We start from the raw sequence: 57671 nt of genomic DNA, 5'->3' as shown, positions 1-57671 counted from the left end.
AGGCTTTTGCAACTGCTGGTCGAAATGGCGGCATGTTCGTGCACTCAAAAACAATGGCACCAAGATCAGGATGGTCTGACTGAAGCCATTGCACCGCAAGTATGATTTCAGCTTCAAGCGCGGCGCGATCATAATTCCCGCTGCCTTCAATCAGATCCCGAAATGCCCCGTCGTTTGGCATACCAATCCTTGGTGTTCTTATATCGGCACGACAGGCGATAAAAATCGCATCATCGAGACTGGCTTTATCATAGGTGATCACACCCACTTTGCGATGAGGCCCTATCAGGGTACTAACCATCGGTAATTGAAGCAGACTGGACGTTGCTATCGGCACTGATAGTTTTGCACTTAGAACACTTTGATGCCTGGCCATGAAACCACAGGAGGTAACCAGCGCGCTGCAACCCTGATCAATCAAAACTTCCCCTGCCGCGATGAAGTTTTCGATCAATCCTGCACCACCGTGACGGATGATTTTATCGGGTGACGCACCACTTACCCTTGTGAAGCGCACCGGCATTTCCCATGACGCTGAATTGCCGACATCTCCAGGCGGACGCGGAAAGCCAGTGTCAAGCATGATGACACCGAGTGATCTTTGCTGCTGCTGCATGATGGTTGACGCGTCAGAACTTCAGGGTTGGCGGCAGGTCAGATGGCTGAATGCCGACAAGCGAAAGACTGCTGACGATCCATTCGTTGACCTTGCCTTCCTCGCGACTCTTTTTCAGCCAAACATCAACATAGTCGCGGAATTCGCCCTTTTCGTCCTTGCGCACGCCAATCGTCGTTGGCTGGCTATCCAGCGGCTCCGGAACAAATACTTTAAACTTCGCGCCAAGCTTATGCGCTGTCACCACGGACATCAGAGCAACCTGCACAATCGCATCAGCCCGGCCGGACTGTAGTGCAATAACCGTTTCATCTGCACCTTTAAGCGCAACAAGCGTGCAATTGGGCAGCGTTTTGCGGGCGAAAAGATCCTGCGTGGAGCCCAGATCAACCGTGACACGGATTTCCGGCTTGTTCAATTCTTCCCAGCTTTTGATCTCGCGGTCCTTACTGGTGATGACGGTAAAGACATTGTCCATCATGGCTTCGGTGAAATCGACGGTTTTTGCGCGTTCAGGATTATTGCTGAGAGCAAACATAATGTCGATCTTGCCGCTCTGAAGGTCCATGACAGAATTACCCCAGGTGGTTTCTACCATTTCCAGTGGAACGCCGATATTTTCAGCCAGATCTTTGCCCATGGAAACGCAAAAGCCATCCCATTCGCCTGTGGCGAGATTTTTCTGATAGTAAGGCGGCGTGCCATTGAACACACCAATGCGCAGAGCGCCTCGATCCTTGATGGCTTTCAGTGTCGCACCTTCTTCGACAGCCCATGAAAATCCGGGCGCTAGCATGACCGCTGCACCGCCCAAAAACGTTGTCTGGATAAACTTACGTCTATTCATTGTGTTTCCCTCTTGTTTGAACCGAGCATTACTGTGCGCTTGAATGCGCCAGGCTGCTTTCTCTGTTAAACTTATTGGAAAGGACCACCGAGTAACTGACATTCTCGATCCCTTCGATCTGCGCCAGTTCTTCAATCAGTGCTTCCAGATCTTCAAGAAACCCGACATGGACCCGACACAATATGTTCGCCGGGCCACTGATAGCATCTGCTGCAAGAATTTCCGGATAAGCACGCAAGGCTCCAAACAAGCGCTGTACGATGCGCTGCGATGCTGTGATGAACAGATAGGCTGAAATGCTGCTGTCATCCTTCGTCCGACGAACGATGGCGCGATAACCCAGTATTACACCGCGTCGCTCCAGACGGCCGATCCGCTCCTGAACACTCGATCGGGCAAGACCCACCCGCCGCGCCAGTTCGCTCGCAGGTAAGCGTGCGTTTTCTTCCAGGATACTCACCAGGTTGCGGTCGATACTATCACCATAGTCCATCGTGTTCCCTTATCGTTATTTTCCAATGAGAATGCGGCGCTTTCTCATCAAATAAAAGCATTGAAAATTGGATAATGCATGACTTAAACTCATGATGAAATTTTGGGGAAATCCGATGCGCCGCTTTCTTCCGTCCCTTTCTGCGCTGCACGCTTTCGATGCTTCGGTGCGCTATCTGAGCTTCACACGTGCATCGGAAAATCTCGGTATGACGCAAAGCGGCGTTAGCCGTCAGATCCAGAATCTTGAATCTTTTCTCGGCCTAAAGCTTTTTGAGCGCGCAGGGCCACGACTGGTATTGACGGAAGAAGGGCAGAGCTATTACGACGAAGTTTCGCGCATTCTCGCGAAACTTGAAGAAGTATCTATGGATGCAGTTCGTGGATACAAGACGCAAGGAATGCTTAAGATTGGTCTGCCGCCCACACTGATGCGGAAATGGGCACCAAGCATCATCAGCGACTTCGCCAGAGCGCATCCACAAATATGGTTTGAAGTATTTCCGTGTTCACATGATCTCGACTGGGGTAAGTCCGACCTTGATCTGGCCGTGCTGCGTGGCATCGGCAACTGGGCGAACGTGCGCAGTCATCTGTTGTTCCCAGAAGAACTCGTCGTGGTGGGGTCGCCAGACGTCGTTCCTGAGAACAGGCTGACTGGCGATGTCGAATTGCTCGACTTTCCGCTGATACAGAACTCAAATAGGCCCAGCCTATGGCTTCACTGGCTACGGGGTGCGGGTATCCACTATAATAAGCGCATCTTTGGCCCGCGCCTGCCAACACATGATGTGATCATCCAATGTGCAGTTGCTGGTATGGGTCTTGCGATCGCCCCCAGGATTTTCGTGCAGGATGAGTTAGCTTCTGGAAAACTCAAACTGGCGCTGGAGCGTGTCCAGACATCAGGAGAGAGTTATTTTCTTTGCTCAGCGCAGGCGCGTCAGGGCTCGAAAAATGTTCGCCTCTTTCGCGACTGGTTCATTGCGGAAGCAAAACGCCACAGACGCCATCAGCCTGTGGCGTTATAAGCTTAGATATAGGAACGCTCAACAGGCTTCAAATCCAGCGGGTTTTCACCGCGCTTCAAAAGCCATGAATATACTGGGGGAACACGGTCAGCGATTGATTCAACATGAATGTCGATGAAGCATGGCCCATCTTTCCATGCGAAGGCTTCCTCCAGGGCTGTATCAACCCCATCAGCAGTTTTTGCCGTCCATGCTTTTAAGCCATAAGCTTCGGCGATTGCTTGACCTTTGGGAGCAAGAAAATCGACGCCAAAGCATTGGTTGTGCCCTTTCAGCCGGTGCAGGCCTTTGATCCAGCCGAAAGTTGCATTGTTGAAAAGGATCAAAATAGCAGGCACCTGCAATCGCACCAGCGTTTCAAGCTCACCTACCGTCATGCCGAATGAACCATCCCCAAACAGTCCGATGGGCCGTTTGGTGGGGTCGGCACGCCATGCACCAACTGTTGCGGGAAGTGCTGATCCAAGACCACCAAAGGCACGCGGAATGGCAAAACGCGTTTCCTGATCATTTATCTTCAGAAAGCGGGTCATATAGGGCGTCGGTGTACCGGCATCGGAGTATATCAGGGCTGGTTGGCCAGATTGACTGAGTGCTTCATTAAAGGAACGTACAACCCGTTCCGGACGCAAAGGCACGCGCTCGTCGTTTAAAGCTTCCTCGGCATGCTCCCAGAAAATGCGCCTGCTGGCATTCAATTCCTCGATCCAGCCATCGTGCTTTTTGGGCTCTATTGTCAGCTCAATCTGCAACAGTTCTTCAAGAACCAGCAATGCATCGCCCTGAATGGAGAGCAGATTCTCGTAATTGTTAGCCATGATTTCAGGCGAAATATCGATCTGTGCCAGTCGGCGATTGAGTGTGATCTTGGGGAATGTCCAGCCGATCGTGACCACCGAACCGATACGCGACCCAACAAACAAAGTAAAATCGGAATGTTCCAATGCCCAGTTGGCATGGGGATGATACCCATTGTCGCCAATCACACCGATGGCCAGACGGTGATCGTCATCGATCGCGCCCTGCCCAGTCATCGTTGTACACATCGGAATGTTATACTTCTCGGCCAACCTTGAAATCTGGCTGCCTGCACGGGCACGATTGACGCCCCCACCCGCGACGATCAGAGGTCGTTCTGCCTTGGCAATCAGTTCGAGCAGTTCATGCAACTTCTGCTTTGGCGGCAGTGTGGGGAAAGCCGGGAAGGTTTTACACTCTTCTTCAACATGCAGCGAAATACGCGCAGGGTCGACCTCGGCGAGAAGCATATCCTCAGGGATCTGGAGATGGACCGCGCCAGGTTTACCGGAACAGGCCACACGAAACGCGCGGCGGATGATTTCTGGCAATTTCTCGGCAGATTTCACTTGAACGGAAAGCTTTGTCACCGGCTCAAACAGTTTGGCGCAATCAAGCTCGGTCAGAACACCACGTCCCTCCCCGGGCAGTGGAATATCGATGGTCAGGAGGATCACTGGTATTGAAGATCCGTTCGATTCAGCGACAGGCGGCAGCGAATACATAGCACCCGCACCCGACGGACATTCGAAAACGCCCGGTTTGTTGGTAAAGCGTCCGTAGGCATCCGCCATATAGCCGGCGGAACGTTCGTCACGCGCCATGATATGGCGTATTTCTCCCTCCCGCTGCTGAAGCGCTTCATAGAGAGGTACATTGGTGTCGCCCGGCACTCCGAAGATTGTCTCCACGCCATAGCCAATCAACATTTGGACCAAAATATCCGCGCCGCGCATTCCACTACTCCTTCAAAACCTGATGCGAGTAGAATACGGATGATCTCGTTCAGCCTGTACCGGCGTTTCGCCGGTTTATGCTGGAGGTGTCCGTCAATACGCGGTTGAACTCTGTCGTTTCGCGGTAATTCCAACCACTCCAATGCCAATGCTTTGCGCGCGAACCTCAATTATCGATGCTATCGCTGAGGGTTTTGGAGGAAACCCAGTCTCAGACCAAATTGGCGACAACACTTCCTGGCCGCCTGACGCATTATTGCGATATCATGGGAACAGGTAACTATTCATAGCCCTTAAAACAGTTCCCAAAGCTAAAGCCTTTTATGCACTGCATCTGAGACGCAATGTGCTTCCAGTGCGAATATCCGACCCAAACGTCCAGCAACTGCGCAAAACATTCACCATAGCTGGGCAGGCTTCTACAATTCGCAAAACGCAAACTTTAATGCGTAAAATGTAAACGGACCTTTTCAGGTTCCCGTATCATATACGTTTCAATAATAAACCAGGGAACGAATGATGAAGAAGCTCAATCTATGCCTCGCCACAACTGCGATCACGAGCATGCTGGTGATTTCCGCCCATGCCGCAGAAGAGAACGCCTGCAAGACGCCGAAATTTTCAGATGTCGGCTGGACCGACATCACCGCAACGACGGCACTAGCGTCGCTTCTGTTAGAATTGGCTGACTACGAACCTCAGACAACTATTCTGTCTGTACCCGTGACCCTGCAATCACTTGAAAACGGACAAATTGATATTTTTCTTGGAAACTGGATGCCACTTCAGGAAGAAGTACGAAAGCCTTATCTGGAAGGCAACAAGATAGAACGAGCGGCGACTAATCTGGAAGGGGCCAAGATCGGCCTTGCGACCACAGGTGGGAATCTTGATATCAAGCAATACGCAGACATAGCCAATTTCAAGGATCAGCTTGGTGGCAAGATCTACGGTATCGAAGCCGGCAGCAGCGCCAATGCCACAATCCAAACCATGGTCGAGAACGACAAATTTGGACTAAAGGATTTCCAGTTGGCAGAGTCCAGTGAGCAGGCAATGCTTTCACAGGTTCAAAATGCAGTGCGGAAGAACGAGCCTATTGTATTCTTCGCATGGACCCCGCATCCGATGAACATTAAATACAAGCTGACCTATCTTGAGAATGGCGATAATGTCTTTGGGCCGGATGACGGCGCGGCAACTGTAGAAACTCTTACGCGCAAAAACTATGCAACAGATTGCCCCAATGTTTCGCATTTCCTCTCGAACCTGAAGTTCGATACCGCGATGGAAAGTACAATGATGAAGCTGATCCTGGAAGATGGTATGGAGGCAAAAGCCGCCGTGACCAAGTGGATTGGTGAGAATCCGCAGCAACTCGACACGTGGCTCGAAGGGGTTCTGTTGCAAACATTTCATCAATGACTTGGATGGTAGTATCATGGCTTTTAAGCAGCTGAGTATTTTTGATGTTCAAAGGCCGCCATTTCGATAAGTCTGTCATTCTTTTATGTGTGAGATGGTATCTTGCTTACAATCTTAGCCTGCGCAATCTAAAGGAAATGATGGCAGAGCGCGGCATTGCGATGGACCATTCCACTGTGCATCGCTGGGTTCTGCATTTCAGCCCAAAACTGCTTGAGTGTTTCAATCGCAGGAGGCGCCAGGTGACACGTAAATGGAACCTTGACGAGACCTATGTGAAGGTCAAAGGCGTGTGGATGTACTTGTATCGTGCCATCGATAGTAACGGGGATACGGTTGAGTTCTGTTTTAGTAAAGATCGTGATTTGGCCGCTGCCAAACGCTTCCTTCGCAAGGCTCTGGCTCGCCACGGCAGGCCAGAGCGCATTACCATTGATGGTAGCCAGACCAATAGAACAGCTATTTTGCAATGCGATGCAGAAAACAGGCTGAAACAGCATGGCCATCCCATCACGATCCGCTCCAGCAAATACATGAACAACACGATTGAGCAGGATCATCGCCGCGTCAAACGCCGGATAAGATCCATGCTCGGCTTCAAGTCTGAAGCCACTGCCAACATCACATTGGCTGGCATCGAACTCGTTCACATGATGCGCAAACAACAAGGCATCTTCGCCTTAACGAAAGCGCTTTCTCTCAAACAACAGTTCACAGCGCTCGCAGCATAATTCCGTCCAGAGTTAAGCAGCGCTCCGTGCTGACCGAATTTTTGCAACAGAACCTTCAGAGACGTATCCGACAGGTAATATTCGATCTCGACGTGCTTATCCTTTGTGACCTCATACGCCTTGTCGGGATCGCGGTTGAGCGCGGCGACGTCTTCAGTCTGGCCGCTCGCTTCCAGTTCTGCCTGTTTGTCCTTATCGCGGATAATGATCTCACCCGGCCCGACAGTGGCACGAACTTCCTGACGCGTATCGTCAAGCTGATACGTGCCTTCTGCAGTATTGTTGGGCTGCGCGGTTTGTTCAGGCTGCTGTTGCTTACCGATTAGGTCGATATTGGCCTGAACATCGAAGCCCTCATATTGCTTCGATCCTGAGAAATTCTCGTGCGTAAGCGTGCCGGTATCGAGCGTCAGATCACCGCTTTCGGATATGATCTTGCCTGCGCCAAGATGGGTATTGCCCTCGACGGTCAGATCAATCCTGCGCAATTAAGTCACAGGCTTACCTTCCTTCAAACGGCGTTCAAATTCTTCCATCGCTTCAGGATCGTGATCAATCATCCTATCCAGTAACGCATCTTCTTCAGTAGCCCAATGAATCAACATGTCGCCACCACTCCCCGATGCCGTTAAAATAAAACCGTCTATTGTGGGATCGATAACATCACATTTACTCTCATTCACAGTTATCAATCCACCATACCCTTGATACGGAATGATTAAATGATATCTAATACTATCCAACCAGTAGATTGCATAGACTTCAACAGCATAATCACGAGTTAGCTCTTTTATTTTCATCGACAACCCTCAGTTCGTAAACTTCATATCATAGGCCCGATTACTTATCGAGTTATACTGATAATGAATCGTAATATTTGACCCATCAGGAAGCTCATGGGATATCTGCATTTTCTGCCAGCCATTTGAGATTGGAAAACGTGGGTCATTATTAAGGTTTTGGAGTGGTTCTCCTGCACTGGGTTTCCATTTAATCTGGTTCCACAGAACTTGTTCTTCCAGATTTCTCGGCTGTGTTGCCTGCCACGGTTTGGCAGTTGATATTTTATCATAATCGATGTTCATACCCGAAACAGGTGGCGGAACAACAGGCGGCTTTCCCCCTGAATTTCCGCCGTTGTTTGAGCCCTTATCGTCCAGCGGTGGACCACCATTGTGACCCATACCCGGAGCTTCTTCACTCAGCACCACATTTTTCACGCCACCGGATTGCATGCTGTAAACAACGTTCTGCAATGATGCGCGCGCCATTGACTTGCCGTTCAGCGTACCACCGGCGAGAACAAGCACCCCCGTTGTGGGATCTAGCATAAAATCCAGCACCGACTTGGTGCCGTCCGGCATGGAAAGCGTTGCCGTCCGCTTTAGGTCAGAACCGTTCCCCTGCAGGCGTACGACAGTACCGTCATCCAGATTGTGCGTCTCATCAATCTTGCCGCCGCCTGCTGGATTCGTGGTGCCAAGTAAAATGGTTGCAGTCGCAAGACCCATCAAACCAGCGTTCTGCGGTCATCACAGCAAATGCCGTTCTGCATGTCTCTGCACCAATTACAGAGATCGGGAAGGTTTGTTGGAGCTTTCACCAGTATCTGGAACCGAGATGATGTTGAGATCACGCCCGACATTGGCAGTGATCGTCTCGCCTTCAACATCCGCACCCTTCAGATTGCTATCGCGACCAGATTCAATATTGATGTTACCTGATCCGGTGACGTGGCTGTTGCAATGGCCATGGGCCAAGCTTGAATAGAGAGCCGTATGCGCTGAAAGTTGCACGTACGGTTCGAGCGCCATTCCAACGATGTCGATATGCCAGTGTTATAGCCATCAGCATTCCCAATCAGATACTGATTGAAATAGTAACCTTTGGGCTTACCGTCGAGTTCGTCCAATGAAGACCAGAGCCATTGCGTCAGAGCGATTGCTTCACCGTTTGCTGGAACAACACCTATTCCCTTTGCGAACCCAACAGACTGAACTACCTTGACTCGATCTTCAAAACCTAAAGTGTTCAAGTACGCCGTAATGGCAGCCGAACGCTGCCCAATCGCGGTTCCGGTCTCAAGCGAGACAGTTTTGCCATTCGGTAGTTTTTGGGATTTCGACCACATTCTCGGGCGCAATCTTGGCGCCTATCTTTGTTGGTTCAGACTTAGCGTATTCTGACGCGACAAAAATCACTGAACGTCGCTAGCCGCCACTGTAGCCAGTACGTATCTTTCACGGCTCTCTAAGAATGCCTCTACCTCGTAAGCGACTGGCGTAGAAGGATCACCAAACACCAGCACAACTGAAACGATCTGACCGACTGGCAGTTCCACTGTGTCTGTTTCACCAATCGTCGTGGCCTCTACTGGCTTCGACAGCGCAAATACGTCGTTCTCTTTCAATACTTTCATTTCTTTGCCGGAATTCCTGTGACGAGGCGAACAGTCCCTGAATTATCTTTCATGAACACGAATGTTGTGTTTATTGTTTTACCATTAGTGCCAGTTATGGCGATTACCTGCTCATAAGTTTGCCCGTATTGCGTGGCTTTAGTCGCAACAGCAGTTTTTGGATCGAAACGTAATTGTGAAGCGAGTTCCTGCCAGTTGCTCTGATTAAATCCAAGAGCTTGACTGAACCAGTTGGCTTTAGTTTGGTTCTGTGGGTGCAGGGGATCGAGCAAATACCCCTTCAGCTTACTCTCAACGTTCGAAGAGTCAAAACCAAATTTACTTGTGCCAGCCGTTCCACCGAGCTTCTGCTTTGCGGCATTAAAGAGAGTCTTCGATGAAGCTATCGCTTTATTGACAACTTTTCCTCGCACTGATTTCGGCGTGATCTTGGCAACGATAATCGTCGCAGCAACAGCTATACTCGCAGCCACTTCCGGCGTTATTTCGCCATTTTCTACAGCCTGTGTTTGCCGGGAAATGAAATCATTTACCATACGATTGATGGCATCAAGATCGCCACCATTTTTCTCGATCTCGGCTTTGATTTCATTTTCCAAAGGAGCCATAGCGAGACTGGACGGCATAAAGTCCAGAAGCCGTGCAATCTGTTCAAAGCCCTCTGGGTCCTGTTCGATACGCTTGCTGAAATACTCAAGACCGGAAGCACCGCTTTCGACGACAGCCAAACGTAACTTGTCAAAGCCTTCAAGACACAGATTGATTGCTGCTGTCGAATAGCGTTCGCAGACCCCACCCGCATAAGCCTTTGAGATGAAAATATCCAGTAGGTTGAAGCCTTGACGGCCTACGCAACTCCGAAGTTCCTGCAAAGCCTCTTTGCTATTGATGCTATTGGCAATTTCCCCTGTGAGCTGCAAAGCTTCCTGCCGGGTTTGAGCGTCAAGGCCACTTTTGGTGCCTACAAATGCAGACAATGCGTCCCTAAGTGTAGAACCAGCCTCCTGAAGCGCATCAGCAGCAGCCTTTACCGATGTATCCGACAGATAATATTCGATCTCGACGTGCTTATCCTTGGTGATCTCGTACGCCTTGTCCGAATCACGGTTGAGGCTTGCAATATCTTCAGTCTGGCCGCTCGCTTCCAGTTCTGCCTGTTTGTCCTTATCGCGGATAATGATCTCACCCGGCCCGACGGTGGCACGAACTTCCTGACGCGTATCGCCAAGCTGATACGTGCCTTCAGCAGTGTTGTTGGGCTGCGAGGTTTGGTCAGGCTGCTGTTGCTTACCGGTTAGGTCGATATTGGCCTGAACATCGAAGCCCTCATATTGCTTCGATCCTGAGAAATCCTCGTGCGTAAGCGTGCCGGTATCGAGCGTCAGATCACCGCTTTCGGATATGATCTTACCAGCACCAAGATGTGTGTTGCCCTCGACGGTCAGATCAATCCTGCGCAATTAAGTCACAGGCTTACCTTCCTTCAAACGGCGTTCAAATTCTTCCATCGCTTCAGGATCGTGATCAATCATCCTATCCAATAACGCATCTTTTTCAGTAGCCCAATGGATAAACATATCACGGCCACTTCCAGATTTTATTAAAACAAATCCATTTATTGAAGGGTCAATTACATCACAATTTTCTTCTGTTACTACCATTAAACCACCAAATTTCTTATATGGAATGACAAGATGGTGCCTTACCTCATCAAACCAATAAATTGCATAGACTTCTACTACCCTTTCGAAGCCATCTCTTTCCATTATTTTCATCATTAAATACCGTCTAATTTGTGAACTTCATATCATACGCTTGTTTGCTGATCGAATTATACTGATAATGAATCGATATTTTGGAGCCATCTGGTTGCGTATGCGTAACTTCCATTTTCTGCCAACCATTTGAAGCTGGAAACCGCGGATCATTATTCATATCGGCAAGCTTTGTTCCTGCACTGGGTTTCCCTTTAATCTGGTTCCACAGAACTTGTTCTTCCAGATTTCTTGGCTGGGTTGACTGCCACGATTTGGCAGTTGATATTTTATCATAATCGATGTTCATACCCGGAACAGGTGGCGGAACAAGGGGCGGCTTTCCACCTGAGTTTCCACCGTTGTTTGAGCCCTTATCGTCCAACGGTGGACCACCATTGTGGCCCATGCCCGGAGCTTCTTCACTCAGCACCACATTTTTCACGCCACCGGATTGCATGCTGTAAACAACGTTCTGCAATGATGCGCGCGCCATTGACTTGCCGTTCAGCGTACCACCGGCGAGAACAAGCACCCCCGTTGTGGGATCTAGCATAAAATCCAGCACCGACTTGGTGCCGTCCGGCATGGAAAGCGTTGCCGTCCGCTTTAGGTCAGAACCGTTCCCCTGCAGGCGTACGACAGTACCGTCATCCAGATTGTGCGTCTCATCAATCTTGCCGCCGCCTGCTGGATTCGTGGTGCCAAGTAAAATGGTTGCAGTCGCAAGACCCATCAAACCAGCAGTTCCGGTCATCACAGCAAATGCCGTTCTGCATGTCTCTGCACCAATTACAGAGATCGGAAATGTTCCTTCGGTCGTACTGATCATGCACGGGGCCTGCGCATGAGCGGGTGTTATCAGCCAATCCAACGGGCTGAACTGATTGAAGCCCTGCCGCTGACCGCATGCATTCAACTGAGCGATAACGTTCGGATCGTCTTTATACTTCGCAAGTCTGCGAGCCGTATCGTAGTCCTGTGGCGTGAGCTTACCATCATTCGCCATCCGCCCCAGAGCATCGATAACGATCTCAACCGTTGATTTCCCAGCCTCCAACGCCGCCTTTACCGACGTATCCGACAGATAATAGTCGATCTCGACATGCTTATCCTTGGTGATTTCGTAAGCCATGTCGGGATCGCGGTTGAGCGCTGCGAGGTCTTCGGTCTGGCCGCTCGCTTCCAGTTCTGCCTGTTTGTCCTTGTCGCGGATAATGATCTCACCCGGCCCGACGGTGGCGCGCACTTCCTGACGCGTGTCGTCAAGCTGGTAAGTGCCTTCAGCTGAGTTCTTTGGCTGAGAGGTCTGATCCGGCTGCTGTTGCTTACCGGTTAGGTCGATATTGGCCTGAACATCGAAGCCCTCATATTGCTTCGATCCTGAGAAATCCTCATGGGTTAGCGTACCGGTATCGAGGGTAAGATCACCACTCTTAGAAACGATCTTGCCTGCACCCAGATGCGTGTTGCCCTCGACAGTGACATCCATCTCACCTTTTGACACGAGACCGGACTGCTCGCTGATCCAGTTGGTTTCGCCGGAACCTGTGCTATAGCCCGGGGAAATGCCAGAGGTGCTGACGCCAAGCGAAACAGACTTGTTCGAGTTTTCCCCGGTGTCGGGAACCGAGATGATGTTGAGATCGCGACCAACGTCCGCCGTGACGGTGTCACCTTCGACGACCGCACCTTTCAGATTGGTGTCCCGGCCGGATTCAATGGTGATATTGCCCGTGGCATTGACGTGAGTGTTGACCTGAGTCGTCCCGTTGCCTTTGGATTTCCCGACGCCGCCATGCGCATTGGCATAGGGACCAAATTCAACGCCCGTAATGGATACACCTGCCGAGACACCAACACTCGCTCCTGCTGATGTGCTGGATGACGACGAAGAGTTGGTAGCCTGCGCGCTTTCCAGATTGATATCATTGCCAGCTTTCAGGCTGATATCGCCAGCTCCACCAGAAAGCACACCATTTTCATCATAGCCAGCAACAATCTGTGCGCCATGGCTGTTGATGTCGCCTGACTTGGCTTCAATGGAAACGCTGTTTCCGCCACGAATGCCTGTAACGACAGGGGTCGAGCTTTCTGCACTTTCCTTCGACTTTGAATATTCAAACCCCACGCCAACTGACGCAGAGGCGACATTGCCCTTGGCATTGCCGTTTTCATCCAGCGTGAACATCGAGCTGATATTGTTCAATGCGTCTGCTGCCTTCAGACCTGCAAAGCCTGCATTGGCTGCGGAATAGCCGTCTGACACCTTGGCGACCTTACCCGCAGCATCAGCAATGCTCTTGGCCGAACTGACGAGACCTGTGGAAACACTCGCGGTGATCCCCGCAAACAGTTCCTCATGCATATGCTCGTAATTGGTCTTGTCCTGTGCAGCGAGAAGATTGACATCCCGCTCTGCTGTAATGGCGACATCGTTTTCGGCTTCAACCCGTGCGGCCTGAAGGTTCGCATCGCGACCCGCATTGATGATGACGTTGTTGCCAGCCTTTAGACTGGAGACAGCATTTGTCTCAGCACCCTGCTTCGTTTCGTCTTTCGACGAGCCAAAACCAATACCGATGGAAGCGCTGCCTTCGCTGGACTTCACCTGAACGCCAAAACCGGATCGCTTCTCCTTGTCCTCAGAAGCGTAACTTTCCGCACCCGGCAGGATGTTAACGTCGCGCGCCGCATCGAGTGCGATATCGTTGCCTGCTTCGACTTTCGAGCCGACAATGTTGACGTCGGTTTCGCGAGCCTTGATGGAGACATCGTTTCCAGCGGACAGTTCAGAACTGACGTTCGCGACAGTGTTTTCCTTGCTGCTTTTTTCTTCCTTGCCCCAGACCGAATAGAAGCCGTCGCCGGAGCCGGCACCAAGTCCGGACTTCTTGGAGGACGATGAAGCATCGTGCTGTTCCTGCGCACCGATGATGGAAACGCTGTCACCTTCGACTGCGATGTTCTCACCGGCCGTGACCTTGGAGCCGGAGATCACGACATTGTCGCCAGCATTGAGGTTCACATTGCCGGATGCACCAAGCTCGGATGCAACCGTCGTTTCATCGTAAGTGTGTCCCTTGTCGCTCTTCTTCGACAAAAGGCCTGATTTTGATTTGGAGGCATCCGTTTCAGAGGTGTTCTTGCCGGACGCGATGATCAGATCACCACCTGCATCGATATTCAGATCAGCCTTGTTATCGGCCGTTCCCGCCTGAATGTTCGAGGCAGAAATCGTCGTATCCTTGCCGGAGCTGATATCGACACCGTCACCACCGCTAATCGACGATCCAACAGCGGTTTCGGTTTCAGTACGACTATGGCTTTCCTTTTTGCTGAAAATACCCTTTGAACTCGTATCAAGCTGCGAATAGCCCGTATCCCGCGCTTCTGCGATGGTGACATTGTCGGTTGCGCTGAGATCAACCTTGCCCTTGGCATCAATTTTCGAGCCAATAATGTTGAGATCATGCGAATTGTCGACATCGGTCTTGTCGCCTGCTGCAACGCTGGCCGAACCGCCAGAACTGATTTCCGAGCCAATATGGGTTTCGGAACCCTGTTTGACTTCCGAACCAATTGTCTCGGTACGCTGTTGAGCGACCGTGATATTGATATCGTCCTTGGCTTCGATGCTGACGTCACCGCCTGCCTTCACCTTTGAACCCGATATCAGAATATCGTCGCCTGCTTTAATGGAGGTGTCACCACCCGACGACAGGTTGGATGTTTGTGCAAAGGTGGAATCCGTCTGCGACATGCGTGTGCCAGCAACACCGTTGACCTTCTTCTCAACGCCTGCCGCGACAACATTGACCGAACCTTGTTCAGCCTCAATGCCGAGATTGCCGCCAGCTGCAACATTGGAACCAATAACATTCACATCCTGTTTGGCGGTGATCGTCGTATCGCCGCCCGATTGGACATTTGTGCCGATGACATTGTCGGAACCATTATTGGTCGCCTTTGCCGTGTCGAGCGTCACAGTTTGTCCCGTGAGATCGACGTCATTACCTGCTTTGACCTCTGCACCGCGCAAGGTGAGTGCATCACCTGCCGAAAGGCTTGCATTGCCACCCGCCTGCACACCGCTGCCCGCTTTGACGAAGGTCTCACCGCCGATCTGCATGTCGGCTGCCGCAATTGTCAGGTTCTGCGATGCTGACAGCGACAGATCGTTGCCAGCGGTAAAGCTGCCGCCCGTTGCGGTGATATTTGTAGCCTGAAGCTTCAGGTCAGTTTTAGCCTGGATAACGCCAGCGTTGCTGACATCACTGACATTCATATTGACTGTGTCACCGGAGATGATTGCGCCTGCAACCGTCAAGTTCGCCTTGTCGGCATTGGCGATATAAACGGTCGGTACAAGCACTTCGATGCCGTTGACGGTCTTCTTCTCATACCAGACCATCGTTTCGGTCAGATTGGCGATGAGTTCTGGTGAAAGCTTTTCGCCGATTGTCAGACCATTGGCGCTCGCAAAGTCCGCGCCGCGGTCGAGCAGAACCTTCATCTGTTCAATGGCGTCGCTTCCCGGTATGAACGAACCCTTGCCAAGCCCCTGATTGATGAGCTGACGCAATTGTTGATCGACCAGCTGGTTCTCGAAATAGGCGTCCCCCATAAACGGAATAGAACGGTCAGGGTTATAACCAATTCGATTGATGAAATAGCCGGAACCGTAGAACTTGCTTACGTCCAGGAACTCGGCACGGGTTTCATAGAGAAAGACTTGTCCGGGAATTGTGCCGCCAAAACCACCGGAGTCTGGCTTAGGCGCTATCGAACCCAGAGCCGCAATAATTTCCGCTGGTGATAATGGCAGTCCGCCCGCTTGCAGGCTATTGCCGGAAACCGAGATACCCTTTTCAGCCAAAAGATTTGCTATTGCAGAATTTGGTGTGAACAACGCACCCGCTGCCGTCAGGCCATTCAGGGCAGCAGTCGGATCATTGGTGACCGGTGCAGTAGAAAGCTGCGCGCCGCCAGCAATCGATCCGGGTGCAGAGGTGTTGTTGACGCTCGCAAAGCCGCTGATATCCATGTTGCCAGCTGCTTTGATGTTGCCGAATGCGCCGCCAACAATCGTTTGGCCTGTTACCCGAGAATTACCCTTGTCCAGATCATTGGTACCATCGCGATTGCCATTGGCATCATACGCCTCGCAACCACCTGTCGCCTCACACTTGGAAGTCACAGTGCGATAGAGCGCAACACCTTCATTGTTAAGAACCGAGCCCGTCAGTTTTGCATTTCCACCCGCTTCAATCGAGCTATGAGCATTGTTGAGGATCGTCGCATCAATGTTCAGATTGCGGCCTGTCTGGATAAGAGCCTCAGGAGATAGATTGCCATCAAATCGCTGTTCTTCAATCGACTGACGCATCTGGGTGCCTTCGTCCCAGGTAAATGTCCAGGCAAACGGATCGTTGCGGTTGACGATGATGACCGATTTGCTCTGCAAATCAGGTGTCAGAAGAATGTTGCCTTTTCCGTCGCCCGGATAACGCGACAGCAGCCAGTTGCGCATTGCCTGGACGCTGCTGAGGCTGTCACCCCATTTCCAGGGAGTATTTTCTTCATAAGACTGCAAGCTGCGCGTGCGGTAGGATGTACCGTCAGCAAAGGTGATCACGCCGTAAAGCTGTGCCATCCATGCGAGCTCAGCATAATCTTCGCCGGGGTAAAGATTAAGCGGTGCGTTGGTGTTTGAGTTGACAAAGATATGTCCAAGCGGCTTACCCCATGTCTCGGGATTAAGCTCAAACTTTGCAATAGCGTCGTTGCTCACAACAACCGTCGACCAGGTCGGAACTGTACTACGCTTATTGGTCAGATTTGCCGTTGTAATGTCGGCATCACGCCCGGCTTTAATTAGACCGGACACATTGGTAATGGACTGATTGCGTTCGCCATTTGCGTTTGCTGCAATCGTCAGGTCGTTACCAACAAGGATCGCACCCTGATCGTTGAGAAGATCGCCTGCAACATAAAGGCGACCGTCCTGTCCGGCATAAACAAGACCGGACGCGGTATTCGTGAAGCTGCCTGCAATATTGAGCGTCAGATTTCTGTTGGCGGCAAGCTGTCCAGGGTTTGTAAGCGAAGCAAGTGTCAGAGTGAGGTCATTGGCAGCAAGGAGCGCCGTCGCAGACGTCGTCGATATTGTCTGGGCATTGATTGTAATATCGCCGCTGCCGCCATCAGCTGTAACCGCGCGGATTTTCGAATTTGCAGCATCAGCAGAACCTGAGAGGTTCAAAGCAATGCCGCCAAAAATGAGCGTCGAGTTCGAAAGATCGGCACTTGCAGCGTTTACGATGAGATTTCCAGCGGTCGCAAGCTTGGAACGATTATTGCTCAGATCAAGGCTTTGCAACGTCAGCGCGATATTACCCTTCGCGACCGTATTCTTGTCCAGACTGATGGCACCTAAGACCACATTGAGATCGGCGGAGGCGAAGCTTTGCAAGCTATTGTAGGAAACGTTCTGTTGTGCTTTGGCCTTCAGATCGCCGCCACTCAGCAACTGATCAGCGAAAATCGAGCCACTGGAAGCATTGAGCAACATCTGGCCTGCATTAGCCAAACCAGTCTTGAGGATCAGAGAGCCGCCTGACTGCTCGGTGGCAGCAAAATCAACGCCAGAAACAAGCGTTCCGATGTTAAGTGATGCTCCGTTGATGGTCGCATTGCCACCTGCCAGAGACTGGCCGGAAAGGGTAACAGCGCCGCCCGCCGTCAGGGTCAGATCGCCGCGCGAAACGACATTCGCTGACAGGTTTCTTGTAGCAGACGCGACTGTTGTTCCAGAGGAAAGAAGACGGTTGGTGATCAGATCACCAGCCGTAGCAATCAGGTTGAGGCCACTTGCAACATTGCTTGTTGCTATTGTTCCTTTGGCCAAAGCGACCAGATCAACGCCAGCGACAGCCGTCGCGATGTTGATTGCAGCCCCCGTAACGGCAAGATCAGAACCCGCCAAAAGCTGGCCACTGATCGTAGTTGCGCCCGTGATATTAGCAGTACTATTGCTGGTGACGTTTGTGGCATTGAATGATCCGGCATTGACCGTCAAAGCCTGTGCTGACAACAAAGTTCCAGCGTCAATCTCGCCAGTGGCCGTTAATGTCATCTGGCCAGACTGGGCATTGCCAGTCGAACTGGTCGCACTGGCCGCGCCAGGTTTTAAGGTAAGCGAACGGCCTGATTGTTCAGTTGCTGCAAAATCAACACCGGAAACAAGTGTTCCGATGTTCATCGAACCTGCTGTGAGAGTTGCATTTCCGCCCGAAAGTGATTGACCGGAAAGCGTAAGATTACCACCTGCTGTAAGACTGAGGTCGCCATGCGTGAGAATATTTGCGGAAAGATTTCTGGAAGCAGAAGCAATTGTGTTTCCAGATGATAGCAACCGATCTGCTTTGAGATCACCAGCGGTCGCGGTGAGATTAAGCGTGCGTGCGCCATTCCCCAAAACGATATTGCCTTGGCGCAATGCAGTCAGATCGACACCAGCAACAGCAGCACCGATAGAAATCGCTGATCCGTTAATGGTGACGTCTGAGCCCGCCAGAAGCTGGCCGCTGATCGTCGTTGTGCCGGCGATATTAGCCGCACCATAGCTGGTGACATTAGCGGCTTTGAATGTGGCGGTATCGCCAAGAAAATTGCCCGCCGAAAGAAGCGTGCCAACATTAATCGTTCCGGCTTGCGCTAAAAGCGTTGTATCGCCTGTGTTTCCGACAATAATGGCCCCGTTTGAGGACCTGCTGGCTACAAAATCAACGCCTGAGATGATCGCACCAGCTGTGATGTTTGCGCCCGCGATGCTGACATCACCACTGCCCAGAATCTGGCCCGAGACATTTGTGTCGCCAGAAATCACAACAGTCCCGTGGCTGGTCACGTTTTGCGCTGCAAGTGCTGCAGCGGCTATATTCAGATTTCCGGCAGAAAGCAGAGAAGCAACATCAATCCCCCCAGACGTAGCAAGGCGCATGTCGCCTGTCGATCCGATTTGGATAGCGCCATTGGCAGCGTTGGTAGCGACGACATCAACGCCCGAGACAACATTCCCAGCTTTCAAAGAACGCGCGGAGGCAACAAGCGCACCGCCAGACAGAATATCACCGGTCGTAATGTCGGTGCCGGCGGTCAGCGCCATATTGTTGAAACTGACAAGCGAGGCAGCGGTGATAGAACCGGACGTAGCCGTCATGGTCAGCACGCCGCCACCTGCTTTAGTAGTGCCGGACAGCGCGATGTTACCAGATGCCGTGGTCAGATTTGCCGCACCGTCGACATTAAGCTGACCAGCAGCGATGCCCTGTCCCGCTTGCAAGCTTGCGTTCTTGCCAGCTGCGATATTGCCAGCCGTAATCGCACCGAACGAGGTCAGCTCTATATTTCTAAGGGATCCAACGTCCCCTGCGACAGAAAGCAAGCCGTCGCCATTGCCCAGAATGACATCTTCGTCGGCAGAAACCGCTTCCAGTGTGATGCCTTTGGCTGACTTGACGACCACCTTCTTTTTCGAGGTGATCTTCTTTGCTTCGACCTGCCTGCTCTTCGATTGTACGGAAACGCCGTCACGACCAGAAGCGTTACCAAGCGATATCTTGCCATCTGCAGAAAGCGTAAGTTCGCCCGCATTGGCCGCCATATCATTGCGCATACGCACGCCAGCACCTTTATCGGTGACAACGATCTTGATACGATCGGCCTGCATGGCACCAAGGGCAGAGCCGTCAATGGCGAACTCGCCCGCATCCTCAGTTCCGCTCAAAGCCGTGGCTTCGCCCGTAGTGTAGTCGAACTTTTGTCGACCTGCCGTCAGCCGGAGGTTTTTGCCATTGACCGGACCATCGATCTGAATGCGGCGGGACACGATATCGAAAAGATCAACGGTTCCATCGCCAGAAGCAAAGTTGCCACCTTTCGATCCAAAGGTGACATCACCGCCCTGAACAGTGAAACCAGACAGCCTTCCTGTACCATCGATGTCGGGTGTGCCTGTGGTTAGCGTGGCGCGTGGCGTGTTGATGAAGCCACAGCCATCACAGGTGATCCCGTTAGGGTTGGCGATAATGACATCTGCTCTGCCGCCGAACACTTCCGTTGCCCCTTGCAGGGCACTGCGATTGCCACTCGTAACTTCATTGAGAATGACGCTTGCAGGCCCGCTGTTCTTCAGATTGGCATTGCCCGGTGTCACGCCACCGAGCTTCGAGTTTCCTAACTCGCCATTGTGGTTATTGAGGATCAGACCAGGCGTTCCGACATTGAAGTCGCCATATTTATTATGCGACAGCCCTTGCTGGTTCGGCGTCACAATATCGACTAGTGGAACACCATTGGGGGCCGCCCCTATACCCGGTTGATTGCCAATCGGAGCACTGACATCCGGTGTCAGCTGTTGCGCCTGCAATAACACGGGCTGGAGAACCAGAAGCCCACTTAGAAGACTGGCAACGCCTTTACGGGCAAATGCGACAGGATCAAACCAGCGATGTGTCCGCTTGGTTCCCTTGGAGAAACCGGATACACGCGAGAAATAATGACGGTATGCAAAATTCTTCATGGCCGATCCTGCCTTAAAATATGAATCGAAAATCATGCGGCGTTTAAGCCGCAAGAGTCTCTAATCTCTCGATTTTGCGGACTGTCCGCTGCCCGGATTGTCGAGTTTTTTGTAAACTTCGGTCAGTTGGGATTTGAGGGCCGAACACTTCTTGGTGCGTGCAATGTCTTCGAGAACCTTGTTGCGATTGCGCAGCGCATCGATCTCCACCTTCTCAGGCGACTTCGGGTCCATGAAAAACAGTGCAGGAAGGAAAAGGACACCTGCGGCTCCCAGAACAATATTCTTGCCCTGAGCCTGACTGCGTTCTTTCAGAGTGACCATTATCTGCCGCTCATTCGCAGCAAATTCCCGTGAAATCCCCGCACAATCAAATGCGCTATCGGTCGGATTGGTTATCGCAATAGGTTTTGCTTCACGACCGCCGCAGCCTGCAAGAGCGATGCTAAGGACCATCGCTGTCGCTACCGCAAAATGCCGTTTCCTGTTGTTCAAAATATTCCCTAAAACCATAACTATCCCCTACTAACGCATCACCACTGCAGTGATGTGCTGACAAAAAACAGATCTTTACCGTTGGTCTCGTCCGTACTTTTGATGATGCGCGAATAGCCAATGTCAGCACCAATATTGCCACCAGCCAGACGCATCCCCACGGTCCAACCAGAAACATCACCACCTTCAATGCCAAATCGCGCCTGTTCAAAAACATGGCCATAATCAATGGCTGCATAGGGCCGCAACTCGCCTAGCCGTTTGGTCAGAAGTTCGCTGTCCTTCCACGGCAACGTGCGCCACGTGATCTCATTGCGGGTGAACAGGCCATTATTGCCGAACAGAATACTGTCGCGGGTTCCGCGCACGTTGGAATAGCCGCCAAGCGATATTTGCTCGGCCCCATAGAGATTGTCCGGTGAATACTGCCCGTTGATCAGCGTAGAGAATTGCAGGTTCTGGCTCGCCAACTGGAAAGGTTTGGTGACGTTTATCGTCCCCGTAAACTTCGCAAATTCAGGCTCGGCATCACCTGCGCCGGGTTCTCCGCGTCTGGTTGCACCAAACACGCCAAGGCCCTGATTGTAGCTCAGGTCAAAAACCCACAGCCCGCCCAGCATACGACGCGAATGAGAGATACCGAGATTGGCAACCGAATATTCGCGACTGCCAACCTCGATCAGATTACCCATCAAAAAGTTGTCTGTAGCCTTATACGCGAGACCTGCATTGAACGTGGTGATAGAATCCTTGTCTCGCAGGATTACCCGATCAACGTTGAAGCCCAATTGTTTGGAATTTCCGGATGTGTCGATGTCAGAATATTGGCCGGGAACGGAACTGCGGTATTTGTAATAGGAGCCATTGAGCGTGAAGCTCCAGTAGCCATAAGGCACACTGATCGAGCCGGAAATGCTGTTGCTCTGTCCTGTACCGTCGTTGGGCCAGGGATAATCAGGCCCGGTGTGTTCATAGTTGAGCGATACGAGGTCATTCAGATTGACCAGATTATCCATCCGAAACGACACTGATGATCGCGAATAACCGGTCGACTTCTGGCCAAGATTGTTGTTGGCCACCGAGAAATGCCAAGGTAGACCGGGTTTATTCTCGACGTTGAGAATAGATGCTCCGGGCTCTTTTCCGGGCAACATTGAAGTCTTGGCATTGTTAGAAGACAGTCGATTGACCTGATCGAGGCCTTGTTCAACATCGCGGATGTTAACGGGCTTACCCTTCAAACCCGGAAAGGCTGTTGCAAGCAATCCCGGATAAGCTGCAGGTTTACCATTCAGGTAAATATCAGAAAGTGAACCTTCGGCAGCCACAAGGCGCAAAACTCTGGTCTTTGCAATGTCCTGTTCCGGCACATAAACGCGCGACGTAATATAGCCTGCATCCATGTAAAGGCTGGTGATGTCTTTCAAGAGAACATTGATGTCAGCAAGGCCGATGCACTTGTTTTGATATGACGCCAGCGTAGGCGCAAGTATTGACTTGGAAAGCAGAGTGACACCCTCCACCTCGACACGGGTAATTGCGAAGCATGGACCTTTTGCAGCTTTGCTCAAAGGCCCAGCTTGCTCGGGCGTGGCTGGTGTCACTTCACGTGGAGTTGCATCTCCCAAAGCACGTAATCGCTGTTCCAAATCCTGTTCGGCCTGACGACGCATGAAATCATCGGCAGGGGATGCAGACGGATTGGATGCCGCAATTGGTGATTGCTGCGCAAAACCAGAAGTTGCTGAAGCAAGCAAAGCCACGCAAACTGCGAACCAAAGCTGGCCCAAACGAACAGAATAAATCATAATCTTATCCGTCAGGCTTTAGTTGGTTTTTGCAGTTCTGCGAGAGCCTTGGTGAGCCCTTTCAACGAAAACTTCAGATTGATGTTCTGCCCATTCATCAGGCGTAGACGGGCTTCTCCTGCAGACCCTTTCTGCAAAGCTGTCAGCATTTTTTGATCGAGCTTCTGCTGTGCCCAGCATCCGGCCTGATTACAATTGCGATAAGGGATCGTGACGACATCCTTGCCGTCGGCAGCCAAACCAAGACCGATTGGCAGCACAACATTCAGCGGCACAAGAGCAGTCAGTAGCAGCTCATTGCCGGAAGGCTTCTTTCCAGCTTCGGGCGCAGCCTTGGCAATAGCCAATGTGAGAACATTGACGTTCTCCTCGCCTTGCTTGACCTGGGCAATCTGTGCCACTTCACATTGTGACAGAGCTTTCCCGTCAGCAGCTTTGACCTCAGCGCAACGATAATACCAGTCATCAAAACGGGTGGATTGAACTGTGGGGGCTTCCGGTTTGGCAACGGCAGCAGCGGCTTCCTGTGCCTGTGCAGGAAGAAAGGTCGACATCAAAATAATTACAGCGGCACCCAAAGGAGCCAAATTCATACTAAATTGCATTTCAATACGTCCCCGATTGAACCGACCAATTCCCACTCAAAGGTCGGTGGATCATATAAAAGACTTTGCCAATTATGATGATCGATACTCGATTGAACTATGCATGCGTTGGTTGCCGAATTGTCTGAAGTTCCTCCCGCCCCACACGCAGAACAGCAATGCTGCAACCAGAATAATATTTAGTCGGATGCGAGATTTCCCCTAAATTGTCAAGCCATATCGGCGATAATAACGGACACTTTCGACTTAAGTTGAAGGAATATGTATGAAAAACTCATGTGATCGGAGGAAAGCCCAATGAAATAATAAAAGAGCTCTAAGTCCAGTGAGAGCAAATAGTCCCGATTAAAGAGACACAAGTCGCTGGGATGATTGGAACGTTTGGAAAAACCAGACAGATTTGTGTCGGCAGCTCGTCGATCCTGAGAATCAAACGATCTGCTTTAAAGCTGCAACTCTCAACAGATGGGAACCCTCCTTAAATTTGCTGACCCACCTGTACAAAGGATGTTTGGGCTCAATTAGAGAAGTGGTTCGGGAAATTTGAACAACTAGGATAAGTGGAATTTCTGCCTGACTTCGGCTTAGATGCCGAGAACAGGAGATACTATGACGAGACGACCACGCTGGACCCACATAGCCCGGCTTTCAAGGCAAAAGTTGCGCTCGCTGCAATCAGAGGCGAGAAGACGCTTGTGTAATTATCCCAGCAATTCGACGTGCACGCGAACCAGATCAAGCAATGGATAGAACAGCCTCTAGAGGGGGAGACTGGTGTTTTTGGCGACGAGACCAAGACGGAGCCAGCGGGGCCTACGTCGATGTCAAAACGCTTCACGCCAAAATCGGCGAGCTAACTCTGGAAAATGATTTTTTAGCCGGAGCGCTCAGCAAGGTGGGATTGCTGAGCGGAAAGAAATGATCGACCGCACGCACAAGCTATCGGTCGCAAAGCAGGCGAAGCTCCTTGGGTTCAGCCGTAGCAGTGTCTACTATTCATCGCGCCCGGTATCGGATGGCGATCTGTCACTGATGCGCCGGATCGATGAATTGCAGGTCATGTCACAAACTTTTCAGGTCTGCTACTTTGTGCGATGGCTTTCGTCGATTGCAGATAGAAGCGAGGCATTGACCATGGTTGATTTCAAGCTTGTTCATTTTCCCAACAGTGTCATCCTATATGCTGTTTTCTTCTATGTTCGTTATTCGGTTTCGTATCGTGACCTACAGGAAATAATGGCTGAACGCGGCGTAGAGATTGACCATGCAACGTTGAATCGGTGGGTTATTAAATACTCGCCGCGGTGCTGTCACATTGATTATTCGTCAATGAGATTGCGATATTTGATGTTTATGAATGTGCACGCGCCCACGTACAAAAACCATCGCTTTCCGATCTCAATCGTAGCTCGTGCAATCTGGCTGTACTTCCGTTTCAATCTCAGCCTGCGTGAAGTTGAAGAAATGATGCTTGAGCGTGGCATTGAGGTTTCTTACGAAACAATCCGCCGATGGTGCCGGTCGCATGGTTCTCTGCTTACGTCGCGATTGCGTCGCAAGTCACCTTCGAACCGTGATGTCTGGCATCTTGATGAAGTTGTTGTTAGTATCGGCGGGAAAAATGCTGGCTCTGGCGCGCAGTTGATCAAGATGGATATGTGCTTGATGAGATTGTTCAAACCCACCGCAACACCAAGGCTGCCAAGCGTCAAGTCATGGCTAATGTGGATCATCGATCACACAAGGGACTAAACAACCGAGCTGAAAATTCGCACTTGCCGTTTCGGAAACGAGAGCGAACTCAACAAGGCTTTCGATCAATTGGATCCTTGCAACATTTCGTATCCATCTTCTCTGCCACGCGAAACTATTTTCGCTCAATCCAGTTCCAACAGTCCAGCGGGCCTGATCCGAGCGCATCGCAAAAACGCAAAATCACGGAACGGAACGCCATAGCGCATCAACTGGCCTGCAATCCAATTGCCCCCTTCAGCACGAGTCTACTTCAAACAATGTGACAGCACCCTTAAATTCCATTAGTTGCGTTTCAGAGATTTTTCGGCGTTGTCGATTGCCTTAGCGAAGAGTTCATCCTGCGAACGACTTCCCGGGCCACTTTGTTAGCCTTCGTCGACAAAGCGCTGCATCGTCGCAATCTTATCGCTACGCATCTGATCTTTACGGATCAAATCGCGCACATAGTCACTCGTGTTCGAATAGCGTCCCATTTTGGCCTGAGCCTCAACCCATTCTTTCATAGGATGAGGGAGCGATACGTTCATCGTTACCATCAAATTCTCCCTTCGCTACAATTTATAATCGCAGATTGGCAAGGTTTGCCAATTTATTCTACCAGCTACCTATCCATTTTACGTTCTCGGCTAGCCCGTTGATTATGATAATCAGTCAAGAAGCGAACTGTCGCTAGAGCCATAGAACGCTACGCCTTGAAGGGATATGAACCTCCAACATCCTTGAAAATTTCGGTAAGCTTCAGAATAGATTAATTATTTCGCATTAGCAGCCCACGCCCGGCAACACGCCGGTCAATTCAGCAATTTGGGCTACAATGAACACACAGATTTCTTCACCTCTTCAATTTCAAAGTATGATTTCCGAATTCTGCGACAAGCGCGTTGAGCCACACGTGTCGGATGAAATACTCAATAAAATCAAATCATATTTTAATGATTTGATCGTGAATCGCAAAAAACCTCCGATGCGCCGAAGTCAGATTGACTGGTTATCATTGGCTTCGGAAAGCCGGATAGATTGCGAATTCACAGATAAGCTGAAGACTATCATCCGGCCTGCGCTGGAATCCATAATTCGGTGGGTCGACAATGGAGTTCCCCGAACAGATCAGATTAAACCTAAACGAAACGTACGGGAACGGCGCCCCGCAGTTCGCGTGCCGAAGCAGGTGAGATCTCCCGTTTCGGCATCCGGAAAAACACCAGTCCGTCCCCAGCCGTCCGCAGCAGTGTCGAGGGATCCTGTCGAGGAGTTTCCTTAGCCGCTGTTCGACTGGGTTGAGGATCCGCAGGCTTTCCAGCATGCTTTGAATTATCACATGCGCAGGTTCAATGAGACTAACTGGCGTCTCCACCGTGCGGTTGTGAAACAGCATGAGATATTTGATATCCGTACGATAGCCAATTGGGCGAATGGCACAAAAACGCCCCGCTCCGCCGACAGCTTCGATGTGCTTTCAAGGATAGAGAGACGTTATCGACTGCCAGAGGGTTATTTTAAATCCAGACTGCCACATCAGACCCGGTCGGTATATGGTCATGAAGTGGGTGATGACATCAGCGCTTCTGAACGACGACGTATTGTATGGCACTTGCCCGACGACTTTAATCAGCTTCCATTCAGCAAAAGAGACGAGATCCTGGAATGGGTCCGCCGCGTAATCGTATCAGGCTCAACCAATTATCGCCGGTTTCAGGCGAAGGCGTCCAGACAGCGATATGCCATACGGTTCCCCGGGATCACTTACGGACAGGTTTTGTCCCCGCGAACGAGATCAGAGACTCTGGTATTTGATTACCGCTCTGATGAAAATGTTGCCATCGATGATCCTGATCTGCTGGCTGGCGTTGTGGATGCAGCTCCGCGCCTTGCAATGGAAATGGCCAATCTCGTACGGTTTAAGACGGCAACACTGACATCAGTCGGATTTCAGCGAACCGGTGTCTGGGGAGAAGAGACAGCATCGCAAAAAGTCGAACATTTCGGCCTTCTATTCGGCGCCCTCGCCGCTTCGCCGGATGGCGAAGTTAAGGGCCGGGGCATTCCATTGCGACACATAACGTTCGGCTTGCTGGTATTTCCCGGAATATGGGACTCGTACCTTCAGTGGCGAGAGAAGCGACGCGGATTTTACACATCGTGGGAGCAGGACATGCTGAGCGCACTTCTCGGCATGACACGACCTGAAACCGGCTGGATGTGGCAACACGCTGAACTGGCAAGGGGACTAGAGCCTGTTGGGGGATTGGTGACGGCTGAAGAAATCGAATTTGCGCAGCAGGACTGGCATGGAGCATGCGCTGAGTGCTTTAAACATGCAACACATCGATCAAGGGAGGTCCAGCGCGTGATGCGTGTTCACCCGGATCCGTTCGAACCGATCATGTGCATTCTCGCGGCTGACAGACCACTCGCTGAATATAGAAAAATCACAGACGAAATTGTAAAACGCATTCCAGATGAAGGTCGTTATCCTGTACAGGCCGCTGAAGCTGTCCGGTCATTTTTAATGCTTCGGCTTGGATTGCATCTTGGGCTTCGCCAAAAGAACCTGCGTCAGCTTCTCGTCTGTCCGCGCGGGCATTTCCCAACACCGGAGCGTCGTCTTGAGGATATGAAGCGTGGTGAGATCCGCTGGAGCGATCGCGATAATGGCTGGGAAGTTTTCATACCGGCAGTTGCTTTTAAGAACTCCAATTCATCATTCTTTGGTTCAAAACCATTTCGGCTGGTTCTCCCCGACCTGCTTGACCTTTATACGCACCTTGAGAACTATATCAGCCGGCATCGGGCTGTCCTGCTCGGCAAAGCAGAAGATCCAGGCACACTGTTCGTGAAGACGGTAAAACTGACGAGTGAAGATGCAGCTTATAACCAGACGACGTTTTACGAAGCATGGCGGCTCACAATACAGCGGTATGGCATTTACAATCCATATACTGACAGGGGTGCGATCAAAGGCTTACTTCCCCATGGACCGCATAATGTGCGCGATGTTCTGGCCACCCATATTCTCAAACAAACAGGTTCTTACGAACAGGCCAGTTATGCAATTCAGGACACTCCAGAGATGGTTGCAAGCCATTATGGGCGTTTTCTGCCGCAGGATAAAGCTGCGCTGGCTGCCCGAACTCTCAATCAGGTATGGATGGAGGTTTGAGCTGGAGTTCAGATTCTACGCTATGCCGCTTGTTGCTGAATAGATGCCAATATTAGATATGACGGACTGCCGTCGTCTGTCAGACTTTAGTCGGGCATAATTCTCCCTCCTGTCAGTATCACGACCGGATAGCTGACAGGAGGAAGGGACGAGCGGAACGTACGCTATTGAATCACGTCGATACAGTCGTGAACCAAACGAAAAATGTTTACTTCCGCTATTTGGAGGTCTTTTGCCGGTTCACTCGTTATAAGGTTCTGCCAATAGCTTATAATGACAACAACCCATAACTCGGTTATAAGGTTTTGACAGAAACTTATAACACCGTCGCGAAATGGTTTTCTCGACCCTCACCAGAGCCAGATCACTTAAAAAGAGAAGCTTCAGGGATGAAAGATATCGACATCAGTTATCGAACAATGTTCGCTGAGTTAACCCAGAGGACAATGGATGCACAATTTACAGCAGACTTTCCCCTGGAGGGATGGTTCGTGAACGTTACAGTCAAAAATCGTGATTACTGGTATTTCGACCTCCCTACCCCCGAAGGCAAAGACAAACGAAGTTACGTAGGCCCTGCGAGTGACGAAGCGATCAGTGAGCGGGTAAATACCCACAAAGAGATCAAGGACAACATTAGGGAGCGAAGGCGCATGGTTAGCACGCTGCGACGCGCTGGCCTTCCCGGTCCTGATCCTTTTGCAGGCGATGTCACCAAAGCCTTAGCCGAGGCCGGACTGTTTCGGTTGCGCGCTATCCTGATCGGGTCAGTGGCATTCAGCACTTACGCTGGAATGCTAGGTGTCCGCTTGCCTTCCACAGCGATGCAGACAGGCGACGCGGATTTTGCTCAGGACTTTGCAATATCAGCTGAGGTCCAGGACAGCCTGCCGCCAATCCTCGAAATATTACAGTCGGTTGATCCACAATTCCGGGCTGTTCCGCATCAGACAGATAAAGTCAGTGTAACCGCTTTCGTGAACGCCAAAGACTACAGAGTGGAATTCCTGACCGGTAACCGGGGATCAGACGAATACACAGGAAAGCCATCGCCCATGCCGGCTCTGGGTGGCGCCTCGGCGGAAAACCTGCGTTTCCTCGACTACTTAATTTACGAGCCTATCCGCACGGTGCTCCTTTTCCGTGAAGGCGTCAACGTCCTCGTTCCTGCTCCGGAAAGATATGCCATTCACAAACTGATTGTGTCTTCGCGGAGGCTTGCAGACACCTTAGGACGCTTGAAGGCAGACAAGGACCTTACACAGGCCGCTCTGCTCTTCGAAGCTCTGGTGCAAACGCGTCACGGTGATGAGCTAACAGATGCCTGGGAAGAAGCATGGAACCGCGGTGACGCATGGAAAGAAGGCATCGTCAGTGGCCTTTCGAGATTGCCCAAAAACGGAGTTGATGCGTTAAAAACAACACTGGGCTCCGATATCGTGGAAAGCCTGCTGAAAAAGTAATGGATGGATTATGATCCAGTCAAAGAGCAAGCTCCTCAAAGCGAAAAGCGCGCGAGCACGAGTGAAGGATCAAAGAAAATAACTATGATTGCCAGTCAAGATTCTTGGTTCAAGTTCCCTCCGGACGCAACACTCCCCCTAGAGGAAGCTTCAGCTAGAGCCTGCCGAATGTGATATTCAGTTTCCGTTTCAAGCCGCTTAATAAGATCAAGAAGCATAACGCTATATCTCAATCACAAAAAATCTACATGCTAAAAACGCCCTATCTTTTTCGTGTAGAAGGCTTGGCGCGGACGTCCAGCCTCGGAGCTTCAGATCGTGAACGAACTTTAGTTACGTTGAGAGTTGGTTCAACTTTCGCGGCGAGCGGATCATCCTCACCTCCACCTGGCTTCTTTCTTTTGCCACGTCTCCAAAACATCATGACGATTAAGAAAGCTCCAAAAAACAGAACCTTAAAGCTTGAGGAATCCGCATTCCCGTCAGTCGTTCCACCATCGGCTACAGTCCCTATGGAGTTCCTATCTTGAGCCTGCGTTATGATAGCTGTACCGCTGGAATTCTGCGAAACGACTGTATCTGCGTCAACAATCGGAAAGAGTTTTTCCAGCGTTGGTTTATCAATCGTACCTTTCTCCTCAAGCCCACTTTCGCGCTGAAACTTCTTCAGTGCCAAGACGGATTTGCGACCCCAAACACCATCCGCGGAACCCGGATCGAACCCTCTGGAGGTAAGTTCACTTTGAACTTCTTTCAGCGTGCGAAACTGGGTCGCTATCGCATCTGTGAGGTTGGCCATAGACACGCTGATGAACACGAGAGCAGTTATTTTGAAGCGCAAATCACATACTCCCGCATTTTCGTGGAGAATTAATCTTAGGCACCCGTATCAGAAAATGCCCCAGTTGGGTCCCGAGGCTTCGGCGAACCGTGCCGGAGAACATCAACGGCGCAAATTCTATCGTGCCGAAATCTTTAGCGCATCAAGGGTTTCAGGCGTAACCGTCCCAGTAACCTTCAACCCATAATCGGCTTGAAGACGCTGTAATCCTGCCTTCGATGTGGAACCGAGTACCCCATCAATCTGACCTGAGTAATAACCGTACGCCAACATGGCCAACTGAACTTGCTTAACAATTTCACGAAACTTATCCGTGTTTCCGGGCAAAACCTTCAAAGGTGCTGGTGTTGTCGTCTCGTTTCCTGAGGGTGCCGCGGGATAAACCGGAGACGGCGCCGTTCTTACAGGTGGATTATATAGCGGTGCCGCATAACTGGGAGAAGGCCGGCTATAGGTTGGGGCACGGTATGAATAACCCCCACTTGATGACCTGTGACTGCTATGTGATCGGTGTGAACTATGACTTCGATGGCCCGCAAGAGTGAATTCATGGTCCATTCGGAATACATCAAACAGCGACTTAGGTCCTGTTGACAAAGTATGGTAGCCAAATCTTTGTGGCAGCCAACGCGAGGAAGGCTTCAAAGGAAGCTCTGGTCTTATCGTATCTGGTGGCGATCCTGCGAAACTGCTTGAGACGATTAAACATCCGCTCGATACGATTGCGATCCCTGTATGCTCGGTAGTCACAGGCAGGCGGGTTCTTCCGGTTCGCTTTTGGCGGAATAACGGGACGGATGCCGCGCATCAAAAGCTCTTCCCGGATAGAGTCGCCGTCATACCCCTTATCTGCCAGGAATAGCCTGGGCTTGTTGACTGGCATGGCCAACAGAGCCGGAACGGCATTGTAGTCCGAGGTCTCGCCACCCGTCAGGATAAAGCCAAGAGGGCGTCCCTGACCGTCCGCTCTGGCATGGATTTTTGTCGTAAAGCCGCCGCGTGATCGACCAAAAGCCTCCTTATGAGTCCCCCTTTAGCGCCCGCTGCCTGCGAATGGCCGCGAACTGTGGTGCTATCGATCATGTGCTGCCAGTCCTCAGTCAGGCCAAGGCCGACCAATGTTTCCAGAAGGGCATCCCAAACGCCGTGCTCAGCCCATCGCCGGAAACGGACATAGACCGAATTCCATTTGCCGTATCGTTCGTGCATATCCCGCCAAGGGCATCCGACGCGCAGAACGTGCAGCATCCCGTTTAGAAAGCGCCGATTATCATGGGCAGGACGGGATTTTCGTCCGCGCTCTGCAGGCAAAAGCCCTTCAATAATCCGCCATTCGACATCCGAAAGATCGCCACGAGCCAAAGCAGCCTCCTAAAAGACGGCGTTGAATCATGCTTCAGGTGATGTGCAAACCCACTTTGTCAACAGGACCTAATTAAACGCATAATGGAAACATAATGAAAAGCAGAATTTCAACGATATTGCGTATGCTTGCAGTGGGCGGCGCGTTTATCATGGCAACTCAATCCGCATATGCATCCGGTAACAATGATAGCAGTTTAGCCGCCAGATGCAGGGCATATGTTATAAGCCATCCTTTCGATTATTGTGGTGGAAAAGACCCAGGGTACTATGAGCGTTGCGTTGAGTATGTCGTGAATAACTGCGTACTTTATCCCAAAAAGTATTTCCCAGATAAATAAAAGAACCCGGGGATCAGTCGTATTCAGATGCAGGTTTTCTATTTGATCACGCACGACGTATGTGTGTCTGACCAACAATCTGTTTCAGGATGAAACTACGAATATAGACTGACCTTTTCATGGAGATGAAGGCCACCAGAAAATGCAAAACTGGGGGTCTTCATCGTCCGAAAGAGAGATTGTTCCGATTGACCTTGATGTGTAGGTTAAACAGCATTGTTAAGTTATTTGCAGATTGCGGTCGGGCTATTTGAGCTGAATGACTGTTCCATCCACCATGCCACACCTAAAAGGCTTTCGCTTCGCTCGCGAAATCATCGCATACGTGGTCTGGGCTCATCATAGATTTGATATGAGTACTGCAGATGTCGAAGAGCTGCCAACCGGACGGGATGTTGTTGTCAGTCAAGAAGCGATCGGGCTTTGGGTCATCGGTTTCGCGCGGCATTTTGCAGAGTACGTCCGACGCGATCGACCGGCTCCTTGTGACAAGTGGCATGCCGATGAAGTCGTCATCTCAATCCAAGGCGTAAAGCATTGGCTTTGGCTTGTGATCGATGCACATGGAAATATGCTCGATATACTTGTCCAGCCACGCCAAAATACGAAGGCGGCAAAGCGTTCCCTGCATAGTCTCACGGCACGGTTTGGTAAGTCGCGAGTTGCCGTGGGTGATAAACTGCCAAGCTATCTCTAGCCAATTCGAACCCTTTCGCCAGACGCAAACCATCGGGCCCGTAAGAGGCTTACTAAAGCAATTGAAGTCTCGCATATACACCCGTGGAAGCGAGAAAAGATATTTGGCCGGTTCAAGTCACCAAGGCATGCGCAAAGATTCCCCTCCGTTTATGATCAGATTAATCTGATTTTCCGCCGTCGCCGCCACAAACTCACTACCCTGCCCTACCCTCATGCGAGAACCGATGCATTCGCGTTATGGCGTAACTACACTTCTTAAATGACCGCCTGATCACGGGCACCCTGCTTTCAGACAGCCTGCGTTAAACAGAAGAATCCATAAAGCCAGACTATTATTCTGCCGACCCAACGGATAACGATGTGGAGTTTGATCGTTACAACGTGCTCATCCGGGCGCCACTTGCCACCAAAACGCTGGGCATGGAGGCTGATTGCATTGGCATAGGCGCTTCTGAATTTCTCGGCCTATTCGCTACTGTCTCATGAGTGACGATGACCCCGATAGGCTAGCAAATCCTAGCCCCTGTGTAAGCTTAAGGGAAAGAGAGGCGCAACGGTCGACCATTCCCTTTTAGCACCGATTTCGTTACACAAAACTCGGGTTCCAGTGCTCGGTTCTGTTATCCTGCTGATCATTGCAAAGGCACTTCTACATGGCGGTCGATTTCGATGAAGTCTGTGCGTGGCGAGCAGATATTCAAACGGCTGCAGACCCACACGCAATCAACGATCTATTCTATAGCCTGTTCTCAGTTGAGAACTTAGAGTCAATTGTCACTCGGAATATCGGAATGCGAAACGTGCGCCTTCTCGAATTGCAACATGCCAGCCAAGACACTACGCCCCAATGCACGCATGGCCATCCGAAACAAAGACGAGCGCTTCCGCAACAGGAACTATGCATAAAATAATCATCGCCCCTAAATGAAAGGAACCGGTGAAACTGATATAATTCTGAAAGTCAGAATCTTTGATATGCATAAAGTCTGCATTATTCACGACCAACTACACAGATGAAATTTGGTAGAGGGCCGCGTTAACCATCCATTAACCTTAAACTTGTTGACGACTCAGCTGGAAGCCGTCATCTTGACGCTCATATCTTCAAATATCCCTATTGAGCGATTTTAATGATCCAGAGCGCCATTGCCACCGAAAAGCAAAACACAGTCGAAAAGTCGCTAACGCGCCTGATCGAAGCGGATGCTGATACCCTCAGCGCACAGCTGCAACAGCTCCGCGCACGAGCTTTTCCACCAACCGCTCAGAAAGAGCTTCGAAAGTTTGCTCCAGGGGAAGCGGCAAAGCTCATTGGCATCAGCGATGTTTATCTGCGAACTCTCGTCAATGAAGGCGTAATCGGCGAGGCAGAGAAAAATTCCGCTGGCCGCCGATCCTACTCACTGGACCAGATCCACGCATTGCGAGATCACCTGGGAAAAAACAAGAAGAGCTATATTCAGCACCGTAGTTCTGAAGACCGGATGCAGGTTATCGCTGTAACCAACTTCAAGGGCGGCTCCGGTAAAACCACAACAGCGGCTCATTTGGCACAATACTTTGCCTTGCGAGGATATCGAGTTTTGGCGGTGGACTTGGACCCTCAGGCATCGCTTTCCGCTTTGTTTGGTATTCAGCCTGAATTTGACCTCGAGCCAAATGAAACGCTTTATGGAGCTATCCGTTATGATGAGCAGCAACGACCGCTCAGCAGCATAATCAAGAAGACATATTTCAACGGTCTCGACATAGTTCCCGGAAATCTGGAGCTTCAGGAGTTTGAGCACGAAACACCTCGTGCCCTCACCTCCTCTGCGCGATCTGCTGATAAGATGTTTTTTACCCGCGTTGGCGCCGCTTTGAAAAGCGTCGAAGACAATTACGATATTGTTGTGCTTGATTGCCCCCCATCGCTTGGTTATCTCACCCTATCGGCTCTCTGTGCAGCCACATCGGTGCTCGTCACTATTCACCCGCAGATGCTCGACGTCGCTTCAATGAGCCAGTTTCTACATATGACTGCTGGCCTGTTCGACGTCGTAGAACGGGCAGGTGGCAACGCGAACTATGACTGGTTCCGCTATGTTCTTACGCGGTATGAGCCCAATGACAGCTCTCAGTCTCAAATTGCCGGCCTCCTCAAAGGCCTGTTTGGGGATCGCGTTCTCACAAGTTCCATGGTCAAGTCAGCTGCTATTTCTGATGCAGGTATTACCAAGCAGACCCTCTATGAAGTTGGCCGAGAGAATTTCCATAGGCAAACCTATGACAGGGCCATCGAAGCCTTGGATGCTGTGAATAGTGAGCTTGAAGACCTGGTACGAGATGCATGGGGTAGGAAATGAGCAAACGTCGCGATGCCCTCAAGGATTTTTTGACGCCGATCACGGCGACGCAGGAGTTCTCAGCTGAGAACTCTTTTCGTCGTCCTCAAGCAACGTCGGGCGCGCTTCAAAGTATGAATGATGCCATTTCTGGCCTCTCACATGAAGCGGAAGAGCTGCGCCACGCGCTTGCTGATGGCACGTTAATCGTTGAGCTTGATGCCAACGATATCGATGCGTCGTTCGTAAAAGACCGTATCGAAGATTTCGATAGTTCGGATTTTGAAGCACTGCTTGAAAGCATTAGGGATAATGGTCAGGCAGTGCCCGTATTGGTCAGACCCTATCCTGATCGGGCAGGGCGCTATCAGATTGCTTATGGCCACAGGCGCGTAGCCGCTCTGAAGAAACTGGGGCAAAAGGTCAAAGCGTTCGTTCGTGAGTTGTCGGATGATCAACTGGTTATTGCTCAGGGTAACGAGAACCTGGAGCGCAAGGACCTTACTTTCATCGAGAAGGCATTCTTTGCAATGCGCCTTGAAGACAGAGGCACGTCACGCGCTGTCATCATGTCGACCTTTGGAACAACGTCCAAAGGTGTTTTGTCAGAAATGATCTCACTCGCACGCAAGCTACCTGATGATGTTGTTCAGGCAATTGGTGCCGCTCCCGGAGTGGGCCGCCCTAAATGGGAAAGCTTCGCAAACGAATTGAGCGGTGGGGTAACAGAGAAGCTGAAAGCATTGTTCGCGTCACCTGCTTTTACCAGCCTCAAGAGTGCCGACCGTTTTCAGTTAGCATTCAAAACGGTTCAGAACAAACAGAAGAACCGCGATCCTATTCATGATGGCTGGTCATCAACAGACCAGACTGTACAAGTCACTGCTAAATCAAAATCCAAGACCTTAGCGTTGGAATTTTCCAGTTCTGAAGGGAAGATTTTTGGCGAGTGGCTGACGAACCATCTCGAACGCTTGTACGTGGAATACCGACAAGCAAAGATCAACTCAGGAGAATAACCGCAAAAGAAAAAGGCCCCCAAAACGTTTCCGTTGGAAGCCCTTCTCTAACCTTAGCAAGTACGAGAATCGCATTTCCATGAATCGCTGTCAAGAGTCATAAACGTCATTTTGGCGGGTGGATATCTTTTGCCTAAATAAAGGTGAAGGAAAATGTACAGTCTGGAGAATGTGACGTCTACATTTCGTAGGCGAACGATGGCGCGTATCCAAAACCCGGCTACATCGTCAACCAGTTGCAAAGCCACGTCAGTTAACCGCTGGGCTATTTACAAGCAGCTCTGCGTTGCCAAGTCTGTTTTTGGTTTAAATGACCGCTGCTTGGCAGTTTTGAGTGCGCTGCTGTCGTTCTATCCAGAAAACGATATCAGCGCCAAGACCGGCCTTGTCGTGTTTCCATCCAATCGTCAGCTGTCACTCAGAGCACATGGCATGCCCGAATCCACACTTCGCAGACACCTGGCTTCTCTCATCGATGCTGGGGTGATCGCGCGGCGTGATAGTCCAAATGGCAAGCGATATGCTTACAAGACAGAAACGGGTGCGGTAGAGGAAGCTTTTGGCTTTTCCTTCGCGCCTTTGCTAACGCGTGCCAAAGAGATCGAAGCGGCTGCGGAAAAGACACAAGCGGAGACCAAACTTCTAAAACGCACGCGTGAAAGGCTCACACTGCAGCGCCGAGAGCTTGCGCAGCTATACGATGCCACGCCTCCTGAGGTTGATCCCAAATTCTGGGAACCCTCTTATCAACAGTTCCGCGCCATCGTTGACGGTATCCCGCGGCGCGCCTCCATAGCTGAACTGAACGACATTTTGGACAATTTGACAGCGCTCCATGCCGATATAACTAACCATATGAATTCATTGAACGATGCAACTGAATTGAGCGACAATCACGCTCAAAATGAGCGGCACTATAATGAATCACATTCTGAATCCTTTTATGAAGATCAAAAAGAACAATTCATTGAATTGAAAGAACCTGCACAAAAGCTTTCTCATAGCGATTCAGGACTGAGCCTGGCAAACAAGACCCACCAGCATTCGAGCTTAGATCTCGACATGGTCCTTCGCACCTGCCCTGATATTCGCGATTATGCATCTGGCCATGTTTCGTCATGGCGAGATCTAAGCGATGCCAGTCGGATAGTAGCCAAATTCCTCGGCATTGCTCAATCGGCTTATCATGACGCTGCTGCATTAATGGGACAGGAGAACACATCTGCAATCATCGCGTGGATATTACAACGAAATGCCAGGATCAGATCTGCTGGCGGTTATCTGAGGTTTTTGACGCAACAAGCTCAGTCAGGCCGTTTATCCATCTATCGACTTCTTATGTCGGACCCTGATCAGGTCATGCGCAGTGGCTGTTAATTCACGGGATGGAGTATTGCAGGCTTCAACACATAGAAAGCACATTCCGGTTTGCCACTTTTTCTTATGAGTTTAGATTAACTAGAAACACGTGGTAGTGCATTTGACATTCTAAGTCCTAAACCTGCTCAGAATGGAGATAGACAGGACTATTTGACACTTTCTATCAACTTGAAAATAAACCGAAATTTTAGTCACGTGAAAGTCAAATCTACAATAACTTGCGTTACTGTGACTCTGTTTCTGCTGATAAAATTAAGGTTGATTTTTGAGGCTTACCAAGGATCAAACTGCCACTGTAAACCAGGGCCACATGTAATGAGTGATCATAATGGTATCCTCGAAAATGTAGCATCTTTCTTAGCCTCCAGGCAATATTTTTATCCACGGCGTAGAATTTCTGAACGAATGCCCATCGAGCAGCAATTCCATTGTAATATGACTGCTGCCGCGAACACATGATCCTGAGCAAACCATCAGCGTCATGAATCGATTCCAGCCGATTGATTCAAATTACTCGTTGGACAGAAAATAAGACATCGCCGATGCTGACGCCATGTTCACAAACATTGTTTCAACTCAGCAGCATGAATTTCATTTTCGCAAGGTTCAAGCGCTATGCAACATGCGCCGGTTCTATACTGTCTCTTTGCAACCCACTTTGTTTGGCGAATGGAGCCTTGTCCGGCGATGGGGCAGGGTAGGCACAAAGGGCCGAAGTTTACTGCACACATATGAAAGCGAGGTTCGGGCTCGTGTTGCTCTTGATCAGGCCGTTTGCAAGCGACGTAAGCGCGGTTATGTCGAAATGTAATGCGTTAGAGCTCATCCGGGAATGATTGCCGAGGAAGTTCCCAGCTGGGAACTGTTACATAACGATCGTTCCATCAAAATGGCATCGAGGCTAACTACGCGAAAATTCCGTAATTCGGCTTGTTTGCGTAGTTTGGGCGAACTATACTCTTCATATATCGCTGGCAATAAAATTTTTGTGCGATCTGGAGGGAAGCTCTCATTGTCTCGCCATCTAAGCAGTCTCCATTTTATGAGTACCTTTTCAAACAAACTCGATAAGGCGCTTAATAATCTTTCGCTCGCGCAATATCCGCCGGATGAACCGCGCTCTATGCGCAAGTTCTCTTCCACCGAAGTGGCAGCCCTTCTCGGAGTAACCGAAGCCTATATCAGACAAGTTTCGTTAAAGGGGCAGGGGCCGACGCCGGAGGCAAATCCTCATGGTCGTCGTCTTTATACGCTGGAACAGGTCTCAGAGCTCCGCGTGTCTCTCGCTGAAAAGGGTCGAAAGAAATCGATCAATCCGCAGCGAACGGGGAACGAAGAATGTCAGACGATAGCGGTTACCAATTTCAAGGGTGGCTCATCGAAAACATCGACCGCAATTCACCTCGGTCATTGGCTTGCCTTGAAGGGGTATCGTGTTCTGGCCGTGGATATGGATCCTCAGGCATCTTTAACAAGCCTTCATGGTGCGTTGCCCGGCTTCGATTATCGTGATGGGGAGACGCTCTATTCAGCTATCAGGTTTGAAGAGCCAATTCCGGCCGCCCGAATTATTCACAAAACCCATATTGCTGGGTTCGACGTCATTTGTGCCGGGCTTGAACTTACAGAATTTGAAACTGCTGTTGCGCTTGAAATGCGCAAAACTGCTGGTACGGGATTTCTGCTGCGCGTCGCTCAGGCCCTGGAAACAGTGAGTGATGATTATGACGTTATTCTTCTTGATTGCGCCCCATCGCTTAACTTTCTCACTCTTTCATCGTTGACGGCCGCGACCGGGGTTCTCATTCCTGTGCCGGCTCATATGTTGGACGTGGACTCCACTGCCAAATTTCTGGAGCTTGCCGCATCTTATATGCAGATTCTTGATGATGCGGGAGCTGGTGCTCAATGGGATTTTGCAAAGTTCCTGATTACGAAGTTTGAAGGCAATGATCATCCGCAGGCCAATATGCAGGCGTTGATGCGACAGGTCTTCGGTGATGATCTTTTGTTGAACATGGTTGTCAAATCAACCGCGGTTGCTGATGCTTTGACCTGGAAGCAAAGTCTTTACGAAGTGCAACGATCGCGCTTCTCGGCACCAAAAACGTATGATCGCGCTATTGAATCCATCAATGCTGCAAATGCAGAAATCGAAAGCCTGATAACCAGTGCGTGGGGACGTGAGCAATGAGCCGTAAAGATTCAAAAGGCATGTTCGCTGCCGTTCTCGGAAAACTCGACGAAGAGAAGTCAAAGGAGCAGCCTACGCCACGGTCGTCATCGCCTCATTTGATGAAGGTCGCGGCTGGTGTTCGACAGATGCAGGAACGAAGCGAGATGGCGGAGCGGCTGCTCCATCAGGGAGAGGTGATTGTCGAACTCGACCCATCCGCCATTATGCCTTCCTCAATCATGGATCGTTTTGATGCGGCCTATGATGCGGAAGCTATTGCGGAAATTGCTCAATCCATTCAGGAAAGAGGGCAGATAGTTCCCGGACTTGTGCGCCCGGTTCCCGGGCGTCCGGATCAGTTCCAGATAGTTTATGGTCGGCGACGTCTTGCAGCAGCGAAACAGCTTGGCCTGAAGTTCAAGGCTGCCATGCGCGAGTTGAGCGATGAAGAAGCCGTTATCATTCAGGGCGAGGAGAACACTGCTCGCGAAGACCTTTCGTTCATTGAAAAGTGCCTTTTCGCGGTAGCACAGGCCGATGCCGGGTATAAACGGGAAACAATTTGCTCTTCATTGTCGACTGGCAAGTCTCACGTTTCAGAGATGATAAAAATTGGCTCGTTGGTTGATCGGCCTGTCCTTTTTGCGATCGGCAAGGCACCGGGGATTGGGAGAGGCCGCTGGGAAGAGTTTTCGAGGCGCTGGCAGTTGTCGGACACTTTCTCGTCAGTTGAAGAGTTGATCAATAGGCCGGCATTCCGAGCGGCCAACTCGGATGATAGATTCATACAGGTGTTTGAGCAGATATCGGCTGAAACGCAAAAAGCATCAAAAAAGGTATCGACGTCGTCATCGAACGCGTTCCCGGTACGCCAGTGGATTGCCGACGATCAAGCCGTTGACGCTTCTTTGAAAAGAACAGAGAAAAAAGCGGTGCTTTCGCTCAGTGCGACCGATGGGCCGAGGTTTGCGGAGTTTCTTGTTGAACACCTTGATGAACTTTACGAGCAGTTTAAGCGCTCCGACAAATCATAGTCGTTTTTGCCCCAACATTTGCCTTCACTGATGATGGGTAGAACACAAATGTCGGCACTGCGCGGCTGGACGGCCAGTGTGTTTAGAGTTTTATCGTCGTTTCACGCAGTTTTATTGTCGGCGTGAGCAACATTGAGCGTTGCGGCATATCTGTTCCGAGCAGGGCAGCGACAGCATTCTCTGCGATTGCTTTCACGGGTTGAACGATTGTTGACAGGCGAGGGGTAGTGAGGCGCGCCAGCGGAATATCATCGAAGCCGATGATAGAAACATCACGCGGGATAGAAATCCCGTAATCGGATGCTCCACGCATGATGCCAATGGCCTGCTGATCACTAGAGGCTGCAATAGCCGTTGGCAGATCATCGCGCTTTCGCATGAAGAGTTTTGAGGCCAATGCCTCGCCTGAATTATAGTCGAAACCCGCTTCCATCAATTCTGGCATTGCCATCTCGACTTCTCCGGACTGAATGGAGTGTTGGCAGTAATCCAGGAACCCTTTCCGCCGCTCCGCAGAGATGGTCAGATTGGACGGGCCAGAAATATAGGTAATCTTTCGGTGTCCCAGCCCGAGCAGGTGACGCGCTGCCAGTTCTCCGCCAGCATAATGATCGACCGCGATGAGCGGATGATTTCCATAGGGGCGATCAAGTGCAATGGTGCGAATGGAGCCGGTCAAAGAGCTCGGAGAGTCGGCATTTACTGGAATAACCAGAAAGCCTGCGGGCAAGTGAGCCCTTAAGCCCAGTATCTGTTGTTCCTCGCGGGCCGGATCGCCGTGCGTGTCTGCAAGAACAACCAGATGGCCATAACTATAGGCCGCCGCTTCTATGCGTTGGGCCAATTCCGAGAAATATGGATTGGTTATATCGGGTAAGACGAGGGCGATCATGTTGGTGCGGTGGCGCCGCAGGCCGCGTGCCAGATTGTTCGGTCTATATCCGAGTGCCGCGACCGCTTCTCCGACCGCCTCGCGCATTTTGGTGGTGACGGAAGGATTGTTGCTAAGTACGCGCGAAACCGTGCCGACCGATACGCCAGCTCGTTTCGCAACATCCTTTATCGTCGCCATTGATGAGTGCCCCGCATATTTTTTCTTGCCTCCAGGTTAATCCTGAGAGGCAAGAGATTAAAGCATTTCCAGCAAAAGTACGAAGCGGTTTTGTGTTGGATAATGCGTAAAAACAAATAGATAGAGCGACTCCAGCACTTCAGTCTTAACCGGAACCGCTTTAAGTTCTACTTGTCGAATTTGATCGGCACCGGGCGCTGCATCAGGTCTACATAAAGATCAAAGAACCGCTGCTTATCGAATTCTTTGACGACTTTCATCTTTTGCAATAGTGGCGTCGGCTGCTTTTGCCAATAGCCGAGAGTACGCCCATAGCTTGGGCCAAAAGCGATGTCGACATCCATATAAAGATCGTCCACTTTTGTCGCGTAACTTGGGTCGATCGCATAGGCCAGGGCCAGTGTATCAAAGACGCTAGCCCCGGCTTTAGGGTCCTTTGCAAAAGTCTTGGCCATCCAGCTGTCAGCAAAAAGTTTTTGCACAGGACCGTCACCTGCAGTGACGCGATCAAATGTTTCTTTATCAAGCTGCGTAATATCCGTGACATCGAGCGGGATCATAGCCTGATCAATTGGCGCGCGCATAACGATACGTGCAGCTTCAGGGTCGACCCAGACATTCATTTCGGCTGCGGGCGTCGTATTGCCTTTCACATCAACCGCGCCCGCCATGTAGACGATACGCTTGATAAGCGGCACGATCTCCGGATTTTTTCGAATGGCTAAGGCGACATTTGTGACTGGACCAATAACCAGCAGTGTTACCTCGTTTGGATTGGCCTTAACCGTATTGACTATGAAATCGACGGCGTCTTCTTTCTCGAGTTGTGCCTTCTTTGCAAAGCCGTCGGGTGGAGCGATCAGGTCTTTCTCGGATGGCTCGGGGCGATGGAAAGCTGTCTTGTAGCTCTCGCCAAAGCCGAAGAGTGCTCGCTCACTTTCAAAGCTGCGGGGATCATGAACCAAAGGCAAATTGGCACCCGCGTAGACACCAACCTTGTCCTCTATGCCCAGGCGTTCGACGGCGCGAAGTGCATCCGCGACTTCCTGCTTCAGCCAGTTATTGCCGGTGACGACAGTGACGCCAAGGAGATCAATGGTGCCCTGCTTGTAGAGTTGCGCAGCCATGATCAGAACCTGACCGTCATCACCAATTGTGCTGAAATCGGTATCGATGATCATTTTTTCAGAAGCGGCATACGCCGGTAATGCAAGTAAAGTGCTTGTAGCGATGCATATTGCAGTTAACAGGCGTCTCATTGAAAACTCCTCCTCTTCTCCCACAACCGTCCACTCCTTTTCAGAAGAATGTTACATTCCAGAAATGAAACGGTTCATCAACAAAACGTAACAACTGGAAAATCTCTTGTCCAGTGGCTCTCAAGTGCCGATACTATGATAATAATCGATCATAATTTTTGAGAAGTCGCAAAAATAGGGAGCATTATTCTTGAAATCACGTTTCTCAACAATGAACCGTTTCATATTGACTCGAAAATTCTATTCTGTTTTTGATTGGGTGGATGGCTGTCATGTTACAAACATGCCGACCATTGGGTAGGAGAACTATTCCCCCGGGACGCTTCTCGTGGGAGTATCATTAGGCCAATCGTCAACACCGTCGCTGGTCTTGCGTAAGACGAAGAATGCGACGAACGGGGAGGAAAGAATGCGCTTTAAAGCTTTTGTTGCAGCCGCGACTGTCGCGAGTGGATTGATCGTAGCTCCGGTAGCCAGCTTTGCTGCCGATAAGCCTGTCGTCGGTCTTGTGATGAAATCACTCGCCAACGAGTTTTTCAAGAATATGCTCGAAGGTGCCCAGGCCCATAATAAGGAAAAGGGCACTTATGAGTTGAAGGCAGTGGGTATGCAGTCCGAAACGGACATTGAAACCCAGATTAACGCCGTTGAGAACTTCATTACTCAGGGTGTGAATGCCATCGTCATTGCTCCGGCAGATTCACGTGCATTGGTTCCCCCGCTTAAACGCGCAGTGGATGCGGGTATCGTAGTCGTCAATATCGATGTGGAATTGGATGCGCAGGCAAAGAAAGATGCAGGACTTGAGCTTGCCTTTGTTGGCCCTGACAATCGTGCGGGCGCCAAAATGTCTGGCGATGAGCTTGCCAAAGTGATCGGCAAGGGCGGTAAGGTCGTCATGCTTGAGGGAAATCCCGGTGCCGACAATGCTGCACAGCGCAAACTTGGCTTTGATGATGCGGCAAAAGAGGGTGGTCTCGAAGTATTGGACTCCCGTACTGCTCACTGGGAAACCGAAGAAGCAAATTCGGTATTCACTAATATGCTCACCGCTCATCCTGATATCCAGGGTGTGATGGCGGCAAATGACTCCATGGCGCTTGGGGTCGTTAAAGCACTGGATGCGGCCAAGCGTAACGATATCAAGGTTGTCGGGTTCGATAATTTGCCGGCGATAGAGCCAGAAATCAAAGCTGGCAAGGTGCTGGCGACTGTTGATCAGTTTGGATCGCAGATGGCTGCCATGGGTATCGATAAGGCGCTTGAAGTGTTTGCCGGTGGCGCACCGCTTACGGGTTGGGTCAAAACCGACGTTGAGCTGATCACGGCTGATAAGCTGAAATAATCTCAGTCAAAGTGGTGGCTTCAATCGATTGGAGCCACCACCGTTCAACCGGAGAAAAGCTATGGGCGAGAACGGCGTTAACGCGCAATCGGCCCCGGTCCTATCACTCAAAGGGATTCGGAAACGCTTCGGCGGCGTTGTTGCCCTGGACGGCGTTGATCTTGACCTGACACCAGGTGAGATTCACGGGCTCGTGGGCGAGAATGGTGCAGGTAAATCGACGCTTATCAAAATAATGAGCGGTATCATCAAGCGTGATGACGGCATCATGACACTGGATCGTAAGCTGTATGAGCCAACCTCACCAAGAGAGGCAAAGCAGGCAGGCGTACAGGTTGTTCATCAGGAATTCAGTCAGCTTCCTTACATGTCTGTCGCAGAGAATATCTGCTTCGAGAATTTGCCAAGAAATGCTTTTGGAATCCTTGATCGTCCGACTTTGAAACAAAAAGCCCGTGCTGCCCTTGATACCATCGGCCTTGATGAAGTCGATGTAACTGTACCGGTCGAGCGGCTGGGTATTGCACATCGTCAGCTTGTTGAGATTGCTCGGGCGCTGATGAGCGATAGTCGCATTCTGATCCTTGACGAACCGACAGCGACATTGACCGCGCATGAAGCACGCCGCCTGTTCGAGCTTCTTGATCAATTGAAAGCGCGGGGGGTAGCGATCGTCTTTGTTTCCCATCATCTGGATGAAATATTTGATCATTGTCAGCAGGTCACCGTCATGCGCAATGGCAGGACCGTGTTTACGAAACCGATCAGTGAAACAAATAGCGATGATCTGATTCAAGGTATGGTCGGGCGCAATCTGGTCGACCCGATGCATGCGAAAGTTCCCTCAGCAGCGACGACAGAAGTGCTGTTGCGTGTGGATAAGTTGAGACATGTGAAATCGTCCAACCCGGAAGGTGTGAGCTTCACCCTGCATAAGGGAGAAATTCTCGGCATCGGTGGATTGATCGGTGCTGGCCGTACAGAATTGCTGCGTGCGATCTTCGGGATAGATAAAGCTCTTTCTGGTGAGGTTGCCATTCAAGGTGCCGGGACCCTGTTTCGTTCTCCGGCTGAAGCCATTGAAGCGGGGATAGCCTTCGTTACGGAGGATCGCAAAGACGAAGGTCTGATCCTCGAAATGCCGATAGCAGCAAATATCAGTCTTGCCGATATGAAAGCCGTATCGCGGTTTGGACTTCTGGATCGCCAGTCGGAGTTCCGGTTGGCAGAAGAACAAGCTTCTGATCTGAAACTGAAGTTTGGAACACTTTCTGACCGGGTTGCAACATTGTCAGGCGGCAACCAGCAGAAAGTGGTCTTAGCTAAATGGCTGGCCCGCTCCCCCTCGATCCTTTTGCTCGATGAGCCCACCCGCGGCGTCGATGTTGGAGCAAAAGCGGAAATCTATTCGCTTCTTCGTTCCTTTTCGGCCGAGGGAAAGGGGCTGCTTGTCGTTTCTTCTGAATTGCCGGAACTAATGGCGCTTTCAGATCGCATTCTTGTGATGGCCAATCATTCAATTACCGGGGAATTGAAACGCGACGAGTTCTCGGAAGAGCGTATCCTTAATCTCGCTTACAAGACTTCAAAATCTCAACAGCATGTTTCAGCACAAGGAATGGCAGCTCATGGCTAGTGTCGCTCCGAACCGTTCTTCCTCCGTCCGGTTCACAAATATTTTGCGCGACTCTGGCATTGCCCTCGCGCTCCTGCTGCTCATCGTGGTCTTCTCGCTGACCACACAGCATTTTCTGACATTCAACAACATCACCAATATCCTTACCCAGGTCACGATTAATCTCATTCTGGCAATCGGCATGACCTTCGTCATATTAATTGGCGGTATTGATCTGTCGGTAGGTTCGGTTCTGGCGCTTTGTGCCGTGGTTGGGGGTACGGTTATGAACCTGCCCGGACTTGGCGTTGCTGAAGCTGTTGCACTCGCGACATTGGCCTCAATCGCTGTTGGCATTGCCTGTGGGTTCGTGAATGGCTTTATCAGCGCCTACTGGGGATTGCCGTCCTTTATCGTGACGTTGGGTATGCTGAACATCGCGCGAGGTGCTGCGTTGCAGGTAACTGACGCGCGTGCGATCTATTCCTTTCCACCAGCGTTCAACGCGTTCGGCTCGCAGACATTGTTCGGGATACCGCTTGCCTTTCTCGTCGCTTTAGCGATGGTAGCTATCGGCTGGTTTGTACTCAATCGAACTGTTTTCGGCCGTTTGCTTTATGGCATTGGTAACAATGAAGAAGCTGTGCGATTGGCCGGGCATCCAGTATTCTGGTATAAAATTGCTGCATTTACGATTGCTGGCGCAGCCGTTGGGATCGGTGCAATCATCTATATGGCACGACTGAACGTCGCGAGCCCAATCATAGGTATTGGCTTTGAATTAAACGCCATCGCCGCGGTCATTATTGGCGGTGTCAGTCTCACAGGCGGCAGGGGTTCTATTCTCGGAACGCTTCTTGGGGCGGTGATTATCGGGGTACTCGCCAATGGTCTTGTTTTGCTTGGTCTTAGCGATTTCATGCGTCAGATGATTACGGGATTTGTCATTATTCTCGCAGTCATTGTCGATAAATATCGTGAGCGGCTATCGGCAATCGGCTGACCCGGGAACATCATAATTTCATCGACTTTGTGCATGATTAAATCGACGCTCTGGCCCTATATCGGTCCAGAGCGTTCTCATTGGCTCATAAGGCTTGCTACTGTATTCTACGGCCTCAGTAGCGTGCGTCTTTCGGCTTCTTGCCGGTTGGCCAGTCTTTCACCTTTCCGGCGAAATCGGGCCGCGGCATATGGGTGAAATATTCGGACACATCAATAGCTTCCTGATCTGTCAGAACACCACCTTGTCCGATAGGGAGATTGTGGTTCTGTCCAGGCGGCATTGCGTATTTCACGAATTGCGCGGCTTTATAAGTACGCGCGAGACCAGCTCCGATGTTAAAGCTTTCGTCACCCCAAAGCGGTGGGAATATATAATCGCCTGCTGCATCCTTCATGCCCTCGCCATCTGCACCGTGACAGGTCGAACATTGTGCGGCGTAAATCCTTGCGCCATTGGCCGGATCGGGAACAAGGCTTTCATCGATAGGCCCCGCATTTCGGACCGCCACTTTTGTTCCTTTCGTCACACCTTGTCTTAACCAGTCCATGTAAGCGACCATTGCCGTCATATCCGTTCCTTCTGGCGGCAGCGGCTTGCCGTTCATTGAACGCTGAAAGCACCCATTAATGCGCATCACCAGATCGACTTCTTTTCCCGCGCGCGGCATGACCGCGGGATAGGAATTGCTGCTATTGATATAGGAGGCGACATTATCCACTTTACCCTGACCGATGTGGCAGGAATTGCAATTCAATCCATTGCCGACATTATCGGGCAGAAGCCGGGCCGTTTCGTTGAGCAGTCGCTTTCCGTGCATGATTGCGGGAGCATTGGGCTCTTTGAGAATATCCCGATCTGGTGGAATGACATAGGTGCCCACCTGCTTCTTATCCTTGTCCAGTACAGCGTAGGTCACGGATGCCGGAGCATCCATGATTGGTCTGAAATGGTTGAAGGCGAAAGCACCGCCCGTTACCGCCACTGCGAAACCCGCGCCGAGAACGACAATCGTACTGGTTTTCATTGCTTGTTCTCCGGAACATAGTGAACGGGCTTGTGAGCAATTTCGCGTCGCATGCGCGCGATATCCTGCTCTGTGATGGTGCTGCCATGATTGCCCCAGCCATTGCGGACGAAGTTGAGGATCTCAGCGACCTGCCAGTTTGGTAGATTAGCGAAGCCGGGCATTGTGAAAGCCATTTTGTCCTTGGGGGTCTCAGGCGTTCTGCCGCCAGTCAGCGTAACCTGAATGAGCGAACTTGGATCGTCTGCGAAAACGATGGAGTTATCTGCAAGTGCAGGATAGATGCGTGGAGCACCCTTACCGTCCATACGGTGACAGACCGAACATTGTTCGACATAAGACAAGGCACCTGGCGCACTGAAATCGCCGGATTTAAGCGCAGCTGTCGTGACATCTTCCTTCGGCTTCCACTGTCGTTCGCGTCCTTCACTGGGTGGAAGTGATTTCAGATAACGAGCAATCGAATGTAAATCCTCTTCCTCAAGATACTGGGTTGAGTGTTGAACAACGTCGGCCATAGAGCCGAATGCAGCTGTTCGCTCAGTACGTCCGGTTTTGAGGAAGGTTACGATCTCGTCTTCCGCCCAGGTGGAAAGCCCCGTATCCTGATCGCGCAAATTTTTCGCATACCAGCCTTCGAGTACGGAGCCGGAGAGGAACTTGCCCTTCGGATCATTCTTCACAGCGGTTTCTTCGTATGCCAGGCCACGCGGTGTATGACATGCGCCGCAGTGACCAAGGCCCTCGACCAGATATGCGCCCCGAGCAACAACCGGATCGGTATCGGCGGAAATTTCGAACGAACGGGAATTGCCGAAAAACAACTGCCAATAAGCAAGCGGCCAGCGCATATTGGTCGGCCAGGGCAAGGTGCTTGACTGGTTTTCCTGCTTGACTACGTCCACTTTCGACATGAAGAACGCGTAAAGTGCTTTCATATCGTCATCATTGACGACGGTGTAGGAAACGAATGGCATCGCGGGATAAAGATGAACGTTGTCCCTGCGCACGCCCTGCCGTACAGCACGTTCAAAGTCGGCATAACTATAGTTACCAATACCCGTTTCTTTATCGGGCGTGATGTTGGTCGAATAAATCGTACCCAGCGGAGTTTGCATTCCCAAGCCACCTGCAAAGGCTTTGCCCCCGGGTGCGCTATGACATGCTGCGCAGTCGCCTGCATGAGCAACGTATTCACCTCTGGCGACTAGATCTTTGTCGCTGATATTTACGGCTTGTTCCTGCCTGGGTGTCAGCCAATAGGGTGTCGAAAGCGCAAAGAGCCATGCTGTGGCCAGTGCGCCAGCGCCCGCAATTCCCGCTTTCCAAATCAGTTTCATGTGCCTCAGCCCCCAAAGATGTAGGAATATTCAAGGGTATGGGGAAGTTGGGCCTGAGCGGCATTGATTGGAATCAAATGCTCAAAATTATGTTGTTTCTAGATGTTTTTTCCGGGAATTGACCTGTGCTGCAACGACAGTTCCAGATCATGTTCATTGTTGCAGTGATGTATGTGCAAAGCGATGCTTGGCAAATAACTCCGCAGCACAGTCTACGATCTTGGCTTTTGTCGGTCCGAGCATCGAACATTAGCAAATTGATCTAAATAACAGAGATGGTCACTTCGTGTTCCCATATCAAATCCAGAAGCAGCGCTGATGTGTTTGCGTTAATTCGGGGCGTGTAGTTCGTTTTCTACAAACTTACCTCTCATGTCGACACGCCAAAAATCAGTGTAACGTTATTATTTTATTTATAATGGAAGCTTTCTCGTTGGCTAATATGTCAAAAGATGGAATAAAATCTGGTGAACAGTTTGTGACAACGGCAACCTGAAAGACAAATAATAATATTCGGAAGGTTCAATGCCCTTTTAACGTAGTTTAAGCATAATGGGGAAGAGAGCATGCAAGATAAGTTTGTGGATCTGATAGAACGCGCCACGCAAGCGGTTTTCACAAATATCGTACCTTTAACTGGAGATGCTCCCTCTTACGTACTCTTTCTCTCCATGACTGACGGAAAGCGTCGGGCGATAACAGTTAACGCTTCGGCCACAAGCATAGAAGATTGTTGGAAAGCGCTCATAGAAAAAGCAACGCAAGCGTGGCTACGCAATTCGTTTGAAATCGAATGGCTGCGTATCGAATGGCCAAACAGTGTGGAAGCTCTTAGTTGGCAAAAGCTGAAGTCAGAGATCGAAGCCACCAAACGCAACTATTTCAGATTTGGTATTTCGTTTGATCGGCAGTTCCACATTGCCCTGCTTGAGACGGAAATTAATGCGAATGCCGTTCTCTATGGCGGCGGAGACACCGTAAGCGGCGTCTTTAATGTTGCAAACTTTGACCGGTATCTAAAACTCCGCCACGGCGAAGATAAATTTTCAATCTCAGATGAAGATACTGTATTTCGCTTTTCGACGCGGGGCGTGTTCCTCACATCTGGTGAGCCCACGATCTATAAGATTGAGGGACAGGGGCAGAATTGCAGTCGCCGAAATATAGAAACACTTGAATTAAAAGATATTGATGAGTTGATCGCGGGAGGTAGTCGTTATCTTGCTTCGCAGACGCAGGAGACTGGCCGCTTCATCTATGGTTGGCATCCTTGTTTTGATCGTGAAATCAAGACTTACAATGCGTTGCGCCATGCGAGCTCACTATACGCGATGATTGAAGCCTATGAGGTCACGCGTGACGATGGGCTTGGAGAAGCCATTGAACGCGGCCTTTCGTACCTAACTGAAAAGTTGATTAAAACTGTCCTACATGAGGGGCAGGAAATCACCGTCCTTGTTGATGCCCAAGACGAGGTGAAGCTGGGCGGGAATGCGGTCTGTTTGTTGGCTCTCGTGAAGTATAGCGAGCTTCATCAGACGTCGCGCTATCATGCCCTTCTTGAACAGTTGGCTCTTGCGATTTGTCTCATGCAAAATCCTGCGACAGGACAGTTCGCCCATGTTCTACAGTATCCCACATTAGACGTGAAAGCACACTTCAGAACCATTTATTATGATGGTGAAGCCGCCTTCGGATTGTTGCGGCTTTATGCGCTTACCAAAGATCCAAGATGGCTGAATTGCGTTGAACGAGCCGTCGATTATTTTATTGAGGCCGATCACTGGAAAGCCCACGATCATTGGCTTGCTTATGCGGTTAACGAACTGACGCGATACAAACCCGAGCGTCGCTATTATGAGTTTGGGCTGAAGAATTTTGCCGACTATCTGGATTTCGTGACAGAACGGATTACCACTTTTCCGACTTTGCTGGAGCTTATGATGGCAGCGCAGCAAATGATTGCGCGGCTCGAAGCAGACAGCTCGCTGAGCGACCTTGTGGCGACCATCGATAAGAAAAAATTTTACACAGCGCTTGAAACTCGCGCTCATTATCTCATGAACGGGCACTTCTGGCCCGAGATCGCTATGTTTTTTGCTAATCCGGCCCGAATAGCTGGAAGCTTCTTCATCCGCCACCACGCATTTCGTGTGCGTATTGACGATGTGGAACATTATCTTTCCGGGCTGATCGCCTATCGACATTATCGGTTGAAACTTTCTGATTGGAAGGCTCCCTGGGCATCGGACGCCGCAGTCGGACTAGCGGATGCTTTTGATCCGAAGGGGCCAATTGTTGCCTGGGGTGGCGACGTTAACCTTGGGCGCCGCCAGCATTACCGGCTCAGTGAACTGGGTGTCGGGAATATATTGAACATTCCGCAACTTGAAAAAGCGGATCTTCGGATAATCAATTTGGAGTGTGTCGTCTCAACGCTTGGCGAACAAGGTGTCAACAAAGGCGAAGGCGGTCCATATTATTATCGAGCACGGCCGCAAATGCTCGAAATCCTGACCTGGGCGGGAATTGATTTGGTTGCCACCGCGAATAATCACAGCGGGGATTATGGGCCGCAGGCATTGCAGCAGCAGGCCGGGTTCTTGAAGCAAGTGGGTATCTCATCAGTCGGCACGGGGGAAACCCGGAATGCTGCTTTCACTCCTGTCATCAAACAGGTGGGAGATCTGAAGGCCGCAATATTTTCTGTCGATGCGACGCAACATCGGTTTGCCGCAACAGAAGATACCGCGGGCTCGGCATATTTGTCTTTGAGTAATCCCCAAGCCTGGCTCGACATGCTGGCGCCAAGGATCAACGATGCTCGTAAGCAAGCACACGTAGTGCTTGTTGCGGTCCACTGGGGTGACAATCTGAGAGCGGAGCCATCGGCTGATGAAGTAGCGGTGGGCCACGCGATTATAGAGGCGGGTGCCGATGCTGTATTGGGTGCATCAGCACATCTGCTTCAAGCTGTCGAAATTTATAGTGGCCGCCCGATTATCCACGATGCGGGCGATTTTTTGTTTGATGCCATTCAGAGCAAGCCGACGAAATCGGGACTGTTTTCGCTGGAGCTAAGTTCCAATGGTGTTGAGACCGTCATCTTTACACCGCTTAGCGGTGGCTTTGGTACAACACGGCAGCTGGAGGGCCAGGAGGCATGCAAAGCCGCGCAGGAGTTTGCAACGCAATGCTTGAATGCAGGCACACAAATGCAGGTAAGTGCATCAGGGCAAGGCATTGTGCATCTTTCACCAGAAACGCGAGCGACGCCAAAAATTGTTACTGATCGAGTTACCCCAGTGAGTGAGAAACATTGCCTGCCAGAGGCTCTTACCTGCGAACTCGATAAATGCTGGAACCCGGACGAAGTACCAGATGATGCGCGTATTCCTCCGGTTCAAATTGGCCCGTTGACCTTATTGGGTGCTCGCGTTTCACCGCAAAAATTTACCGACCGACGGATGCTCTGGGTTGAGACGTTCTGGTGCACTGATAGTTTTATCGATGAGGACGTTCGGCTTGACATTCAGGCAGTCCCTTTAGAGCCCACACGAATGCGCCCCTGGGGGCGTTCCATGGATCACGATCCGTGTGACTGGATTGCTCCAACTACTTCATGGAAGCCGGGCCAGATTTACCGGGATTTCTATGGTTTACGTCCTCCTTATTTGAAGGATTGGGAGAATGTCGATCTGCAACTAACTCTCGGTATCGTGTCGAAAACCTATGAGGTGGCTCCGGTTGCGCTGCCGTTTAATATTCAGCTCGCCGTCCCCAATCTTCCGACACCAGTTGTGAAGCAGCCAGTGGTGGCTGCATCCAGCTCAAGAATTTACCGGCAGCAGCATGACGACAGCATTGATGATTGCTTATCGGGCCAGACATGGACAGCCGGTCAGCTGGCCACAGTCACAGGCGGAAAGTGGCTTGTGGCACCACCTCCCAACTGGTTTGTCCGCTCCGTTATACGGGGTCTCACACATCAAAAATTCGTCGACGGACCAACACTTTATATCGCGTCGGAATTTGAACACCTTGCTTTTCATGAACAATATTCATCCACGAAGCGATCCGGTATGGACACGCACAGCTTGCTCGTAAAAAATGAAGCTGCATTTGCGGGCGCAATCGTCACCAAGCCGGTTCCTGGCCTTTCGCACGATTTTCCACTTTTGCAAGTCGCAGATCCCATCAAAGCATTGATTGAATTGGGCATTGCCGCGCGCAAGCGATACAAAAATGATGTCATCGCGGTAACGGGAACTGTTGGAAAATCAACGACCGTCAGCATGATCCGTGAGATGCTTGGACGAGATCAAAAAATACTCTCCAGCTACGATAATTACAATTCACGGGTTGGTGCACCCGCACTGTTTGCAAATCTGTCGCTCGACCACAAAGCTGCAATTGTGGAAATCGCCCAAAGCGCGCTTTGGATGGAAAGAGGCCCGGTCACGCGCCTCATTGAGCCAACAATTGCTCTGGTGACCGAAATAGGAATGTCTCAGTCCGATCGCCGGGTTAAATCTCTTAGCGATGTTGCAAAATGGAAATCCAGAATTTTTGATGGGCTGACCGGACAAGCCGTGGCTGTTATCGGCGATCATCTGGCGTGTTTTGATGATATTCTGGCCAAAGCTAGCGATCATGCGAAGAAAATCATTATTTTCGGCGAGAGCGCGCGCGCCACAATGCGTATCATCGACCGGCAGATGAATGCTGAAGCCAGTACGATACGCTTCCGCACCCCTGATGGATCGGAAGGGGTTCTGGAAATTCCATTGCCGGGAAATGGCATGATTACGAACGCGATGTCAGCACTTTGCGTCCTTTATGCAATGGGTCATGACGTTACCAGGATGACAAACAGCCTGATGGGGTTGGCCGTGCAGACGGGTCGACTGCAGCGTTTTTCGCTTCCGCTTCTTTCCAGCGGCGTGGCAACAATCATTGATGATAGCTGGAATGCCGAAGTCAGTTCGATGCTCAATGCGATATCGGTTCTGGAAAATATCACGCCGGCTAACAAGGGTCGTAAAATTGCGGTTCTTGGGCGCATTGTACACTTGGGAGAGATGGGTAAGCAGCTCCACGAGAGCCTTGCAGAGCCATTGCTTACGGCGAATCCGAGGATCGTTCTCACTCATGGCGATGAAATGCGTTTTCTGCGTGAGAAACTGCCCATAAGCATCCTCGGGCCGCATTTTTCTACGGCTAAGGAATTGGCTCAGTTCCTCTATCCGATATTGGAACGAGATGATGTTGTGCTTGTAAAAGGTTCTCGTCGCGATTCCGATTTTGGAAGTGTGTGCGATCTTTTGAGAGATGCGGCTAAACCGGTAAAGAATAGCCAACCAATGTCCTCGACGTTGGGAGAAATCAGGCGGCTATTAGGTCCGGGTAGCGGACTGTCCGAAAGCAATGATGCGGTCAAGTTTAATGCTATTTCATTTTCGGTTGAAACGTTGAACGATCAATCAGTTGCAATTGTTCAAACCGAAGACGGTCCTATGGGACTGACACAAGCGCAGTTGCAAAAGCACAAAGCATCTATCGTCGCAACGATAGGGATCGTTCCTGAGCCGCCGCTTTCGGATGTGCCGCATATTCATGATCAGAGATGGTCGCACACCACCAAAGCACTTGCAGGTATGCGTCGTGACGCTTTTAAAGGCACTTGCTTTGCCGTTACGGGAAGTGCGGGCAAGTCGAGCGTCAATAGCATGTTGCTGTCCACCCTTAGCAGATTACATGCTGATCAAGGAATATTGGGTACAACCGGCAATCAGAACATGTTCATGGGGGTTATGCGCACAATGACAGCGCTCAAGCCCGAGCATAGTCATCTTGTTCAGGAAGTTGCTGTCGGACACGCAACACGATCGGCACCCGTGCTCAGGCCAAACATTGCAATAGTGACCAACATTTCTGAAGCGCATTTGGAAGCTTTTAACGGGATCGAAGGCATTGCAGACGCCAAGTCCGCCGTGATCCGCGCACTAGAACCGGATGGTACTGCCGTGATCTGCCGTGACACGGCACTTTATGAACGTGTAAGGGGACATGCGGAGCGTAAAGGGGTGAAAATTATCACCTATGGAGCACACGAATCTGCCGACTGGAGGCTGACTGACTTTGATTCTTCGTCTGGCGCAGCCGAATATAAAATTGGCAATGAACAATTAAAGCTTAAGCTAATTCCTGGTGCGCGACATCAGGCTGTCAATGTTGCTGGAACTTTGGCCTGTTTAGCAGCGGCAGGTGAGGATTGGCGGACTGCAGCGAAGATACTGGAGAATTGGTCTCCACCCGCTGGTCGTGGACTACCATTCTATGTCTCTGCATTGTCGGGCGGCAAAGCGATGATCGTTGACGATGCTTTCAACGCAGCGCCGATAGCAATGTTAGCCGCAGCTGAAGCGCTCGCCGCCGAAATGAAAGCATCTCGTCGCGTTCTGGTTTTGGGTGAAATGCTTGAGCTTGGACAAAATTCAACAGCGATCCATACACGTCTTGCGCATGTTATTGCCGGCCTTCCCATTGAACAGGTCTATGCGGTTGGTCAGGCTTACGGCGAGTTCTGGAAGGAATTACCTGAAGCGCAACGGGGGCACCACTTTGAAACACTTGATCAACTCCAGAAAACCTTACAGACCGACATCCGCGATGGGGATGTCTGGTGGTTTAAAGGAGCGCATGGCAGTGGTCTGCATCATACGGTTCAGGCTCTTCGTTCATCGCGGGTTCAAAATTAGCGGCTGTGCTTAGCTTGGGGCAGCTTTTGTCAATGACCGCGCTGGCGGAGCGAGACAGAGGATAGACCCAATGACAAGAGCAACAGCCGCGACCATGAGCGAGCTATCGAAAGATGCAGTTCTTGGGTATAATGCATCTGCCATGAGAGGGCCGATAATCTGCCCTACGTTGGCATTGGAACTTTAATTGTGGCGTAAAGAAATCGGAGGTAAAAGGGAATGATCGACCCTGGCGCCTCGTTTATCACTGTCATTGTTTTCCAATTGAAACATTGCGGATGCCGTATGGTCGAATTTTCGCTTTCCCTAAGCTTTCGCATTGTTGAGGATTTGCTAGCTTATTGAGGAATCATCGTCACTCATAGGACAGTGCGCGAATGGGTTGGGAAATTCGGAGGCGCCTGTGCCAGTACAATCCGTCGCCGTGCCCTATTCCTTGTTGAAACTTGGTGTCATGACAGATCGCATTTATACAGATGTAGGCTTTACCGGTACAAACCGAGCAAGGCCCGGACTTGATCAAGCCCATGCAAGGTTCAGGCGTTGAACTGAAAATGGAACGCGGATGTTTATGCAGACCTGACGGGCGGCACTTACGTCTTCTCATAATTGACAAGATCGTTGTTGGATTTGACATCAATGGCTTGCAGCGCTCATAGCCACAGCAGTCGCCGTTGATAGATTATATATACCTTGCCAATGTACGTGATATACACGACTAGATCCATTTCCCAGGATATCTTATCCTAGAGTTCCGTGAAATAATAATATTTCTTTATCGCAACAGAACTCAACCGGATCATGAAGCATTCGGTCCCGTTGTTGGAGAATTCGTAATTGCAGTTGTTCGTTGTGGACGATGGAATTTTTCGAGGGTTCCGGCGTACATCCGCGATAAGTATCTTTTCAATGCGCTAACATCGATGGTGGTGCCAGCAAACTTGAGGCAAAAATCCATTAGGCGTAATGCTTAAAACTATCCAAACCCATGGCCCTGTTATGGGTCCATGGGTTTAGGAGGCTCTGGTGTTTGCTTTGTGGCTTTCCGCTCTGTTGAGTTCAAATGACCGTTATGTCGGCCTTCTCACCACTTTGTTCTGAAGCCGATTGTTGCTTTGAGGGCATAGCTGTC

37 protein-coding genes and 5 pseudogenes (1 of these 42 running past the window's edge) are annotated in these 57671 nt (G+C 50.7%); 19 read left to right on the top strand and 23 right to left on the bottom strand.

Features of this window, described 5'->3' with window-relative positions:
• The 3 genes in view from CEV32_RS05555 to CEV32_RS05545 are tightly spaced (at most 28 nt apart) and all read right to left on the bottom strand, a layout consistent with a single transcriptional unit that may run on beyond the window.
• A protein-coding gene (locus CEV32_RS05555) for an aspartate/glutamate racemase family protein (protein ID WP_094574950.1) crosses the window boundary here: on the bottom strand, positions 1–616 show its 5' portion. 98 nt of this gene lie to the left of the window's left edge; 616 of the gene's 714 nt are visible here — the first part of the coding sequence; the start codon lies at positions 614–616; its stop codon lies beyond the left edge, outside the window.
• A 13-nt stretch (positions 617–629) separates the two neighbouring features.
• A complete protein-coding gene (locus tag CEV32_RS05550) occupies positions 630–1463 on the bottom strand; it encodes a transporter substrate-binding domain-containing protein (RefSeq protein ID WP_094574948.1) in 834 nt (277 codons plus the stop codon).
• Positions 1464–1491: 28 nt separating this feature from the next.
• Positions 1492–1956, bottom strand: a complete 465-nt coding sequence (locus CEV32_RS05545) for an Lrp/AsnC family transcriptional regulator (RefSeq protein WP_094574946.1) — start codon at positions 1954–1956, stop codon at positions 1492–1494.
• Between the two features lie 115 nt (positions 1957–2071).
• On the opposite strand from CEV32_RS05545, the gene CEV32_RS05540 reads away from it, so the two are divergent.
• The gene (locus tag CEV32_RS05540) at positions 2072–2986 is read left to right on the top strand and encodes a LysR substrate-binding domain-containing protein (protein WP_094575023.1); all 915 of its coding nucleotides are present in this window, start codon (positions 2072–2074) and stop codon (positions 2984–2986) included.
• A gap of 2 nt (positions 2987–2988) precedes the next feature.
• Here CEV32_RS05540 and CEV32_RS05535 read toward each other — a convergent pair whose 3' ends face one another.
• Complete coding sequence (locus tag CEV32_RS05535) at positions 2989–4740, bottom strand: thiamine pyrophosphate-binding protein (protein WP_094574944.1); 1752 nt, start codon at positions 4738–4740, stop codon at positions 2989–2991.
• 519 nt (positions 4741–5259) lie between these two features.
• Between CEV32_RS05535 and CEV32_RS05530 the strand changes: the two genes are divergently transcribed.
• Together CEV32_RS05530 and CEV32_RS05525 are read left to right on the top strand one after the other, a co-directional pair.
• A complete protein-coding gene (locus CEV32_RS05530; RefSeq protein WP_094574942.1) occupies positions 5260–6165 on the top strand; it encodes a glycine betaine ABC transporter substrate-binding protein in 906 nt (301 codons plus the stop codon).
• 44 nt (positions 6166–6209) lie between these two features.
• On the top strand, positions 6210–6896 hold the full coding sequence (locus CEV32_RS05525) for an IS6 family transposase (RefSeq protein ID WP_094574940.1): 687 nt from the start codon (positions 6210–6212) through the stop codon (positions 6894–6896).
• Here CEV32_RS05525 and CEV32_RS05520 read toward each other — a convergent pair.
• The 11 genes from CEV32_RS05520 to CEV32_RS05470 form a co-directional block, all read right to left on the bottom strand.
• Complete coding sequence (locus CEV32_RS05520) at positions 6812–7384, bottom strand: hypothetical protein (protein WP_094574938.1); 573 nt, start codon at positions 7382–7384, stop codon at positions 6812–6814. The two genes, CEV32_RS05525 and CEV32_RS05520, sit on opposite strands and share 85 nt — an antisense overlap.
• The gene (locus CEV32_RS05515) at positions 7385–7696 is read right to left on the bottom strand and encodes a hypothetical protein (RefSeq protein WP_094574936.1); all 312 of its coding nucleotides are present in this window, start codon (positions 7694–7696) and stop codon (positions 7385–7387) included.
• A 9-nt stretch (positions 7697–7705) separates the two neighbouring features.
• Entirely contained in the window at positions 7706–8407 is a 702-nt protein-coding gene (locus CEV32_RS05510) for a hypothetical protein (RefSeq protein ID WP_094574934.1), read from the bottom strand.
• Between the two features lie 57 nt (positions 8408–8464).
• Positions 8465–8710: a hemagglutinin repeat-containing protein gene (locus tag CEV32_RS05505; RefSeq protein ID WP_094574932.1), complete on the bottom strand. Its 246-nt coding sequence runs from the start codon at positions 8708–8710 to the stop codon at positions 8465–8467.
• A gap of 383 nt (positions 8711–9093) precedes the next feature.
• Positions 9094–9315, bottom strand: coding sequence for a hypothetical protein (locus CEV32_RS05500; RefSeq protein ID WP_094574930.1), 222 nt, complete (start codon positions 9313–9315; stop codon positions 9094–9096).
• Positions 9312–10775, bottom strand: a complete 1464-nt coding sequence (locus CEV32_RS23815; protein ID WP_208620803.1) for a DUF6883 domain-containing protein — start codon at positions 10773–10775, stop codon at positions 9312–9314. The genes CEV32_RS05500 and CEV32_RS23815 overlap by 4 nt, the downstream gene beginning before the upstream one ends.
• On the bottom strand, positions 10776–11093 hold the full coding sequence (locus CEV32_RS05490; protein WP_094574928.1) for a hypothetical protein: 318 nt from the start codon (positions 11091–11093) through the stop codon (positions 10776–10778).
• 10 nt (positions 11094–11103) lie between these two features.
• Positions 11104–20655, bottom strand: coding sequence for a hemagglutinin repeat-containing protein (locus tag CEV32_RS05485; RefSeq protein WP_167382747.1), 9552 nt, complete (start codon positions 20653–20655; stop codon positions 11104–11106).
• Positions 20656–20715: 60 nt separating this feature from the next.
• Positions 20716–21168 carry a hypothetical protein gene (locus tag CEV32_RS05480; RefSeq protein ID WP_094574924.1) on the bottom strand — a complete coding sequence of 151 codons (453 nt, stop codon included), beginning with the start codon at positions 21166–21168 and terminating at the stop codon, positions 20716–20718.
• Between the two features lie 20 nt (positions 21169–21188).
• On the bottom strand, positions 21189–22958 hold the full coding sequence (locus CEV32_RS05475) for a ShlB/FhaC/HecB family hemolysin secretion/activation protein (protein ID WP_094574922.1): 1770 nt from the start codon (positions 22956–22958) through the stop codon (positions 21189–21191).
• An 11-nt stretch (positions 22959–22969) separates the two neighbouring features.
• On the bottom strand, positions 22970–23512 hold the full coding sequence (locus CEV32_RS05470; protein ID WP_235818733.1) for an invasion associated locus B family protein: 543 nt from the start codon (positions 23510–23512) through the stop codon (positions 22970–22972).
• 639 nt (positions 23513–24151) lie between these two features.
• Between CEV32_RS05470 and CEV32_RS05465 the strand changes: the two are divergent.
• The 3 pseudogenes from CEV32_RS05465 to CEV32_RS05460 form a co-directional block, all read left to right on the top strand.
• Positions 24152–24622 (top strand): annotated as a pseudogene (locus tag CEV32_RS05465) (transposase); the annotation flags it as partial.
• A 75-nt stretch (positions 24623–24697) separates the two neighbouring features.
• Positions 24698–24865: pseudogene (locus CEV32_RS23365) on the top strand (IS6 family transposase); the annotation flags it as partial.
• A 51-nt stretch (positions 24866–24916) separates the two neighbouring features.
• Positions 24917–25437, top strand: a pseudogene (locus tag CEV32_RS05460) (IS6 family transposase); the annotation flags it as partial.
• Positions 25438–25599: 162 nt separating this feature from the next.
• On the opposite strand, the pseudogene CEV32_RS05455 reads toward CEV32_RS05460, so the two are convergent.
• Positions 25600–25854 (bottom strand): annotated as a pseudogene (locus CEV32_RS05455) (type II toxin-antitoxin system ParD family antitoxin).
• A 728-nt stretch (positions 25855–26582) separates the two neighbouring features.
• Between CEV32_RS05455 and CEV32_RS05450 the strand changes: the two are divergent.
• Together CEV32_RS05450 and CEV32_RS05445 are read left to right on the top strand one after the other, a co-directional pair.
• The gene (locus CEV32_RS05450; protein ID WP_235818738.1) at positions 26583–28478 is read left to right on the top strand and encodes a hypothetical protein; all 1896 of its coding nucleotides are present in this window, start codon (positions 26583–26585) and stop codon (positions 28476–28478) included.
• 389 nt (positions 28479–28867) lie between these two features.
• The gene (locus CEV32_RS05445; RefSeq protein ID WP_094574916.1) at positions 28868–29941 is read left to right on the top strand and encodes a nucleotidyltransferase family protein; all 1074 of its coding nucleotides are present in this window, start codon (positions 28868–28870) and stop codon (positions 29939–29941) included.
• A 262-nt stretch (positions 29942–30203) separates the two neighbouring features.
• On the opposite strand, the gene CEV32_RS05440 is transcribed toward CEV32_RS05445, so the two are convergent.
• The 3 genes from CEV32_RS05440 to CEV32_RS05430 all read right to left on the bottom strand — a co-directional run bounded on the left by CEV32_RS05440 (position 30204) and on the right by CEV32_RS05430 (position 32144).
• Complete coding sequence (locus CEV32_RS05440) at positions 30204–30782, bottom strand: peptidoglycan-binding domain-containing protein (RefSeq protein ID WP_208620802.1); 579 nt, start codon at positions 30780–30782, stop codon at positions 30204–30206.
• 117 nt (positions 30783–30899) lie between these two features.
• A complete protein-coding gene (gene hxsA, locus CEV32_RS05435) occupies positions 30900–31340 on the bottom strand; it encodes a His-Xaa-Ser repeat protein HxsA (RefSeq protein WP_094574914.1) in 441 nt (146 codons plus the stop codon).
• 22 nt (positions 31341–31362) lie between these two features.
• Positions 31363–32144, bottom strand: a protein-coding gene (locus CEV32_RS05430; RefSeq protein WP_235818732.1) for an IS5 family transposase whose coding sequence is annotated in 2 segments (ribosomal slippage) — positions 31363–31814 and positions 31814–32144 — 783 coding nt in all. Because the reading frame shifts where the segments join, the coding sequence is not laid out codon by codon here.
• 600 nt (positions 32145–32744) lie between these two features.
• Between CEV32_RS05430 and CEV32_RS05425 the strand changes: the two are divergent.
• From CEV32_RS05425 to repB (CEV32_RS05390), 7 genes and pseudogenes are all read left to right on the top strand, one after another.
• Positions 32745–33443: pseudogene (locus CEV32_RS05425) on the top strand (IS6 family transposase).
• Positions 33444–34314: 871 nt separating this feature from the next.
• Positions 34315–35529 (top strand): plasmid partitioning protein RepA, encoded by a 1215-nt coding sequence (repA, locus tag CEV32_RS05415; protein ID WP_094574910.1) that lies wholly within the window; start codon positions 34315–34317, stop codon positions 35527–35529.
• A complete protein-coding gene (gene repB, locus CEV32_RS05410) occupies positions 35526–36527 on the top strand; it encodes a plasmid partitioning protein RepB (RefSeq protein WP_094574908.1) in 1002 nt (333 codons plus the stop codon). Before repA (CEV32_RS05415) ends, repB (CEV32_RS05410) begins: the two co-directional genes overlap by 4 nt.
• 153 nt (positions 36528–36680) lie before the next feature.
• Positions 36681–37904 (top strand): plasmid replication protein RepC, encoded by a 1224-nt coding sequence (gene repC / locus CEV32_RS05405; RefSeq protein WP_094574906.1) that lies wholly within the window; start codon positions 36681–36683, stop codon positions 37902–37904.
• Between the two features lie 556 nt (positions 37905–38460).
• A complete protein-coding gene (locus CEV32_RS05400) occupies positions 38461–38718 on the top strand; it encodes a WGR domain-containing protein (protein WP_094574904.1) in 258 nt (85 codons plus the stop codon).
• Between the two features lie 201 nt (positions 38719–38919).
• On the top strand, positions 38920–40101 hold the full coding sequence (repA, locus tag CEV32_RS05395) for a plasmid partitioning protein RepA (protein WP_094574903.1): 1182 nt from the start codon (positions 38920–38922) through the stop codon (positions 40099–40101).
• Entirely contained in the window at positions 40098–41117 is a 1020-nt protein-coding gene (gene repB, locus CEV32_RS05390; RefSeq protein WP_094574899.1) for a plasmid partitioning protein RepB, read from the top strand. Before repA (CEV32_RS05395) ends, repB (CEV32_RS05390) begins: the two co-directional genes overlap by 4 nt.
• 82 nt (positions 41118–41199) lie before the next feature.
• Here repB (CEV32_RS05390) and CEV32_RS05385 read toward each other — a convergent pair whose 3' ends face one another.
• Together CEV32_RS05385 and CEV32_RS05380 are read right to left on the bottom strand one after the other, a co-directional pair.
• Entirely contained in the window at positions 41200–42189 is a 990-nt protein-coding gene (locus CEV32_RS05385) for a LacI family DNA-binding transcriptional regulator (RefSeq protein ID WP_094574896.1), read from the bottom strand.
• 167 nt (positions 42190–42356) lie between these two features.
• Positions 42357–43448 (bottom strand): nucleoside hydrolase, encoded by a 1092-nt coding sequence (locus CEV32_RS05380; RefSeq protein ID WP_094574891.1) that lies wholly within the window; start codon positions 43446–43448, stop codon positions 42357–42359.
• Between the two features lie 409 nt (positions 43449–43857).
• On the opposite strand from CEV32_RS05380, the gene CEV32_RS05375 reads away from it, so the two are divergent.
• The 3 genes from CEV32_RS05375 to CEV32_RS05365 all read left to right on the top strand — a co-directional run bounded on the left by CEV32_RS05375 (position 43858) and on the right by CEV32_RS05365 (position 47411).
• Positions 43858–44793, top strand: coding sequence for a sugar ABC transporter substrate-binding protein (locus tag CEV32_RS05375; RefSeq protein WP_094574889.1), 936 nt, complete (start codon positions 43858–43860; stop codon positions 44791–44793).
• A gap of 61 nt (positions 44794–44854) precedes the next feature.
• Positions 44855–46429, top strand: a complete 1575-nt coding sequence (locus tag CEV32_RS05370) for a sugar ABC transporter ATP-binding protein (RefSeq protein ID WP_094574887.1) — start codon at positions 44855–44857, stop codon at positions 46427–46429.
• Entirely contained in the window at positions 46422–47411 is a 990-nt protein-coding gene (locus CEV32_RS05365; RefSeq protein ID WP_167382746.1) for an ABC transporter permease, read from the top strand. Before CEV32_RS05370 ends, CEV32_RS05365 begins: the two co-directional genes overlap by 8 nt.
• A 115-nt stretch (positions 47412–47526) precedes the next feature.
• Here the strand turns inward: CEV32_RS05365 and CEV32_RS05360 are convergent, their stop codons facing one another.
• Positions 47527–48438, bottom strand: coding sequence for a c-type cytochrome (locus CEV32_RS05360; RefSeq protein ID WP_094574883.1), 912 nt, complete (start codon positions 48436–48438; stop codon positions 47527–47529).
• On the bottom strand, positions 48435–49778 hold the full coding sequence (locus tag CEV32_RS05355) for a c-type cytochrome (RefSeq protein ID WP_094574881.1): 1344 nt from the start codon (positions 49776–49778) through the stop codon (positions 48435–48437). Before CEV32_RS05355 ends, CEV32_RS05360 begins: the two co-directional genes overlap by 4 nt.
• Before the next feature lie 566 nt (positions 49779–50344).
• Between CEV32_RS05355 and CEV32_RS05350 the strand changes: the two genes are divergently transcribed.
• Positions 50345–56539: a Mur ligase family protein gene (locus tag CEV32_RS05350; RefSeq protein WP_094574879.1), complete on the top strand. Its 6195-nt coding sequence runs from the start codon at positions 50345–50347 to the stop codon at positions 56537–56539.
• Positions 56540–57671: the final 1132 nt, after the last annotated feature.

The organism is Brucella rhizosphaerae, from assembly GCF_002252475.1.
GTDB classification, from domain to species: Bacteria; Pseudomonadota; Alphaproteobacteria; order Rhizobiales; family Rhizobiaceae; genus Brucella; species Brucella rhizosphaerae.
The sequence above is the reverse complement of the archived record's forward strand: the minus strand, read 5'-3'. Positions and strand labels throughout refer to the sequence as shown.

Coding starts and splice junctions, on each gene's coding strand:
- CEV32_RS05375 (WP_094574889.1), top strand. CDS start 43,858: ATGCGCTTTAAAGCTTTTGTTGCAGCCGCGACTGTCGCGAGTGGATTG.
- CEV32_RS05355 (WP_094574881.1), bottom strand. CDS start 49,778: ATGAAACTGATTTGGAAAGCGGGAATTGCGGGCGCTGGCGCACTGGCC.
- CEV32_RS05550 (WP_094574948.1), bottom strand. CDS start 1,463: ATGAATAGACGTAAGTTTATCCAGACAACGTTTTTGGGCGGTGCAGCG.
- CEV32_RS05365 (WP_167382746.1), top strand. CDS start 46,422: ATGGCTAGTGTCGCTCCGAACCGTTCTTCCTCCGTCCGGTTCACAAAT.
- CEV32_RS05505 (WP_094574932.1), bottom strand. CDS start 8,710: ATGGCGCTCGAACCGTACGTGCAACTTTCAGCGCATACGGCTCTCTAT.
- CEV32_RS05385 (WP_094574896.1), bottom strand. CDS start 42,189: ATGGCGACGATAAAGGATGTTGCGAAACGAGCTGGCGTATCGGTCGGC.
- CEV32_RS05490 (WP_094574928.1), bottom strand. CDS start 11,093: ATGATGAAAATAATGGAAAGAGATGGCTTCGAAAGGGTAGTAGAAGTC.
- CEV32_RS05360 (WP_094574883.1), bottom strand. CDS start 48,438: ATGAAAACCAGTACGATTGTCGTTCTCGGCGCGGGTTTCGCAGTGGCG.
- CEV32_RS05530 (WP_094574942.1), top strand. CDS start 5,260: ATGAAGAAGCTCAATCTATGCCTCGCCACAACTGCGATCACGAGCATG.
- repB (WP_094574908.1), top strand. CDS start 35,526: ATGAGCAAACGTCGCGATGCCCTCAAGGATTTTTTGACGCCGATCACG.
- CEV32_RS05485 (WP_167382747.1), bottom strand. CDS start 20,655: ATGAAGAATTTTGCATACCGTCATTATTTCTCGCGTGTATCCGGTTTC.
- CEV32_RS05515 (WP_094574936.1), bottom strand. CDS start 7,696: ATGAAAATAAAAGAGCTAACTCGTGATTATGCTGTTGAAGTCTATGCA.
- CEV32_RS05380 (WP_094574891.1), bottom strand. CDS start 43,448: ATGAGACGCCTGTTAACTGCAATATGCATCGCTACAAGCACTTTACTT.
- CEV32_RS05540 (WP_094575023.1), top strand. CDS start 2,072: ATGCGCCGCTTTCTTCCGTCCCTTTCTGCGCTGCACGCTTTCGATGCT.
- CEV32_RS05500 (WP_094574930.1), bottom strand. CDS start 9,315: ATGAAAGTATTGAAAGAGAACGACGTATTTGCGCTGTCGAAGCCAGTA.
- CEV32_RS05350 (WP_094574879.1), top strand. CDS start 50,345: ATGCAAGATAAGTTTGTGGATCTGATAGAACGCGCCACGCAAGCGGTT.
- CEV32_RS05535 (WP_094574944.1), bottom strand. CDS start 4,740: ATGCGCGGCGCGGATATTTTGGTCCAAATGTTGATTGGCTATGGCGTG.
- CEV32_RS05525 (WP_094574940.1), top strand. CDS start 6,210: ATGTTCAAAGGCCGCCATTTCGATAAGTCTGTCATTCTTTTATGTGTG.
- CEV32_RS05370 (WP_094574887.1), top strand. CDS start 44,855: ATGGGCGAGAACGGCGTTAACGCGCAATCGGCCCCGGTCCTATCACTC.
- CEV32_RS05480 (WP_094574924.1), bottom strand. CDS start 21,168: ATGGTTTTAGGGAATATTTTGAACAACAGGAAACGGCATTTTGCGGTA.
- CEV32_RS05545 (WP_094574946.1), bottom strand. CDS start 1,956: ATGGACTATGGTGATAGTATCGACCGCAACCTGGTGAGTATCCTGGAA.
- repB (WP_094574899.1), top strand. CDS start 40,098: ATGAGCCGTAAAGATTCAAAAGGCATGTTCGCTGCCGTTCTCGGAAAA.
- hxsA (WP_094574914.1), bottom strand. CDS start 31,340: ATGGACCATGAATTCACTCTTGCGGGCCATCGAAGTCATAGTTCACAC.
- CEV32_RS05475 (WP_094574922.1), bottom strand. CDS start 22,958: ATGATTTATTCTGTTCGTTTGGGCCAGCTTTGGTTCGCAGTTTGCGTG.
- CEV32_RS05510 (WP_094574934.1), bottom strand. CDS start 8,407: ATGGGTCTTGCGACTGCAACCATTTTACTTGGCACCACGAATCCAGCA.
- CEV32_RS05400 (WP_094574904.1), top strand. CDS start 38,461: ATGTTCACAAACATTGTTTCAACTCAGCAGCATGAATTTCATTTTCGC.
- repA (WP_094574910.1), top strand. CDS start 34,315: ATGATCCAGAGCGCCATTGCCACCGAAAAGCAAAACACAGTCGAAAAG.
- CEV32_RS05445 (WP_094574916.1), top strand. CDS start 28,868: ATGAAAGATATCGACATCAGTTATCGAACAATGTTCGCTGAGTTAACC.
- CEV32_RS05470 (WP_235818733.1), bottom strand. CDS start 23,512: ATGTCGACCTTTCTTCCTGCACAGGCACAGGAAGCCGCTGCTGCCGTT.
- repC (WP_094574906.1), top strand. CDS start 36,681: ATGTACAGTCTGGAGAATGTGACGTCTACATTTCGTAGGCGAACGATG.